The 57,671-nt window shown below is 70.0% G+C and carries 46 protein-coding genes and 1 tRNA gene (1 of these 47 running past the window's edge); 30 read left to right on the forward strand and 17 right to left on the reverse strand.

Annotation, left to right across the window (positions count from 1 at the left end):
- Window positions 1-195 precede the first annotated feature (195 nt).
- The 3 genes from LF262_RS10005 to LF262_RS10015 are packed head-to-tail and all read right to left on the reverse strand — an operon-like array spanning window position 196 to window position 2,966.
- Window positions 196-1,635, reverse strand: coding sequence for a class II fumarate hydratase (locus LF262_RS10005; RefSeq protein ID WP_235780183.1), 1,440 nt, complete (start codon window positions 1,633-1,635; stop codon window positions 196-198).
- A gap of 48 nt (window positions 1,636-1,683) precedes the next feature.
- Window positions 1,684-2,298: a carbonic anhydrase gene (locus LF262_RS10010; protein WP_235780184.1), complete on the reverse strand. Its 615-nt coding sequence runs from the start codon at window positions 2,296-2,298 to the stop codon at window positions 1,684-1,686.
- Between the two features lie 32 nt (window positions 2,299-2,330).
- On the reverse strand, window positions 2,331-2,966 hold the full coding sequence (locus tag LF262_RS10015) for a DUF4245 domain-containing protein (protein WP_235780185.1): 636 nt from the start codon (window positions 2,964-2,966) through the stop codon (window positions 2,331-2,333).
- Window positions 2,967-3,087: 121 nt separating this feature from the next.
- Between LF262_RS10015 and glpX the strand changes: the two genes are divergently transcribed.
- On the forward strand, window positions 3,088-4,125 hold the full coding sequence (gene glpX / locus LF262_RS10020; RefSeq protein WP_235780186.1) for a class II fructose-bisphosphatase: 1,038 nt from the start codon (window positions 3,088-3,090) through the stop codon (window positions 4,123-4,125).
- A gap of 103 nt (window positions 4,126-4,228) precedes the next feature.
- The gene (locus LF262_RS10025) at window positions 4,229-5,320 is read left to right on the forward strand and encodes a lipid II:glycine glycyltransferase FemX (protein WP_235780187.1); all 1,092 of its coding nucleotides are present in this window, start codon (window positions 4,229-4,231) and stop codon (window positions 5,318-5,320) included.
- Here the strand turns inward: LF262_RS10025 and manA are convergent.
- The 4 genes from manA to LF262_RS10045 are packed head-to-tail and all read right to left on the reverse strand — an operon-like array spanning window position 5,317 to window position 10,044.
- Entirely contained in the window at window positions 5,317-6,576 is a 1,260-nt protein-coding gene (gene manA / locus LF262_RS10030) for a mannose-6-phosphate isomerase, class I (protein WP_235780188.1), read from the reverse strand. The genes LF262_RS10025 and manA overlap by 4 nt on opposite strands.
- Window positions 6,577-6,621: 45 nt before the next feature.
- Window positions 6,622-8,247: an LCP family protein gene (locus LF262_RS10035; protein ID WP_235780189.1), complete on the reverse strand. Its 1,626-nt coding sequence runs from the start codon at window positions 8,245-8,247 to the stop codon at window positions 6,622-6,624.
- Window positions 8,248-8,274: 27 nt separating this feature from the next.
- Entirely contained in the window at window positions 8,275-8,838 is a 564-nt protein-coding gene (gene purE / locus LF262_RS10040) for a 5-(carboxyamino)imidazole ribonucleotide mutase (protein ID WP_235780190.1), read from the reverse strand.
- A 24-nt stretch (window positions 8,839-8,862) separates the two neighbouring features.
- Window positions 8,863-10,044: a 5-(carboxyamino)imidazole ribonucleotide synthase gene (locus LF262_RS10045; protein ID WP_308190518.1), complete on the reverse strand. Its 1,182-nt coding sequence runs from the start codon at window positions 10,042-10,044 to the stop codon at window positions 8,863-8,865.
- A gap of 135 nt (window positions 10,045-10,179) precedes the next feature.
- Between LF262_RS10045 and LF262_RS10050 the strand changes: the two genes are divergently transcribed.
- Window positions 10,180-10,791: a GtrA family protein gene (locus LF262_RS10050; protein WP_235780191.1), complete on the forward strand. Its 612-nt coding sequence runs from the start codon at window positions 10,180-10,182 to the stop codon at window positions 10,789-10,791.
- On the opposite strand, the gene LF262_RS10055 is transcribed toward LF262_RS10050, so the two are convergent.
- The gene (locus LF262_RS10055) at window positions 10,788-11,519 is read right to left on the reverse strand and encodes a TIGR03089 family protein (RefSeq protein WP_235780192.1); all 732 of its coding nucleotides are present in this window, start codon (window positions 11,517-11,519) and stop codon (window positions 10,788-10,790) included. The genes LF262_RS10050 and LF262_RS10055 overlap by 4 nt on opposite strands.
- Before the next feature lie 384 nt (window positions 11,520-11,903).
- On the opposite strand from LF262_RS10055, the gene LF262_RS10060 reads away from it, so the two are divergent.
- Genes LF262_RS10060 through LF262_RS10070 form a run of 3 tightly spaced genes read left to right on the forward strand, consistent with a single transcriptional unit; the run spans window position 11,904 to window position 17,507 of the window.
- The gene (locus tag LF262_RS10060; protein ID WP_235780193.1) at window positions 11,904-12,467 is read left to right on the forward strand and encodes a WhiB family transcriptional regulator; all 564 of its coding nucleotides are present in this window, start codon (window positions 11,904-11,906) and stop codon (window positions 12,465-12,467) included.
- A gap of 20 nt (window positions 12,468-12,487) precedes the next feature.
- Window positions 12,488-15,925: a glycosyltransferase gene (locus tag LF262_RS10065; protein ID WP_372462766.1), complete on the forward strand. Its 3,438-nt coding sequence runs from the start codon at window positions 12,488-12,490 to the stop codon at window positions 15,923-15,925.
- Window positions 15,906-17,507 (forward strand): DUF5719 family protein, encoded by a 1,602-nt coding sequence (locus LF262_RS10070; RefSeq protein ID WP_235780195.1) that lies wholly within the window; start codon window positions 15,906-15,908, stop codon window positions 17,505-17,507. Before LF262_RS10065 ends, LF262_RS10070 begins: the two co-directional genes overlap by 20 nt.
- On the opposite strand, the gene LF262_RS10075 is transcribed toward LF262_RS10070, so the two are convergent.
- Window positions 17,504-18,028, reverse strand: a complete 525-nt coding sequence (locus LF262_RS10075) for a metallopeptidase family protein (RefSeq protein ID WP_235780196.1) — start codon at window positions 18,026-18,028, stop codon at window positions 17,504-17,506. The genes LF262_RS10070 and LF262_RS10075 overlap by 4 nt on opposite strands.
- 126 nt (window positions 18,029-18,154) lie before the next feature.
- Here LF262_RS10075 and LF262_RS10080 point away from each other — a divergent pair, with 126 nt between their 5' ends.
- The 5 genes from LF262_RS10080 to LF262_RS10100 all read left to right on the forward strand — a co-directional run bounded on the left by LF262_RS10080 (window position 18,155) and on the right by LF262_RS10100 (window position 22,851).
- Window positions 18,155-18,562 (forward strand): DUF3499 domain-containing protein, encoded by a 408-nt coding sequence (locus LF262_RS10080; protein ID WP_235780197.1) that lies wholly within the window; start codon window positions 18,155-18,157, stop codon window positions 18,560-18,562.
- A gap of 56 nt (window positions 18,563-18,618) precedes the next feature.
- Window positions 18,619-18,819, forward strand: coding sequence for a Trm112 family protein (locus tag LF262_RS10085; protein ID WP_235780198.1), 201 nt, complete (start codon window positions 18,619-18,621; stop codon window positions 18,817-18,819).
- Entirely contained in the window at window positions 18,816-20,309 is a 1,494-nt protein-coding gene (gene ahcY, locus LF262_RS10090; protein WP_235780199.1) for an adenosylhomocysteinase, read from the forward strand. The genes LF262_RS10085 and ahcY overlap by 4 nt, the downstream gene beginning before the upstream one ends.
- Window positions 20,310-20,443: 134 nt before the next feature.
- Window positions 20,444-21,673: a L,D-transpeptidase gene (locus LF262_RS10095; RefSeq protein WP_235780200.1), complete on the forward strand. Its 1,230-nt coding sequence runs from the start codon at window positions 20,444-20,446 to the stop codon at window positions 21,671-21,673.
- A 131-nt stretch (window positions 21,674-21,804) separates the two neighbouring features.
- The gene (locus LF262_RS10100) at window positions 21,805-22,851 is read left to right on the forward strand and encodes a TIGR01906 family membrane protein (RefSeq protein WP_235780201.1); all 1,047 of its coding nucleotides are present in this window, start codon (window positions 21,805-21,807) and stop codon (window positions 22,849-22,851) included.
- On the opposite strand, the gene LF262_RS10105 is transcribed toward LF262_RS10100, so the two are convergent.
- Both LF262_RS10105 and LF262_RS10110 read right to left on the reverse strand, forming a co-directional pair.
- Window positions 22,839-24,725, reverse strand: coding sequence for an AMP-dependent synthetase/ligase (locus tag LF262_RS10105; RefSeq protein WP_235780202.1), 1,887 nt, complete (start codon window positions 24,723-24,725; stop codon window positions 22,839-22,841). The genes LF262_RS10100 and LF262_RS10105 overlap by 13 nt on opposite strands.
- Before the next feature lie 134 nt (window positions 24,726-24,859).
- The gene (locus LF262_RS10110) at window positions 24,860-26,521 is read right to left on the reverse strand and encodes a dolichyl-phosphate-mannose--protein mannosyltransferase (protein WP_235780203.1); all 1,662 of its coding nucleotides are present in this window, start codon (window positions 26,519-26,521) and stop codon (window positions 24,860-24,862) included.
- Between the two features lie 79 nt (window positions 26,522-26,600).
- On the opposite strand from LF262_RS10110, the gene rsmI reads away from it, so the two are divergent.
- Window positions 26,601-27,482, forward strand: a complete 882-nt coding sequence (rsmI, locus tag LF262_RS10115) for a 16S rRNA (cytidine(1402)-2'-O)-methyltransferase (RefSeq protein WP_235780433.1) — start codon at window positions 26,601-26,603, stop codon at window positions 27,480-27,482.
- 174 nt (window positions 27,483-27,656) lie between these two features.
- Window positions 27,657-29,150, forward strand: a complete 1,494-nt coding sequence (locus LF262_RS10120; protein ID WP_235780204.1) for an NAD-dependent succinate-semialdehyde dehydrogenase — start codon at window positions 27,657-27,659, stop codon at window positions 29,148-29,150.
- A gap of 22 nt (window positions 29,151-29,172) precedes the next feature.
- On the opposite strand, the gene LF262_RS10125 is transcribed toward LF262_RS10120, so the two are convergent.
- The 3 genes from LF262_RS10125 to LF262_RS10135 are packed head-to-tail and all read right to left on the reverse strand — an operon-like array spanning window position 29,173 to window position 33,953.
- Window positions 29,173-31,515, reverse strand: coding sequence for a transglutaminase TgpA family protein (locus LF262_RS10125; protein WP_235780205.1), 2,343 nt, complete (start codon window positions 31,513-31,515; stop codon window positions 29,173-29,175).
- A complete protein-coding gene (locus tag LF262_RS10130; RefSeq protein WP_235780206.1) occupies window positions 31,512-32,885 on the reverse strand; it encodes a DUF58 domain-containing protein in 1,374 nt (457 codons plus the stop codon). Before LF262_RS10130 ends, LF262_RS10125 begins: the two co-directional genes overlap by 4 nt.
- A gap of 9 nt (window positions 32,886-32,894) precedes the next feature.
- Window positions 32,895-33,953, reverse strand: coding sequence for an AAA family ATPase (locus LF262_RS10135; RefSeq protein ID WP_235780207.1), 1,059 nt, complete (start codon window positions 33,951-33,953; stop codon window positions 32,895-32,897).
- Window positions 33,954-34,038: 85 nt separating this feature from the next.
- Here LF262_RS10135 and LF262_RS10140 point away from each other — a divergent pair, with 85 nt between their 5' ends.
- From LF262_RS10140 to sufU, 16 genes are all read left to right on the forward strand, one after another.
- Window positions 34,039-34,992, forward strand: a complete 954-nt coding sequence (locus tag LF262_RS10140) for a TatD family hydrolase (protein WP_235780208.1) — start codon at window positions 34,039-34,041, stop codon at window positions 34,990-34,992.
- Between the two features lie 123 nt (window positions 34,993-35,115).
- Window positions 35,116-36,273 (forward strand): resuscitation-promoting factor, encoded by a 1,158-nt coding sequence (locus LF262_RS10145; RefSeq protein ID WP_308190519.1) that lies wholly within the window; start codon window positions 35,116-35,118, stop codon window positions 36,271-36,273.
- Between the two features lie 41 nt (window positions 36,274-36,314).
- On the forward strand, window positions 36,315-37,208 hold the full coding sequence (rsmA, locus tag LF262_RS10155; RefSeq protein WP_235780209.1) for a 16S rRNA (adenine(1518)-N(6)/adenine(1519)-N(6))-dimethyltransferase RsmA: 894 nt from the start codon (window positions 36,315-36,317) through the stop codon (window positions 37,206-37,208).
- 10 nt (window positions 37,209-37,218) lie between these two features.
- Window positions 37,219-38,184: a 4-(cytidine 5'-diphospho)-2-C-methyl-D-erythritol kinase gene (locus LF262_RS10160; RefSeq protein ID WP_235780210.1), complete on the forward strand. Its 966-nt coding sequence runs from the start codon at window positions 37,219-37,221 to the stop codon at window positions 38,182-38,184.
- Window positions 38,185-38,263: 79 nt separating this feature from the next.
- Entirely contained in the window at window positions 38,264-40,114 is a 1,851-nt protein-coding gene (locus LF262_RS10165; protein WP_308190520.1) for an ABC-F family ATP-binding cassette domain-containing protein, read from the forward strand.
- Window positions 40,115-40,226: 112 nt separating this feature from the next.
- A complete protein-coding gene (locus tag LF262_RS10170) occupies window positions 40,227-40,460 on the forward strand; it encodes a hypothetical protein (protein ID WP_235780211.1) in 234 nt (77 codons plus the stop codon).
- An 87-nt stretch (window positions 40,461-40,547) separates the two neighbouring features.
- A complete protein-coding gene (locus LF262_RS10175) occupies window positions 40,548-41,207 on the forward strand; it encodes a DedA family protein (RefSeq protein WP_235780212.1) in 660 nt (219 codons plus the stop codon).
- Between the two features lie 127 nt (window positions 41,208-41,334).
- Window positions 41,335-41,406: transfer RNA gene (locus tag LF262_RS10180), tRNA-Gln, on the forward strand.
- A gap of 110 nt (window positions 41,407-41,516) precedes the next feature.
- Window positions 41,517-43,064 carry a bifunctional UDP-N-acetylglucosamine diphosphorylase/glucosamine-1-phosphate N-acetyltransferase GlmU gene (gene glmU / locus LF262_RS10185; protein ID WP_268933782.1) on the forward strand — a complete coding sequence of 516 codons (1,548 nt, stop codon included), beginning with the start codon at window positions 41,517-41,519 and terminating at the stop codon, window positions 43,062-43,064.
- On the forward strand, window positions 43,065-44,045 hold the full coding sequence (locus tag LF262_RS10190) for a ribose-phosphate diphosphokinase (protein ID WP_235780213.1): 981 nt from the start codon (window positions 43,065-43,067) through the stop codon (window positions 44,043-44,045).
- A 257-nt stretch (window positions 44,046-44,302) separates the two neighbouring features.
- Window positions 44,303-44,914: a 50S ribosomal protein L25/general stress protein Ctc gene (locus LF262_RS10195; protein WP_235780214.1), complete on the forward strand. Its 612-nt coding sequence runs from the start codon at window positions 44,303-44,305 to the stop codon at window positions 44,912-44,914.
- Between the two features lie 89 nt (window positions 44,915-45,003).
- Window positions 45,004-45,591, forward strand: a complete 588-nt coding sequence (gene pth, locus LF262_RS10200; RefSeq protein WP_235780215.1) for an aminoacyl-tRNA hydrolase — start codon at window positions 45,004-45,006, stop codon at window positions 45,589-45,591.
- Between the two features lie 143 nt (window positions 45,592-45,734).
- Window positions 45,735-48,440 (forward strand): helix-turn-helix transcriptional regulator, encoded by a 2,706-nt coding sequence (locus LF262_RS10205; RefSeq protein WP_235780216.1) that lies wholly within the window; start codon window positions 45,735-45,737, stop codon window positions 48,438-48,440.
- A 22-nt stretch (window positions 48,441-48,462) separates the two neighbouring features.
- Window positions 48,463-51,228, forward strand: coding sequence for a helix-turn-helix transcriptional regulator (locus tag LF262_RS10210; RefSeq protein WP_235780217.1), 2,766 nt, complete (start codon window positions 48,463-48,465; stop codon window positions 51,226-51,228).
- 380 nt (window positions 51,229-51,608) lie between these two features.
- Complete coding sequence (locus LF262_RS10215) at window positions 51,609-52,955, forward strand: aminotransferase class V-fold PLP-dependent enzyme (RefSeq protein ID WP_235780218.1); 1,347 nt, start codon at window positions 51,609-51,611, stop codon at window positions 52,953-52,955.
- Window positions 52,952-53,395: a Fe-S cluster assembly sulfur transfer protein SufU gene (sufU, locus tag LF262_RS10220; RefSeq protein ID WP_235780219.1), complete on the forward strand. Its 444-nt coding sequence runs from the start codon at window positions 52,952-52,954 to the stop codon at window positions 53,393-53,395. Before LF262_RS10215 ends, sufU begins: the two co-directional genes overlap by 4 nt.
- A gap of 32 nt (window positions 53,396-53,427) precedes the next feature.
- Here sufU and nhaA read toward each other — a convergent pair whose 3' ends face one another.
- The 3 genes from nhaA to LF262_RS10235 form a co-directional block, all read right to left on the reverse strand.
- Window positions 53,428-54,753 carry a Na+/H+ antiporter NhaA gene (nhaA, locus tag LF262_RS10225; RefSeq protein WP_235780220.1) on the reverse strand — a complete coding sequence of 442 codons (1,326 nt, stop codon included), beginning with the start codon at window positions 54,751-54,753 and terminating at the stop codon, window positions 53,428-53,430.
- A gap of 252 nt (window positions 54,754-55,005) precedes the next feature.
- The gene (locus LF262_RS10230; RefSeq protein ID WP_235780221.1) at window positions 55,006-55,227 is read right to left on the reverse strand and encodes an SCO4848 family membrane protein; all 222 of its coding nucleotides are present in this window, start codon (window positions 55,225-55,227) and stop codon (window positions 55,006-55,008) included.
- Window positions 55,227-55,730, reverse strand: a complete 504-nt coding sequence (locus LF262_RS10235) for a DUF2505 domain-containing protein (RefSeq protein ID WP_235780222.1) — start codon at window positions 55,728-55,730, stop codon at window positions 55,227-55,229. Before LF262_RS10235 ends, LF262_RS10230 begins: the two co-directional genes overlap by 1 nt.
- Window positions 55,731-56,164: 434 nt before the next feature.
- Between LF262_RS10235 and mfd the strand changes: the two genes are divergently transcribed.
- Window positions 56,165-57,671 carry the 5' portion of a transcription-repair coupling factor gene (mfd, locus tag LF262_RS10240; RefSeq protein WP_372462767.1) on the forward strand. It continues 2,120 nt past the right edge of the window, so 1,507 of the gene's 3,627 nt are visible here — the first part of the coding sequence; it begins with the start codon at window positions 56,165-56,167; the stop codon falls past the right edge of the window.

Here is a 57,671-nt window from a genome sequence, read left to right on the forward strand (position 1 = left end):
CTCCCGCACGGAGGGCCCGAACCGGCCCCTGCCACCAGCACCATTCCCAGAACGCGGCACGGTCGTTGCAACTCCTCGAACTCGAGGTGTTGCAACGACCGTTAGAACTCAAGGAGGCTGCGGACGCCGTCGTGCTCGCCGGCAGGGATATGACCCCTCAACGCGGGGACATGACCCCTCAACGCGGGGCGGTGGCTACTTGTTGGAGCCGGTCATGGTGGTGACGTCGAGCGCCTTGTCCAGGTCTGCCTCGGAGACCTTGCCGTCGCCCTCGCCAACAAAGCCGAGCGCCACGGTCGCCTCGCGGATCGTGAGGCCCTCCTTGACGGCCTTCTTCGCGATCGCCGCAGCGTTCTCGTAGCCGATGTACTTATTCAGCGGCGTGACGATCGAGGGGGAGGCCTCGGCGAGGAAGCGCGCACGCTCCACGTTGGCGGCGATGCCGTCCACCATCTTGTCCGCCATGACGCGCGCGGTGTTCGCGAGGAGACGGATGGACTCGAGCAGGTTCGCGGCCATGACCGGGATGCCCACGTTGAGCTCGAACGCTCCATTGGTCGACGAGAGCGCGATCGTCGTGTCGTTGCCGATCACCTGGGCCGCGACCATGATCGCGGCCTCGCAGATCACCGGATTGACCTTGCCCGGCATGATCGAGGAGCCCGGCTGCAGGTCCGGGAGGGCGATCTCGCCGAGGCCGGTGTTCGGGCCTGAGCCCATCCAGCGCAGGTCATTGGCGATCTTCATGACCGAGTAGGCGATGTTGCGCAGCTGGCCGGAGGCCTCGATGAGGCCGTCGCGGTTGGCCTGGGCCTCGAAGTGGTTGCGGGCCTCCGTGATCGGAAGTGCCGTGTCTGCGGCGAGGAGCTCGATCACCCGCTGCGGGAAGCCAGCAGGGGTGTTGATGCCGGTGCCGACGGCGGTTCCGCCGAGCGGGACCTCTGCGACCCGGGGGAGCGAGGCCTCGATGCGCTCGATGCCGTAGCGGACCTGCGCCTCGTAGCCGCCGAACTCCTGGCCGAGCGTGACTGGCGTTGCGTCCATGAGGTGGGTGCGGCCGGACTTGACGACGTCCTTGAACTCGTCCGCCTTGCGGCTGAACGAGGCCGCGAGGTACGTGAGGGCCGGGACGAGGTCGTTCAGGAGCGCGTTCGTGGCGGCGACGTGCACCGACGTGGGGAACACGTCATTCGAGGACTGGGAGGCGTTGACGTGGTCGTTCGGGTGGACCACCTTGTCGCTGCCCTTGTCCTTGAGCGCGCGCGTAGCCAGCTCGGCGATGACCTCGTTCATGTTCATGTTGGAGGACGTGCCCGATCCGGTCTGGAAGACATCGATCGGGAAGTGCTCGTCGAACTCGCCAGCGGCGACGCGGTCGGCGGCGTCCGCGATCGCGTCAGCGAGATCAGCGTCGATCACACCGAGGTCCTCGTTCGCGCGAGCGGCGGCCTTCTTCACGCGCGCCAGCGCCTCGATGTGCTTGCGCTCAAGGGTCTTGCCCGAGATGGGGAAGTTCTCGACGGCGCGCTGCGTCTGGGCGCGGTAGAGGGCGGACGCCGGGACGCGCACCTCGCCCATCGTGTCATGCTCGATCCGGTATTCCGTGGCAGGGGCCTGCACTGCAGAGTCAGTCATGGCACCCAGATTAGACCCCTCGCACGGACACTCCCGAACCGATGTCGGCTAGATCTCGCCGATCTTGGAGACGAGTTCCGCCTTGCCCTCTGCGAGGTGGTAGCACACGCTCAGGACGGCTGCACGGCCCTCCTGAACGGCCGACGCGATGACCTGGGACATCTCGATCAGTCGCGGCCCTGCCTGCTTCGCATGCTCGACAACGGTGCCGTTGACGTCGGTCACGCCGTTGCGCTGCGCGGTGAGCACGCTCGGCATGATCCGCTCGACGAGGTCACGCACAAAGCCCTGAGGCATTTCGCCGGTCTCGTAGGCATTCACGCTCGCGGTCACAGCGCCGCACGAGTCGTGGCCCAGGATCACGATGAGCGGCACGTTGAGGGGGTCTACCGCGTACTCGAGAGAGCCGAGCACCGCCTCGTCGATGACGTGGCCCGCGGAGCGTACGACGAAAGCGTCCCCGAGGCCGAGATCGAAGATGATCTCCGCGGCGAGACGCGAGTCAGAACAGCCGAAGATGACGCATACGGGGTTCTGCGTGTCGACGAGTTCGCTACGCCTGGCAGAGTCCTGATTGGGGTGGAGGCTCTTGCCGTCCACAAAGCGTTCGTTTCCTTCGCGCAGCAGCTGCCACGCCTGGGCCGGGGTAAGGGTCTGAGGCACGGCCCCACTCTACGCCCACGGCCCCACCCGCCTCAGCGCGAGGCGTTGACGACGGCGCCCGCGACGGCGTCGAACTCGTCGAACCCGCCCGAGCCGCTCACCACCACGGTGGTGGTGCCCACGGACGCGACGAGGCTCTTCTCGACGCCCGGCTTGTCGTAGAGGGTCCACTCGACGCCGGCCTCCGTACGCGTGCCGGTCTTCGGAGCCTTCTTGACCTGCGTGGTGATCCACGTCGGGTTCGCGGACGCGGTCTGAACGATCGAGACGAACTGCTGGGACGGGGTCAGGTACCCGATGTCCCAGTGCGAGACGCCGTCGGAGGTCCCGGACACCCACCGCGCGTAGTTGGGGGAGTAGCCGGACGGGAGCTTCGGGACCACCGGCGTGAACCCGGCGACGGGCTTGGCGTTCGCAGAGATCGCGGCGACGTCGACCTCCGGCCGGAAGGTGTCGGCCTTCTGCGACGCGTTGAGCAGCACGACCGGCACGATGGCGAGCACGCTGACGAGCAGTGCCATGATCATTCCGATCACCGAGGCGTTGGCGCGCTTGGCGGCGGCCGGCGTCAGGACGGGCTTGACGGCGGTGCCGTCCGGACTGCCCGCCGGGGTGGGGCTCTGCGTCCCGGGGACGTGTGCCTCGGGGACATGGTCGGTGCTGCTCACGCGTCTATGGTCCCGCATGAGGGCCACTGGGCGCGAATGCGCCCGCCCCGTCATCGTCTCGGACGAGCAGAGCGGAAAGACTAGGATGAGAGCACAAGCCCGCCCGAAGAAGAGGTCCTCAGTGTCCACAGCTCCCGAAGACACCCAGTACTCGACCCTTTCCAGCTCGCTCCATGTGGGAGCCGATGAGCCGGACCGCAACCTCGCCCTCGAGCTCGTCCGCGTCACCGAGGCCGCGGCGATCGCCGGCGGCCACTGGGTCGGCTTCGGGGACAAGAACAAGGCCGACGGCGCCGCCGTCGACGCCATGCGCTCCTTCCTCCAGACCGTCCATTTCAACGGCGTCGTGGTCATCGGTGAGGGCGAGAAGGACGAGGCGCCCATGCTCTTCAACGGAGAGCGCGTCGGTGACGGAACGGGCCCCGAGGTCGACGTCGCGGTCGACCCCATCGACGGCACCCGCCTGACGGCCCTCGGCATCAACAACGCGCTTGCCGTGCTCGCCGTGGCCGAGCGCGGGACGATGTTCGATCCCTCCGCGGTCTTCTACATGGAGAAGCTCGTCACGGGCCCCGAGGCGGCCGACATGGTTGACCTGCGCCTGCCGGTCAAGCAGAACCTGCACCTCATCGCGAAGGCCAAGGGCGTCAAGGTCAACCAGCTCAACGTCATGGTCCTGGACCGTGACCGCCACAAGCCGCTCATTGAGGAGATCCGCGAGGCGGGGGCACGCACCAAGATCATCCTGGACGGCGACGTGGCCGGTGCGATTGCAGCGGCCCGCTCTGGCACCGGCGTCGACGCCCTCATGGGCATCGGCGGCACCCCGGAGGGGATCGTCGCTGCATGCGCGATCAAGGCACTCGGCGGTGTCATCCAAGGCCGCCTCTGGCCCACGGGCGACGAGGAGAAGCAGAAGGCGCTCGACGCCGGCCACGACCTCGAGCGCGTGCTGTCCACGAACGACCTCGTCACGAGCGACAACTGCTACTTCGCGGCAACCGGCATCACCGACGGCGACCTGCTCAAGGGCGTCCGCTACCAGAAGGACCGCGTCAAGACGCAGTCCATCGTGATGCGCAGCAAGTCGGGTACCGTCCGCTTCGTGGATGCCGAGCACCACGCGAGCAAGTGGGAGAACTGGGCGCGCCGGGCCTGAGCCACAGATAGACTGGGGCGCGGTCCGCGTGGCCGCGCCCCTTTCAACGCCCGCTGCCCCGGCGTGTCCCCCGTCACCGACGAGCCGCATCACCAGGAGGAACATGAGCCCCGAGAGCCAGCTGTCCACCGCCTCAGAGCTGGCAGTGGGTCCCTGCAGGGACCGCGCCGTCTGGGACGCGCTGGTGAACGGCCACGGAGGGCACCCCCTCCAGCTGTGGGGCTGGGGAGAGGTGAAGGCGGCCCACCACTGGCGGGTTGAACGCCTCATCGTCCGTGACGGCGCCACGGCGATCGGCGGGGCGCAGGTCCTCTACCGGGCTCTCCCGTGGCCACTGAAGTCCCTCGCCTATCTCTCGCGCGGCCCGGTGTGCGCTGGCGAGGACGCGGAGCGCGTTCTCGCCGCCATCGCGGCCGCCGTCCGCGAGGCCCACGGCTCCGTGGCCCTCGTGGCAGAGCCGGACTGGGACGCTGGCTCCCCTGGCGGGCAGGGCCTTGAGGCGGCTGGTTTCCGCCGTACCGAGGACATGATCCTCATCCCGCGCACGCTCATCCTCGACCTTGCGCAGACCGAGGACGAGCTGATGGCCGCGATGTCGCGCACTACTCGTGCCAACGTGCGCAAGAACCTCAAGGGCGACCTCGAATTGCGCAAGGTCGCGACCGAGGCTGAACTCGAGCAGGTCCTCGCCATCTACCGCGAGACGGCTGCGCGGGCTGGCTTCGGGATCCACGAGGATGCGTATTACCGGGACATCTGGCGCTTCCTCGGCGAGGACTCGCCGATCGTCGCGGCGTTCGACGGCGACGACGTGGTCGCGTTCGTGTGGATAGCCCGTAGTGCGGGAACGGCCTTCGAGCTGTACGGGGGTGTGAGCGCCGCCGGCCAGAAGGCACGGGCAAACTATGGCGTCAAGTGGGCAGCCTTCACGGCCATGAAGTCTGATGGCTGCACACGCTACGACCTCAACGGGCTGCTCAACGACGGCATCTCAGACTTCAAGAAGCAGTTCGCCCAGCACGAGGACATGCTCACGGGCACGTGGGAGCTCCCGCTCTCGCCGTTCTACCCGGTCTATGCGACGGGTATGCCGATCGCGCGCCGCGCCCTCCGACGGGGCCGCACCGTTGTAGGCGCGGCCGTGCGCCGGGCCAAGGGCGCAGTCGGTGCCGTATGGGAGCTTGTGCGCCGCTAGTCCAATCCTGACGCTGCTCCGAGCCCGGTTGTCACAGCGAATGCCAAGACACCCTCGGGGCCGGCGTGCGCGAGCGCCGGAGCCTCGGAATCCGGAATGAAGGCGCTCTCTCCGCGCGTGAGGGCAAGGTCCCCCTTGGGGGTGTCGAGCGTGAGCGAACCACCCACCACGAGCACCACAACGGCGCCGGCCTGGGCGATCGGGACAGGCTCGCGCGCATCCCGGCCGTCGGCCGGGACGTCGATCCGCTGGAGCTGGAATTCCGTGAACGGGGGACGGTACAGCTCCTGGCCGAGTTCAGACTCCTGGGGGCCGACCATGGGCACCGCGGACGCGGCGAAGGCAACCGTGCGCAGAAGCTCGGGGATGTCGACGTGCTTGGGCGTGAGTCCTCCGCGCAGGACATTGTCAGAGGCAGCCATCACCTCGATCCCCAGGCCCTCGAGGTAGGCGTGGACGTTGCCGGCCGGGAGGTAGAGCGCTTCGCCCGGTGAGAGGGTCACACGGTTGAGCATGAGGGAGATGAGTGCTCCCGGATCCGAGGGGTAGGCAGCGGCGAGGTGCGCGACAGTGGCCAGCGCGGCGTCGTCGGACCGGGCGTGCGTGCTTGTGGCGATGGCGGCGGCGACGGCATCCACGCATGCGCGCACGTCCTCGCCCCCGGCGATGAGCCGGGCGAACGCGGCACTGAGCGCCTCGTCCTCCCGCGGGGTGCGCAGGAGCTCCGCTACCTGCTCGGTGACCTCGGCGGCGGGGGATCCCGCGACGATCGGGGTGAGCCGTTCGAACAGGGCAGCTGCCTCTGCGGGGCGCCGGAACCCCGAGAGTGCCTCGAAACGGGTCAGCGCGAAGATCATCTCCGGCTTGTGGTTGTCGTCCTTGTAGTTGCGGTGGGGCGCGGAACGGGCGACGCCGGCGGCCTCCTCCGCGGCGAAGCCCGCCTTGGCCTGGTCGAGCCTCGGGTGGACTTGGAGCGAGAGCGGGGACGCAGCCGCGAGGACCTTCACGAGGTAGGGCAGGCGCGGGCCAAACGCCTCGACGCTCTCGGCGCCGAGCGCCGCGACAGGGTTGGCGGCGATGAGCGAGGCAAGCGTCTCACCGTCCGCTGCACCCACGGGCCGCGACGGTGCGTCCTGATGGGCGCCGATCCACAGCTCGGCCTCGGGACGTCCGCTCGCCTTGCGGCCCAGGAGCTCGGCAATCGCCGTGGTGGAGCCCCACGCGTAGTCGCGGAGCGGGTTGCTGAGCAGATGCATGTGGATGGGTCCTCCAGATCAGGGAGCCGGTGATGTCGTGGTGCGTCAGAGCGGGGTGCACTCTCCGTTGCCGGCCATGATCGCGTCCAGCACGCCGTTCTGTCCCGTGCGGAACAGGTGGTCCAGACGGTCCGCTGTGACCTTGATGCCGTCGGGGCCGACATCGTTGTACTGCCCGGCAGGAACGCGGTGTCCTGCCGGGGCGTACTGGCCCTGGGGGAGGAGTCCAGGGACGGAAAGCCCAGCGCCGCCGGCGAGGCCCGCCGTCGTGCCTCCCAAGGCCCTGGGGGAGGGGGAGCTGCTCGCGGACCCCGTGGCGCTCTTGAGGACGTCCTGGACCTTGGCACGGATCGCCGCGACATCGGGGTAGGTCGGGAATGACGCGTCGAAGTCCGGCGGCCCGATCACGAGGCGGCTCGTGGGCTGGCCCTTGCCCTTGAGCGCGAGGTCGACGAAGCTGCCCAGCTGCGATGAGGAGATATTGGACTCCACGACCTTGGTACCCGCGTTGGCGATGCCCTCGAACTTGCTCAGGAGTGTGGCTGGGTTGAGCTGGTTGATCATGGCCTGCTGGATGCACTGCTGCCGGGCGATGCGGTCGTAGTCGCTTGCGAACTCTCGGCTGCGCCCGTACCAGAGCGCGTGGAAGCCGTCGAGCTTCTGCTCGCCGGGTGCGATCCACCCCACGGGCTGTGCGTGTCCTCCGTTGTCATCCAGGGCCGCGCCGCTCATGGGGACCCAGCCGCCAGCCTTGATGCGGATGCCGCCCATGGCATCGATGAGCTGCTGGAATCCGGCCATGTCCACGACCACGTAGGCCTGGACCTTGATGCCGAGGGTGCCGGATGCCGCCTCGAGCGTTGCTTGGGCCCCCGGATCCTCGGCCCCGGGGTAGAGGTCGCGGTACTTCTGGTTGACCTCGGTGTTGATCGCGTTGATCAGGCACTCGTCGCCGCAGTTGTAGCCGTTGGGGTAGACCTTCCGCATCGGCGAGTCCGCGGAGAACCGAGCGTTCTGGAGGTTGCGCGGGATCGAGATGAGCGCCGTTCGGCCGGTGTTCGCGTCAACGCTGATGATCGAGAGGCTGTCCGGGCGCCTGCCCTCGCGATCATCGCCTGCGTCGCCGCCCATGACCATGAAGTTGTAGCGCCCGTCCGCCGGGGCGATGGCGGGCCCGCCGCCGAAGATCGTTCCGATGGCCCCGCGGCCCACACCGATGAGGTACGCGGCATAGGCCAGGCTGCCGCTCGTGGCGACCATGGACAGCACGAGCGCGATGACCACGATGGGGCGCATTCCCGGAGCCAGGAGCGGTACGCGGATGAGCCGAAGCGTGTTGAGGAACAGGACGGCCCAGGCGATCGCCAGAACGATCAGGACGATGATGAGCACGAGCGAGATGACCGGGTGGGTGACCATGGTCAGGACCGCACCCCGGTTGAGGAGGCCGACGACGAGCATGAGGAGCAGCATCACCCAGGCCGTCACCGTGACGGTGAGAGCCCTGAGAGCGAGGCGGCGGTTGCCCGCGACCAACTGCGCCGTGCCGGGTACTAAGAGCGTCAGCGCGATGAGCACGAACGCGCGCCTGGTTCGTACGGTCGGAGGTGCGCCTTCGGGATACCGGATCGGATCCGTCTGGTGGCTGCGCTCAGGAACGTGCAGGGCCATGGTCCTCCTTCTCGGCGCTCGGCGTGATCACACGCTTCGCTGCTCGATGTGCTCGGCCGTGAACATGTGGGCGGCCTTTCCGCGCAGTGCCTCGCCCTTGCGGGCAGCTGTGGCATTGAGTTGCGCGGCGAAGTCCACCAAACCCGCGGAGAGGCGCTGGCCGAGCTCATCGGCCGCGGATCCCAGCATCCGCACCGCGAGCAGCCCGGCGTTTCGCGCGCCGCCGATCGACACTGTCGCCACCGGGACGCCCGCAGGCATCTGCACGATCGACAGGAGGGAATCCATGCCATCAAGGGTCTTGAGCGGCACGGGCACCCCGATCACCGGCAGGGTGGTCACGGAGGCGAGCATGCCCGGCAGATGCGCCGCGCCGCCGGCGCCGGCGATGATGACGCGTAGGCCACGACCGCGAGCGGCCTTGCCGTACGCGATCATCTCCTCGGGCATCCGGTGCGCGGACACGACGTCGGCCTCGAACGGGACGCCGAATTCGGACAGGACGTCCGCGGCCGCCTCCATGACGGGCCAGTCCGAGTCCGAGCCCATGACGAGACCCACGAGGGGCTGGGCATGCACGGGGGTGCTCATAGGTTCTCCTCGGGTGTCATCATGTCAGCGCTCACCCTGCCCAGCCTCGGTCGGTGTGCCGTCCCGCACGATGCCTGCGACACGGGAGGCCCGCTCGCGCAGGGCAGCAGGATCAGAGCCGGGCGCGCCTACAAGGTTCACATGGCCGATCTTCCTCCCCGGACGGACCGATTTGCCGTAGGCGTGCAGCTTGGCGGCCGGATCCGCGGCCAACGCCGCGGGGAATGCGCTGTACAGGTCCTGGTTGGCACCACCGAGGTAGTTCTTCATGACCGTCCACTCGCCGAGCACGTCGGTGGCGCCGAGCGGGAGGTCGAGCACGGCGCGCAGGTGCTGCTCGAACTGGCTCGTGACGGAGCCGTCCTGGGTCCAGTGGCCCGTGTTGTGCGGTCGCATGGCGAGCTCATTGATGAGGAATCCCTGACCGCGGCCGGGGGTCTCGAACAGCTCTGCCGCCATCACGCCCGTGACACCGAGACTCTGGGCGATCTGCAGCGCCGCCTGTTGGGCGGCATCGGCCACCGTCGGGTCAAGCTCGGGTGCCGGCGCGATCACCTCGTCGCACACGCCCCTGACCTGGATCGTATGGACCACTGGCCAGGCGCGGGATGCGCCGCTCGGCGTCCGCGCGACGAGGGCGGAGAGCTCCCGGGAGAACTCGACCAGCTCCTCGGCGAGCAGGGGCGTCATCGTGCCGAACCAGTCGTCGGACTCCTCGGCGTCGGCGCGTGACCGCAGCACCCGGACACCCTTGCCGTCGTAGCCGCCGCGCGGCGTCTTCAAGACGATCGGCCAGCCGATCTCGGCGCCGAAGTCCACGAGCTCCTCGATGTGGTGCACGGCACGCCACCGGGGGTTCGGCAGCCCGAGGGCGTCGATGGCCGCTCGCATTCTCAGCTTGTCCTGGGCATGGACCAGTGCGTCGGGTCCGGGCTGCACGTTGACCCCCTCCGCCATGAGCGTCAGGAGGTGCTCCGTGGGAACGTGCTCGTGGTCGAACGTCAGGACGTCCACACCCCGGGCGAACGCCCTCAGATCATCCAGATTGCGGTAGTCGCCGACAGGGGCATAGGGCACGGCGGGGACGGCAGAGACGTCCTCGGCCTCCGCGAGGACACGCAGTTCAAGGCCGAGGGCCGTCGCGGCCGGGGCCATCATGCGCGCCAGCTGGCCGCCTCCAACCACGCCGATCACAGGAAAACTCACCCCCACAGACTACAGAACGAGGCCGGGCACAGGGCTGCAGCGGTAGAATGGCCTGTGCTCTGTCCGCGCACTCAGGCTTGCCGCCTGCCCGCCGGTTGGACGGGCCGCAACTTGGACACCGCCTCTTGGAGGAACATGATCTCGACAATCTCCGACCGTCTCCGCGGTCTGGTTTCGCTCTTCTGGCGGGAGGTCGCGAAGTTCGGGACTGTAGGCGGAGTAGCGTTCGTCATCGACAACGGTCTGACCTATCTCTTGATGCACACGGCCATGTCCGACGCCGAGGCCAAGGCCCGGTTCGTGGGGGCCACCGTCGCAACGATCTTCTCGTGGGTCGCCAACCGGTACTGGACTTTCCGGCACCGCAAGCAGTCCAACATGCTCCGGGAGTTCGTCATGTTCGCCGTGATCAACGGCATCGGGATCGGCATCTCAACCGGTTTCACGGCCATCGCCAAGTACTGGCTCAACGTCCAGGACAAGAATCTCCTCTTCCTCGCAGGAATCGTCGGCATCGTCGTCGCGACGATCGTCCGCTTCTTCGCGTACCGCTTTTGGGTCTTCAACCAGGAGCTCGACGCCGAGCCCGGCTACGAGGAGGACCACGAGATCTTCGAACACGAGCACGCAGGGCATCGGAGCGGGCACGCGCCGGCCGAACGCGCCGATGCTGCAGAACGCTCCGATCCTGCAGAACCCTCCGTTGCTGCCGAACCCTCCGAGGTGAGGGCCAAGCCCAAGCCCTAGTGGGCTGTCCCGTCCTCTGCGCTGACCTTCTCGGCGTCGCGGAGGGCGCGCGTGTCCTCGACCGATTCGTGCAGGAGGACGGCCGATCCTCCTGCCGCCCAGGCGCCGAGCAGCTGGGCCATCGAGTCCATGAGCCCTGATCCTGCAGTGACCAGGACGCGAGAATCCGCGCTGGCCGGCGTGGCGAAGCGCCCGAGCAGCTCGGCGTGGGTGAGCAGACTGCCCGAGGTGGCCAGCGCGGCGTCGTCCGCGGCCGGGGGATCGAAGGGCTCGAACGAATCCGCGAACTGGCGCACGAGCGCAGCGTAGTCGTAGGCGCCGGAAGGCAGCTCGCCCGGATAGGCCATCTCAAGGGCTCCGAGGGCCACCGCGACGCACGCGCCGGACGCATCGGTGACGTCGGTGTGCGATGCATGGTCAGGGCCCACAAAGGTGATCTCCGCCGTTCCCGCATCCGCACCGTCGACCACGACGGCTCCTACCTGCCACGCCGCAAGCGCCACGATCGCCGCCTTCCAGTGGGCGGGCAGGTCGACGCGGACGAGGGTGCCCCGCTCGGCCTCGAGCTCTTCGGCGAGGAAGTTCGAGGTCTTGGCGACCCAGTTGTCCAGCACGCGGCCCGACAGTTCGATGCGCTCGCCGCCGGGTCCGTACCAGGTCAGTCGCGGAGAGGAGGCATGGTGGCCGCTGCGCAGCTGCCTGAGGAGGTCGGGGATCGTGGATGCCATGTGCTTATTGTGGCGGCAATCCAGCACGATGACAGCCGTGGAATTTCTCCTCGATTTCCTCCCCCACGGTTTTGGGCGGACGTGATTCAAGAAACGCCTTTAAAGAAGGCCGGACCTCAATTCGACGCCCTCATTCTGCGCGCCTGATCCCCCACGCGTCCGGGCGTGTCGGCCCGAGAATGAAGGCGGCACTCTCGCTAGAATTTGCCGCCGCCGCTTGACTCCGAAGGACTTACACGGATGTAATTAGCACTGGACAGTAACTGCGCCGGCGGACATCGATGAACCGATCATCGCATGGGCCGAGGGGAACCGGCACCGGGAATCTTCCTGGCGCTGGACTCCGCGGATGGCCGCGCAGAACACGACCCGAGGAGGAGCACCGTGGGACAGGCGGAGCGTATCCAGCACGAATCGGCAGTTGTTGCGCAAGAATCGGCCCGGTACCGGCCGCGGGGGATTCCCTCCGACTGGTACGTCGACCCGGCGGACCCAGAGGCCCAAGAGCGCTACGAGGCCATGTCCGCCCAAGCCCTGGAGGACGCCGCCACCGCGTTCCTCACGGCACATGAACCCGAGGACGCCGATCTCGACGACGAGGACGACGGCGACGACGAGCCTGCAGACGAGGCGATCGAACGGGCGCTCGCTCTCCTCGCGGACCCCGTACGGCACACGCCGAAGCCCGTCCTCATTCACCTTCTTCAACCAGGTGAGCCCGAGGAGGGCGAGCTTGCCTGGCAGGCGGAGTCCCTGTGCGCCCAGACCGATCCAGAGGCGTTCTTCCCCGAAAAGGGCGGTTCGACCCGAGACGCGAAGAAGGTCTGCGGTTCGTGCACAGTGAGGGCGCAGTGCCTCGAGTATGCCCTCGCCAACGACGAGCGCTTCGGGATCTGGGGCGGCCTCTCCGAGCGAGAGCGCCGTCGCCTCCGTAAGCGGGCGGTCTGATCCTGGAGGCGGTACGAGTCATCGCTGTCGTCGTGGCCCACGACGGCGGTGCCTACCTGCCCGCGACGCTCGCGGCTCTCGCTGCCCAGACACGGCCCGCGGATGCCGCGTTCGGTGTGGACACAGGTTCCCGGGACGACTCGGCAGAGCTCATGCGCGCCGCGCTCGGCCCGGAGAACGTTACGGCTGTGCGCGTACCCGGCGGATTCGGCGGGGCGGTAGCACGCGCGATCGGTGCGCTCGCCCCCGGGACAACAGGCGGCACGCAGGAATGGATGTGGCTCCTCCACGACGACTCGGCGCCCGAACCCGGCGCCCTCGCCGCGCTCCTCGCGGCCATGGAGACCGCGCCGCGCGTCGCCGTGGCAGGGTGCAAGCAGGTCGACGCCGAGTCGTCGAGCCGCCTGATCGATGCGGGGCTCACAGTCAGCCGGTGGGGTGAGCGCCTCACGCTCATCGATGTCGACGAGCAGGACCAGGGCCAGTACGACGCCCGCAGCGACGTCTTCGCCGTCAACTCGGCCGGCATGCTCGTGCGCAGGGACGTCTGGGAGGCCCTCGGCGGCTTCGATGCCGCGCTTCCCGCTTCCGGGGACGACGTGGACTTCTGCTGGAGGGCCCGCCTTGCGGGCCACCGTGTTGTGGTTGTTCCCGCCGCAGTGATGCACCACACAGTTAGGCCCGACGCCGCAGGCACGCCGTTCGCGGCCCGGCGTGCGGAGGTCTACACCCGCCTCAAGCACGCCCCCCTGTGGCAGTTGCCAGCCCAGATGCTCGGAGCCCTGCTCGGCGGCCTGTGGCAGTTCCTCCTCGGGATCGTGCTCAAGGAGCCGGGGCTCGGAGCGGCCAAGCTCGGCGCGAGCCTCACAGCGCTCGCGGCACTCGGCCGCCTCGTCCGGGGACGGCGCATCGCCGCCCGAACCCGGACCGTATCCCGATCCGTGGTCCGGCCGCTCGTCACGCCGCGGGCTGAGGTCCGGGCCCATCGCCGCGCACTGCTCGAATCCGCAGCCTCGGAGCCGGACTCGGTCGTGGGGGACGGCACGGGTGTTGCCGAGGGTCCCAGCGAGCCGACCGGCGACACCGAGCACGACTTCGCCGCCCTCGCGGTGGCGCCACGCGGATGGGTCGGCACGGGGGCGCTCATCGTGGCCGGCGCCGCGCTGCTTGCCGGGCTTGTGGCATTGGCACCACTCATCGGCGCGGAGGCCGCGGTTGGCGGGGCACTCGTCCCTGTCTCGACCGCCCTCTCGGCCATCTTCGCCCACGCGACGACGTGGTGGGTTGGCCTCGGGCCCGGCCAGCCCGGCCACGGGGACCCGTTCGATCTCGTGCTCTGGGTGATGGGCCTCCTGGGCTTCGGTGACGCGAACCGTGCCGTGGCAATCACTCTTGTCATCGCGGCACCGGTCGCCGGGCTGGGCGCGTGGGCCCTAGCGGCCAATCTGACCGCGCACCGCCTGCCGAGAGCGCTCGCGGCGCTCCTCTGGGCGGCCGCACCGTCCCTCGTCGTCGCTCTTGCCCAGGGGCGTCTGGGAGCCGTCGTGGCCCACATGGCCCTTCCGTGGGCGGCCCTCGGGATGCTCCGTGCTGTTGGAGGTGCCCGCGTGCGCGGCACCCTCGGCGAGCACCATGAGCCGCGCCCGGGCTCGGGAGGAGTCCCTTCGTGGACCGCGGCGGCGGCGGGTGGACTTGCGCTCGCGTTCGCGACGGCCGGTGCGCCGTCCCTCGTACCGCTCGCGGGCGCCGTCGTGCTTCTCGCTTCCATGATGCTCTGGCGGCGGGCCAAGACCCTTTGGTGGGTGCTCGTTCCGACCATCGCCATCTTCCTGCCACTCTGGTTGTCCGCGCCGAACAGTCCCCGCGCCTGGGTCACGGACCCTGGCGTGCCGCTCCCGGCGAATCCGGCGGCACCGTGGCAACTCGTACTCGGCCAGCCGGTGGCGTTCGACGCTGCGGCGGCCCTCACCGGCATGCCGTTCCTTCCGGCGGGCGTCCCGTGGTCATTGATGGGCGCTTTGCTCGTGGGTGTCCCCGTCCTTCTCGCGGCGGTTGCGGGAGCCGTTCTCCTCACGGGCAGGCGAGGCATGGCGGCGCGGCTCCTCATAAGCCTCGGCATCGGCGCACTCGCCTACGCTTGGGCGGTCTCGCGGTTCCCCACCGCGGTGGCCGGGGATGCACTCGCCACGCCCTTCGCGGGCCCCGGACTCGGGGCCGCACTCCTGGCGTTCCTGATCGTTGCCGTCCTGGCGGGGGACCGCCTCCTCGAGCGCCGCAGGACCTTAGAGCGCAGGCCGCGCCCGGAGCGCATCCGAGCCGCCCATGCGCGGCTGAGCAGGTTTGCCTCGGCGGCGCTAGTACTCGCGTGCGTCCTGATGGCGGCAGGCCCGGTCGGCGTCCTCGCGCAGTGGGCCGCGACAGGCCTCACCCCTGCGAAGGCCTCCGGCGGGCTCGGTGTCGAGACCATCGTCGGTCCCGGCAAGGCCCGCGTCCTGCCGGCCACCGCCGCGGACCTCGGCCAGGGCCCGCAGCAGACCCGAGCGCTCGTACTGCGCGGCACCGATGAGGGGGGCTTCACGGCAACCCTCATGCGCGGTGCCGGAACCACTTTGGACTCACTTTCTGCGATCGCCTCATCGAGCCGCCTCACCGGAGAGTGGGGTGCCGAGCGCGTGACGGCGGACGACGCCGCGTTGGCCGCGGAGCGTCGAGCTGTCGCCACGGTGGGTGGGGGCACGGGAGTGGATCCCCGGGGCGACCTCGAGGAGCTTGGGGTCGGATTCGTGGTGCTGGAGGACAACGGAGACCTCGATGCGCTGACGGCACGGCGCATTGACGCGGTCCCCTCACTCGTTGCCGTGGGCCGCACTGATCTGGGGTGGCTCTGGCGCGTCACGCCTCGGACCACCGCGCCCGCAACGGGGTTTGCCATCGAGCAACGCGCCCGGATCGTCGATTCCGCAGGGCGGACCATGACGGCCGTACCCTCAGCTCCCGAGAGCTTCTCGGCGGAAGTGCCCGCCGGGCCCGAGGGACGCAGGCTCGTGCTCGCCGAACGCAGCGACTCGGGGTGGGAGGCGACCCTCGACGGCCGGGCTCTCCAGCCGGCGTCCCTCGGTTGGGCACAGGCGTTCGATCTGCCAGCAGCCGGTGGCCATCTCGAGGTCCGGTACACGAATCCGGCCGCCCTCCCGCTCGCCCTGGTCACCATCGCGGCCCTGATCCTCACCCTCCTCCTGGCCATCCCGGCCGGACCCCGGCGGACCGGGCGGTCACGGGCCCGTTCGGCGCTGCTCGTGCCTGACGCGCTCGGGCGCAGGCCGGAGGCCTCCGCGTTAGGCAAGGCTGCCGGAGACTCGAGCGAGCGGACGCGGCCCACACCCCGCAGACGTGACGACGACGAATCTGATCATCCAAGCAGGGGAGAGGAGACCGCCCGTGACGAAGTCGGCGTCTGAGAAGCACGTCACCGGAACCCGCCGTCGTCGTACGCGCATCCTCCTCGCGGCTCTTGCGGGAACCATTCTCACGGGGGTAGGGGCTGGCCTGACCGTTGCGGCGTCGGGCGTGCCCGCGCCCGCATCGCTCGTGCCCGGCGGGCCCCCGTCCGTCAATGTGCCTACGAGCGATGCCATTCGCGTCTGCTCGGGCCCGGCGCGGCTCCTCGAGGGCACTCCGGTTCAGGGAGACCCCCAGTTCAGCCCGGCCAGCAAGACCGCCCGTACCTCGGTGAGCGGCATCGTCCTCTCCGACACTCAGGGCACCCTGCCGGACGCCGCGCTCGCACGGGAGGGTGGCTCCACGCTGCGTGCGCTCCCGGCTCAGGCGGTGCCGTCAGGGACCGTCGCCCAGCCGCGTACTGCGGTGGTCCAAGGGCAGGCGACCGACGCGCGGAGCGTCCTCACCGCGAAGCCTTCGGGCTCGGTGGAGTCGTCCATCGGAGCACTCGCACGGTTCGAGGCCAGTGACGGAGACCTCCAGGGGCTGGCCACAGCCACATGCTCCGCCCCGTCCAACGACCAGTGGCTCTCGGGCGCGGAAACCACGGTGGGGCGTACCTCCATCCTCATGCTCACGAACACGAGCGTCACTCCCGCCACGGTTGACCTCGAATTCTTCGGGGACAAGCCCCTGACACAGGCCCCGCCGTCGAGCCGCGGCCTCACGGTCAAGCCGGGAAGCTCAGCGTCCTATGTCCTGAACGGCTACATGCCTGGCCAGTCGAATGTCTCCGTGCACGTGCGCAGCACCGGCGGCCCGGTGGCCGCCGCCATCCAGCAATCCACGCTGCGCGGCCTCACACCGGGAGGAGTCGAGCTGATCACGCCGGCCGCAGCCCCCGCAGTACGCCAGACGGTCACCGGCCTCGAGCTGCAGGATCCGGCCCGGTCGCAGGCCCTCGCGTCCAAGGATGGGTTCGCGGACTCGCGTCCCGCCGTCCAGGTCACTGTCCCCGGGGCTGCGGACGCCGTTGTCCAGCTGCGGGTCTATGGGCGGAACGGCGCTGTGCAGCTTCCGAGCGGGGGAGTCGTCACGGCCAAGGCGGGGAGGGTCACGGAGGTGCCGCTCGAGGGGCTGCCTGCGGGCACCTACAGCGTCTCCGCAACCGCGGACGTATCCTTCACGGCTTCTGCGCGCATGGCGCGCGGGCTGTCTGCGAGCGGGTCCATGGACTTCGCCATCGTGGGCGCGTCCCAGCGGATCGGTGACAATCACGTGGTTTCCGTCGGCCCGGGCGGAGCACGGCAGATCGTGTTCGGTGTTCCCGACGGCCGCGCACAGATCCGGGCGGTTCCGGTGACCGCGGACGGTCGAATGCACACCCCCGTCGCGCTCGATGTCGCGGGGGGCACGAGCGCCGTGCTCGACGTTCCCGACGAGGTCGAGGGCGCGGCACTCACGGGCTACGTCGTCTCGGCGTCGGGAGGCGCGGCGTACGGGTCGCTTCTGGTCATGGGCGAGGGCAACGCAATCTCGGCGGCGTCGATCGTCCCTGCAGCGACAGGTGCCCGGTCACTGCCCGTGACGATCGCGTACTAGTATCCGCGGTAGTAGGGGTCGAGGCTCTCCGGCGCCACGCCGAGCATGAGGGCCGTGTACTCGACCACGATGTCGTGGACGAGGTCCTGGAGCTCCGCGGGAGAAGCCGCTCCGGTCTCCACCACCCGGCGGTAGACGGTGATCCGCGGTGCGCGCCCCGGCGCGCCGGGCGTGTACTGGCCCTGAGGCGGCCGTCCGCCCTCGCGGAGCATCTGCTCGAGGCCCGGAGGAATCTCCTCCACCGCGTACTCGACGCCGTCGAGCTTGGACCCGTTGAGGTCCTGGAGGCGGTCGGCAGCGTCGAACACCCAGTCCTCGAAGCGCTCTGCGCGGGTCCGGCTCGCAGGCAGGACCGACGGGAGGATGTCGCCGCGCAGCCCCCGGCCGTGCCTGTTCCTGCGGCGCTCGCGGAAGCCCCGGCGTCGTCCCGCTCCCGGCTCACCCTCCGGCGGAACGGGCCGGAAGACAAGGGAGGGTCCGCTCGACTCCAGCGGCGCCCCGGGGAAGGCACGATCCTGCATACACCGACTGTAGTCCGCCCCTCGGCGGCGTGCGAGTCGCGCCGCACGGCCAGCCAGCGCGGCACGGGCGGCGTCCGGGAAACCAATGCGCCCTTACGCTGCTGGGCCGGAGTAGGGTTCTGTGCCGTGGGTCCCCTACGCCATTGTTCCCGATCTGCCTGCCGCCAGGCCGCGGTGGCCACCCTGACGTACGTCTACGCCGAGTCCACTGCCGTCCTCGGTCCACTTGCCACCTACGCGGAGCCGCACAGCTATGACCTCTGCGCGGCCCACGCAGACCGCCTCACCGTACCCCGCGGGTGGGAGGTGCTCCGTCTGGCCCTCCCCGTCTCACCGCCGTGCAGCCCCGACGACCTCCTTGCCCTGGCCGAGGCGGTGCGCGAACCCGCCCACTCCGAGGACGCGCACGACGCCGCCCCCGGCCCGAATGCGCCAGCCCACCGCGGCTCTGCCGACCGCCTGCCCCTCGAGGCCCCGGGAGGCGCGGACGGCATGCCGCGGCGGCACCTCCGTCTGCTGCGCGAGCCCTTCTGACGCCGTGGCCGTCCTCGGCGGCCCGCCGTTTCCGTGGACTCGGTAGTCTAGAAGGCATGCCGAATCTCAGCCCATCACTGCTCGCGATCCTCAGGTGCCCCGTGACGGGATCCGCGCTCGTCCAGGAGGGGGAGACCCTCGTCACGGCAGCGCCGGGGCCGGACGGCACACGCCCGCGCTACTCGATCGAGGACGGCATTCCTGTCCTTCTCGCCCCCGCCACGGACCTCACGCACAACCAGGAGCCCGACGCATGAGCCTCACGTACAAGGTCAAGGACCTGTCCCTCCACGAGGCGGGACGCCATCAGATCCGTCTCGCGGAGCACGAGATGCCGGGGCTGATGGCGCTGCGCGAGGAGTATGCAGCCTCGCAGCCGCTCGCAGGTGCCCGTATTGCCGGGTCCCTGCACATGACAGTCCAGACCGCCGTCCTCATCGAGACCCTCGTGGCGCTCGGCGCCGAGGTCCGCTGGGCCTCGTGCAACATCTTCTCCACTCAGGACGAGGCGGCGGCCGCCGTCGTCGTCGGCCCCGGCACGCCTGAGGATCCCGAGGGCGTTCCCGTCTTCGCCTGGAAGGGCGAGACGCTCGAGGAGTACTGGTGGACGGCGGAGCAGATCCTCACCTGGCCCGGCGCCGATGAGGACCCGTCGCGCGGCCCGAACATGATCCTCGACGACGGCGGCGACGCGACGCTCCTCGTGCACAAGGGCGTCGAGTTCGAGGCAGCCGGCTCCGTGCCGGCGCCCACCGAGGATGACCCGCACGAGTACCGGGTGATCCTCGACGTCCTGCGCGCGGGACAGGAGAAGGACCCGCAGAAGTGGACCCGCATCGCAGCGGGGATCAGGGGGGTGAGCGAGGAGACCACCACCGGCGTCCACCGCCTCTACCAGCTCGCCGAGCACGGCAAGCTCCTCTTCCCCGCCATCAACGTCAACGACGCTGTCACGAAGAGCAAGTTCGACAACCGGTACGGCATCCGTCACTCGCTGCCGGACGGGATCAACCGCGCCACGGACGTCCTGATCGGCGGCAAGGTGGCCGTGGTGTGCGGCTACGGCGACGTGGGCAAGGGCGCGGCCGAGGCCTTGCGCGGCCAGGGCGCGCGGGTGATCGTGACGGAGATCGATCCGATCTGCGCCCTCCAGGCCGCGATGGACGGCTACCAGGTGGCACGGCTCGAGTCCGTCGTCGGCGAGGGAGACATCTTCATCACGACCACCGGCGGCAAGGACATCATCCTCGCGAGCCACATGGAGGCCATGAAGGACAAGGCTATCGTCGGCAACGTGGGCCACTTCGACAATGAGATCGACATGGCCGGCCTCGCCGCGGTCCCCGGCATCGGCAAGATCGAGATCAAGCCGCAGGTTCACGAGTGGGTCTTCCCCGCCGCCGCGGGGATCGACGGCGCCGTGCCCGAGCACTCTGTCATCGTGCTCTCCGAGGGGCGCCTGCTCAATCTTGGCAACGCGACGGGCCACCCGTCCTTCGTCATGAGCAACTCGTTCGCCAACCAGACGATCGCCCAGATCGAGCTGTGGACCAAGCGCGACGAACCTGCGGAGGGTGGTGGGTACGCGAACCAGGTCTACGTCCTGCCGAAGGTGCTCGACGAGAAGGTGGCACGCCTCCACCTCGGGGCGCTCGGGGTCGAGCTGACCGAGCTGACCAAGGAGCAGGCGGAGTACCTCGGCCTGGACGTCGCTGGCCCGTACAAGGCTGATCACTACAGGTACTGACCGCTAGCGGTTTGACCGCTCTCCCCGCAGCGCGCTGGCCCGATCGTGTCCCGACCGTGCCCGGGATGTGATCGGTCCGGCGTGCCCCTGCCGGTACGCTTGCAAGAAGGCTTGCTGGGGGAGGAGAACTGTTGGTGTCTGATCGGAAGAGGTTCGGTAAGGGCGGCAAGATCGCCATTCTCGTCGCTGTGCTCACGCTCGCGGGCGTAGGTGGGACCTTCGCCGCCGCCGGCCCGCTCCAGCCTTCGCCGATCACCTCCGAGTCCGCCTCGCCCCTTCGCAGCGAGCCCGGCACTGCCTTCCCCGTGATCAAGCCCGCGGCAGCCACAGCGGTGCCCGCGGCAGGTGCGAAGGAAGTCAATCCCGCCGCGCCGGTGAAGCTGACGGTGACCGACGGCACCCTTGACAACGTGAGCCTCCGCTCCGCCGCAGGGCAGGACGTCGAGGGAGCGCTGAGTGCGGCCCGGACCGAGTGGACGTCAAACGGACAGCTCGCATTCAACTCGACATACACCCTCAGCTACACGACCGTCGATGCCGCCGGCCGGACCGCCTCGTCGACCTCGACATTCACGACGGTGTCGACCAAGAACGAGGCCGACGCCGCGATGTACCCGCTGGACGGCATGAGAGTCGGTGTGGCACAGCCGATCCAGCTCACCTTCAGCGAGCCGGTGAAGAACAAGAAGGCCGTGGAGAAGGCGATCAGCATCACCTCGACCTCGGGCCAGCCCGGGGCATTCCACTGGTTCAGCGACACGATGGTGCGATTCCGCCCCGAGACGTTCTGGGCGGCGAACAGCACGGTCACGGTCAAGATGGACCTCTTCGGGGTTGACCTCGGCGGCGGGCAGATCGGCAACTTCTCCAAGACCAACACCGTCCACATCGGGGACAAGCGCACTGCAGTGGCGGACGCCAAGGCGCATACCTTCAAGGCCTATGTCAATGACAAGGAGGTCCACGCCTGGCCAGCCACCCTCGGTGACACCCGCTTCCCGTCCGCCCGGGGCTATCTCGTGCTGATGGAGAAGCAGCGCCGGGCGCACTTTGTGGCCGCGTCGATCGGGCTCAAGCCCGGCGACCCGGCGAACTATGGCGAACTCGACGTCGAGTACGCCACGCGCCTGACCCCAAGCGGCGAGTTCATCCATCAGGCAACCGAGACCGCTATGCCGTACCTCGGCCAGGTGAATCTCTCGCACGGCTGTATCGGACTGGGACCCGAGGGCGCCGCCTGGGTGTTCGACAACATGACCACGGGTGATGTCGTCCAGGTCATCAACACCGATGGCGAGCATGCCAATTTCGATGACGGCTTCGGGGACTGGAACATCCCGTGGGCCCAGTACGGCAACGGGTAGACGGCCAGGTGCGATAACGCTTCGGCCACGCCGGTGCCGACGCCCGGGAAGCGGGCCTCATCAGCGGGTACGGTGGATCCAGACCATGCAGACTCCAGGCCCGCGCGGGCCATTACTGGACGGTGACAGTGTTGACCGACAACAGACCCGGATCTGAGTCCGGGGCCGACTTCGACGAGTCCCGGGACAGCGATGAACCGGCGTTCGAGTGGATGACGAATGCCCGCCGGTCCGGGGCGCATACGGCCGACGGCGCAGCCGAACCCGCCGCTGCCGGCAAGCCGAAGGACGAGCGCGCTCCTGACTCCTCCCGAGCCGGAGAGGCGCCGGTCTCCACCGAGAAGACGGTGCCACGGGAAGAGCCTGTGCCACACAGGGAACCCGCCCCGACGGGCGCGCTCAACGTCAGGCCGCCCGAGGAGGAGGTCAGGAGGAGGCGCGACCAGCGGGATGCGGTGGCCCGCTCCAAGCCCGCCGGCCGCCGTGTCGTCCAGGTGCTCATGGCGATCCTCGCCCCGTTCCTCCTGCTCATTTCGGCAGTTCGCCTTGTCGCCAGCCCCGCGTTCCTCTGGATCGAGTACTACCGACCGGGCTTTCCCGGGGACGGGTATGGGTTCACAGCGGACGACAGGCTCACGTACGGCTCGTATGCCGTGGACTTTCTCGCCAACCTCGCGGGGCCCAGGTACCTCGGCGACCTCGTGTTCCCCTCGGGCGAGCACCTCTTCACGGGTGCCGAGGTCAGCCACATGGCCGACGTCAAGGGCGTGGTACTGGCGGCGTACGGGGCGGGAATCATCCTGGTGCTGTTCTTCGTCATCGCGTACCTGGGCCTGAGGAAGACTCCGGGCGCGTTCACTCGGGGCCTGTTCGCAGGCGGGTTCGTGACCATCGCCGTGATCGTGGCACTGGCCGTCCTCGCCGTGCTGGGCTGGCAGCAGTTCTTCATGGAGTTCCATCGGCTGTTCTTTGCCAATGGGACGTGGACGTTCCGGCTCGAGGACACCCTCATCCGGCTCTTCCCAGGGCAGTTCTGGGTGGATTCCGCGGCGGTGGTCGGCGTGCTCGTGGCGCTCGCGGCCAGCCTGATGGTGATCTTCTGCTGGCCGACGCCGCGCCGCCGGGGCCGGCGGTCAGTCGCGCGGGAAGTCGACAGCGCCGAGGATCACGCCGAGTAGAGATCCGAGAGCAGCTCGGGGAATGACGCGACGAGGCGCTGGCGCCGCAGCTTGAGGGACGGTGTCAGGTCCCCGTCCTCGAGGGTGAGCTCCCGCGGGAGGACGACGAAGCGGCGGATCGACTCGGCGCGCGAGACGGTGCTGTTGGCGACGTCGACTGCCTGCTGGACCTCGGCGAGCACCTCGGGATCGTCGGACGCCTCCGCAATGCTCAGCACCCGCCCACGGCGACGCGACCACGCGGCCAGCTGATCGCCGTCGAGCGCCACGAGGGCGCCCACGAAGGGACGTCCCTCGCCCACCACCACTGCGTGGGCTACGAGCTCGGACTCGCGCAGGGCCTCCTCGAGGGGCCCCGGGACGACGTTCTTGCCGCCGGCAGTCACGAGTACGTCCTTGAGGCGGCCGGTGATGGTGAGGAAACCGTCCGCGTCGAGTGCGCCAAGGTCTCCCGTGGCGAAGTAGCCGTCCTCGCGGAACGCGGCGCCGAGGGCTTGTGCCGCGGCAGGCTCGCCCGCGTCCGTGCGGTATCCCCGGATGACTCCGATGCCCTTGACGAGCACCTCGCCGTTGCTGTCGATCCGGATCGAGGTCCCGGGGACCGGCTGCCCCACGCTTCCCACACGTGTTGCGCCGGGCGTATTGACCGTGCACGGTGCGGTCGTCTCCGTGAGCCCATAGCCCTCGAGCACGGTGAGCCCCGCGCCGCGGAAGAAGTGCGCGAGAGACGGGCTGAGCGCGCTCCCGCCCGAGACGATTGTCGACACCTGGCCGCCGAACGCGGCCCGGAGCCGACCGTAGACGAGCCGTTCGAAGACCGCGTGCCGGAGCCGCAGCGCCCGTCCCGGACCGTCGCCCTGGCCGGAAGCCTCATGGTCGAGCGCACGGGAGTACTCACGCGCCGTCTCGGCGGCGCGCTCGAAGAGCGAGCCCCGCACGCCTTCGGCAGCCCGCTCCTGCGCCGCACTGTAGACCTTCTCGAACACCCGGGGTACGGCAAGCAGGAACGTGGGCTGGAACGTGGCAAGGTCCTCGAGCAGCGTGGATTGGCGCGAGTGCCCCAAGACCACACCGGAGGCGATGCACGTGATCTGGACCGCCCGGGCCAGCACATGCGCAAGGGGGAGGAACATCAGGGTCCGGGCCCCCGGGCCGACGACCTCCGGGAGGTGGGCGTGGAGGTTGACGGCGAGCAGCGCGAGGTTGCCGTGGGTGATCTCGCAGCCCTTGGGACGCCCCGTGGTGCCGGACGTGTAGACGAGGGTGGCGAGCGAATCGAGCCGGGCCGCGCTGCGATGCAGCTCGAGCTCCCGTTCCGAGACCCCGAGGCCCGGCCCCGCGAGGCTCAGGAAGTTCGACCCGGTGCCCTCCTCGCTCATCAGCGTGACGGGGAGCCACGTTTGGGCGAGCTCGGGTGAGTCGGCGATGGCCTCCTGCACCTTGAGGGCGAGGTGGCTGCTCTCGACGAACACCCGGCGCGCTCCCGAATCGGCGAGGATGTACGCGATCTGTGACGGAGAGGACGTCTCGTAGATGGGGACGGGCACGCCGCCCGCATACCAGACAGCGAAGTCGACGAGGGCCCACGCGTAGCTTGAGGCCGAGATGACCGCGACGCGGTCCCCGGCGTCGAGGCCACTCGCGATGAGCCCCTGGGCGAGCGAGACGACCTCACGCTGGAACTGGGCGGCGGAGACCGGTTCCCAGCCCGTCTCAGTCCGGCGCGAGAAGAGCTCTGCGTCAGGGTCCTCGGCGACGCGGGACTCGAGGAGGTCGGTGACGTTGGCGTCGGGCGGGAGAGTGGCGAGGAGCTCGGCAGAGGCCTCGGTTCTCCGAGCCTGCTGCTGGGACTCGGCCTCCAGTTCGCCTGCCACCTGTTCTCCCTCTTCCGCGCCTATCGCGCCTTGTCCGCTCCGGCGTTCGTGTCGACTGGCACTGCTTCCCCCATCCCCCGCCCCCCATCCTGCCATCTTCCGTGCTGGGGGGGCGGCTGCCACGGGCGGGACGGCTAGGTCCAGCTCGGCATCCACAGCCGCAGACGCCATTCGAGGTACGGCATGGGTTCCCCGGTCCAGAGGGGCATGAGGTAGGCGGACACCACGAGGGTGGCGAGGACGAAGACGCCGACTGCCAGGAATCCGGCCTGCCGGCGGGCCGGCGGGTCGGTCGGACGGCCGAGCGCGAGCCCGAGGACCGTGGCCAGGGCGAGGATGAGGAAGGGCTCGAAGGAGACGGCGTAGAACGCGAACATCGTCCGGTCTGGGTACATGAACCACGGCAGGTAGCCGGCGGCGACGCCGCCCAGGATGGCGCCAGCGCGCCAGTCGCGCCGCCCGGCCCACAGCAGCACGAGCACGGCGAGCGATACTGTGGCCGCCCACCAGATCAGCGGATTGCCCACGGAGAGCACGGCGGACGAGCAGTGCTGGACACCGCACACCCCCGAGGGCTCCGCATAGTAGAACGAGACTGGGCGCCCTTGGAGGAGCCAGCTCCATGGGCTTGAGGCATACGGGTGCGGCGACGAGAGCCCATTGTGGAAGGAATAGGCCTCTTGGTGGTAGTGCACAAGGGACCGCAGGGGCGCGGGGACCCAGTTCCACGCCGGGTCGGGGTTCTCCTCCGCCCAATGACGGTAGAAGCCGTTGTCCGAGAGGAACCATCCGGTCCACGAGGCGAGGTACACAGCACCCGCGGTGAGAAGGATGCTCGCCGCCGCGAGAGGCGCATCCCGCACGATCGCACCCGGGAACCAGCCGCGGACCCCCGCCTCGCGCCGCGCCCCGGCATCCCAGAGGACCGTCATGATCCCGAAGACCGCGATGAAGGCGAGCGCGGACCACTTGACCCCGACCGCGAGGCCCAGGCAGATTCCGGCGGTGACCCGCCACCACCGCACGCCGAGCCACGGACCGGCCACGAGCGCCGTCGGCCGTATCCGCCCGTCCGGTCCCGCCAGTGCGCCGAGGTGGGCCGCGAGGCGCCGCCGTCCGTCGTCGCGGTCCAGAAGGAGCGCGCAGAAGGCGGCCAGTATCCAGAACGAGAGGAAGATGTCCAAGATGCCCGTGCGGGAGAGGACCAGATGGTGCCCGTCGATGGCCAGGAGGAGGCCGGCTGCGGCCGCGAGCGTGTGGGAGCGGAACAGCCGACGGGCGGCCCACGCAGTCATCATGACAGCCAGGGTCCCGACCACGGCGGCAGAGAAGCGCCAGCCAAACGAGCTTGCTGGGCCGAAGAGAGCCATCCCGAAGGCGATCATCCACTTGCCCACCGGGGGATGGACCACATACTCAGGCGAGGCGAGCAGGCCGGCCATGTCGCCGTTGACGAAGAGGTCGTTGGCGTTCTGGGTCCAGCTCCGCTCGACCCCGGAGACGAGATAGGAGTAAGCGTCCTTGACGTAGTAGGTCTCGTCGAAGATGAGGGCGTGCGGCTGGTCGAGCTGCCAGAGCCGCAAGATGCCTGCGATGACACCGGCCGCGACCGGGATGAGCCAGACGAGCAGGCGGTCGCGACGGCCGGCATCCCTCCACGCGCTGGCTGGTCCGAGGAGCCTGGTGTGCAGGGAGTCTGCGGTTCGGCCCGCCGCGGCCGAAGGGGGGTCGAGCAGGCGGGAGCGCGGGGAGTTCCAGCTGCGCACCTGGGCACGGGTCTCGGTCGGGGTGGCCATCCTGCCCCATGCTACCGGTGGGCGTCGGGCACCTGCGGCAGTGCTGGCGTACGCTGGGTCGGTGCAGCAGCATCCCGAGATCCCCACCGCAGCGCACGACGCCGGCGCTCCCGGTCGGCGGTCGGCTTCCGGCGGCGCTGTGGTCCTCGCAGCGACTCCTATCGGCAACCTCGGGGACGCGAGCCGCCGGCTGACCGAGCTGCTCGGCGAGGCGGATGTCATCGCGGCAGAGGACACCCGCCGCCTCCAGCGACTCGTACACGGCCTCGGAGTCCACCCGCGCGGGCGCATTCTGAGCTACCACGAGCACAGCGAGGCGGCAAAGACCCCCGAGCTCCTCGAGGCGGTCGCCGGCGGAGCGACCGTCCTCCTCGTCACGGACGCCGGGATGCCCGCGGTCTCAGACCCGGGCTACCGGCTGGTCGAGGCGGCGGTTGCGCGGGGCCTCACGGTCACGGCCGTGCCGGGTCCCTCCGCGGTCCTGACGGCGCTCGCCCTCTCAGGCCTGCCCACGGACCGGTTCTGCTTCGAGGGCTTCCTGCCGCGCAAGGCCGGCGAGCGGGCATCCCGGCTGGTCGAACTGCGCACGGAGCGGCGCACCATGGTGTTCTTCGAGGCACCCCATCGGCTCGCGGCCATGCTGCGGGCGCTCGTGGACGCGTTCGGCGGCGACCGCCGCATCGCGGTGTGCCGAGAGCTGACCAAGACCTATGAGGAGGTACTGCGGGGCACCGCGGGCGAGCTCGCCTCCTGGGCCGAGGCGGGCGAGGTCCGGGGGGAGATTGCGGTGGTGGCCGAAGGCGCTCCCGAGGCGCCTCCTGCACGGACGGAAGACCTCGTGGCGGACGTCCAGTCCCTCGTTGCCGCCGGCACGCGCCTCAAGGAGGCGGTTGCCGTCGTGGCGGATGAGGCCGGCACCAGCAAGCGCGAGCTGTATGCCGCCGTGCTAGCGTCCCGCTGAGAACTGGCAGTGCGTTCGCGAAACCCCGGAATCATGCGGAAGTAGATTGTGCAGTTGCACAGGTGAAGTGTGTCACTGTCATTCCGTTTTTCATGGACACCCGCGGGTCGCGGGGCCTAGCGTGGAAGGAGTCCACCGACGCTCGCCGCCGAGCGTGCCCATGAAGGAGTCGACGTGTCTGAGACCACCGCTGTCACCCCCGAGCGCGAGCAGGACCTGCTCGCCAAAGTCCCCACCGGCCTGCTGATCAATGGCGAGTGGCGCGAGGCCACCGGCGGCAAGAAGTTTGCGGTCGAGGATCCCGCGACCGGCAAAACGCTCCTTGAGATTGCCGATGGCACGAGCGAGGACGCTGTCGCGGCCCTCGATGCCGCCGCAGCAGCGCAGGCCTCGTGGGCCCGCTCCGCCCCGCGCGAGCGGGGCGAGATCCTGCGGCGTGCGTTCGACCTTGTGACCGAGCGGGCCGAGGACTTCGCGCTCCTCATGACCCTCGAGATGGGCAAGCCGCTCCCCGAGTCACGCGGCGAGGTGACCTACGGCGCCGAATTCCTGCGCTGGTTCTCTGAGGAGGCAGTGCGCGACTACGGCCGCTACCTCACCACGCCCGAGGGCAAGAACAAGATCCTGGTCCAGCGGAAGCCGGTGGGCCCATGCCTGCTCATCACCCCGTGGAACTTCCCGCTCGCGATGGCCACCCGCAAGATCGGCCCGGCGCTGGCCGCAGGCTGCACCATGATCGTGAAGCCGGCGAAGTTCACGCCGCTCACCACGCAGCTGTTCGCCTCAATCCTCGTGGAGGCTGGCGTGCCGGCCGGCGTCGTCAACGTTGTCTCCTCGTCGTCGGCGTCCAGCATCTCCGGCCCGATCATGAAGGACCACCGCCTGCGGAAGGTCTCGTTCACGGGCTCGACCCCCGTCGGCCGACGCCTCCTTGCAGACGCCTCCGAGAACGTGCTGCGCACATCGATGGAGCTCGGCGGAAATGCCCCGTTCATCGTGTTCGAGGACGCCGACCTCGACAAGGCCGTTGCGGGTGCGATGGCCGCCAAGATGCGCAACATGGGCGAGGCCTGCACGGCAGCGAACCGCTTCCTCGTGCAGGAGTCGGTCGCCGAGGAGTTCACCTCCAAGTTCGCTGCCGCGATGGCAGAGCTCACCCCCGGCCGCGGTACCGAGGCCGAGTCGACGGTTGGCCCGCTCATCGACGGCGGGGCGCGCAAGGATGTCCATGCGCTGGTGACCGAGGCCGTCTCCTCCGGCGCACGCGTCGCGACCGGTGGTGCCCCGCTTGAGGGCGACGGCTACTTCTACGCTCCTACCGTTCTGGCGGACGTCCCGAACGATGCAGAGATCCTCCGCAACGAGATCTTCGGTCCGGTCGCCCCGGTGACGACCTTCACCTCCGAGGAGGACGCCATCCGCCTCGCCAACGCGACCGAGTACGGCCTCGCCTCATACCTGTACACCCGCGACTACGCGCGCATGTTTCGGGTGGCCGAGCAGATCGAGTACGGCATGGTCGGCTTCAATGCCGGAGTCATCTCGAACGCCGCCGCGCCCTTCGGCGGCGTCAAGCAGTCCGGCCTCGGCCGCGAGGGCGGCGCCGAGGGCATCGCGGAGTACACGACGGCGCAGTACATCGGCATCGCGGACCCGTATGCTGGCTGACCCCTCGACGTGAGGGCACCAGCTAGTCCCTCTTCCGCCGCACCTGCCGCAGCGCACGCTTGACCGCCGTGTGCATCCTGACCCCCGCAGCCCTGGCTGCGGGGGCCAGGTGCGTCCGGGCACGGGTGAGCCAGGTGAAGGACGACGGCGGGAGCGCGGCGATGCGGGCCCGGTGGACGGGGCGCTGTGCGAGCCTTCCGGCCCGGTGCACCTCGGAGACGGCCACTCGCGCGGCGTCCTGGTCGGCCTCGTAACCGGGCCGCCCGAACTCCTGCCGTTCGTACGCGGTGGTGAGCGTGTCGAGCGCACGGTGCAGCCCGGCGTCGTCCTCGCTCCAGGAGCCTAGACGTTTCGCGTAGCTCCGCGGCGTGTCCGCGGGGCCGGGCGCGAGCCCGTGGTCGAGGCCCACCGCCTCGAGTTCTTCCCAGATGCCCTTGAGCCCACGTCTGAGCCGCCGGCGTCGTTGCGCGGTGCGGATGGCGGCGGGGAGGGCGACCACTACGGCGGCCATGACGACCGCGAGCGCGACGAGCAGCGCGGGGACCCACGGCGTGGACCCGCCCTCACCTGGGGCAGCCAATGGCGCCTGGCTCGGTGCGGGGGAGGCCTCTGTGCCATCAGGGCCGGCTCTGAGGCCATCGTTGAGGTTGTCGAGGTTGGTGCTCTCGCTGGGAGCGGTCGAGTCGGTGAAGGCGTAGGAGGGAAGGAACCCTCGGGACGGGGTGGGCTCGAAGGGGACCCATCCAAGCCCTTCAAAGTACAGTTCTGGCCACGCATGGGCGTCCCGCCCGTCGACCTGGTACTCGGGGAGCGCCTCGGCGGACGGAACCGAGACGGTCTGGCCCGTGGGGTGGCCGGGGGCGAATCCCACGGCGATCCTGCTCGGGATGCCCACCACGCGGGCCATCACCGCCATCGCGGCGGCGAAGTGGATGCAGTAGCCGGAACGCTTGGCGAGGAACGTGTCGAGGACGTCCATGCCGGTGCCGTCGTAGCCGTCCTCGACGGGCGTCTTCTCGGAGTACTTGAACGTGCGCAACCAGGTCTGGATGGCGAGAGCCCGCGAGTACGAGGTCCGGGCTCCCCTGGTGACGTCCTCGGCAGCGGTCCGGACGCGCTGCGGGACGCCGCGCGGTACCTGCGCGGCGATCAGGTCGATCCCGCGGGGCGCGGTGACGGCGGCGCTGAGCGCGGCGGGGGTCAGCTGGGGCATCACGGAACGGACAATGTAGAGCTGATTCTGGCTTGATGCCGGCTCGCCCTTGACGCTCAGGTCGCTGGGGTCCCAGCCGAAGGCCCCGCGGACGCCGTCGAACGAGGTCGGCGCATAGGGCGCAGGCAGGTAGGGGCTGGTAAACCCGCCGGTCATGATCACCGTGGTGCTCGTAGCAACGGGTGCGGTCACCCGGATTCCAGCGGCGATCCGCGAAAGGGGCCGTTCGAGCTGGTCGTCGCGGTTCTCGGGGCCCCAGGTGCCTCCGTTGAAGTCCTCCACTGTGACCGTGCGCAGGTACACGGGGGCTTTCGAATCGGTGGCGTACTTGAGGACACCGAGCGCGTCCGAGCTGCGCAGGTCGCTTCCGAGGCTGATGAGAGGGTTGAGGCCCACGTTCTGCCCGAGGCTCTGGAGGCGGGATCCCTCGGGGAAGGTGCCGCGGTCGAACCCGGGGATCATCTGGGGGAGCACGAGGGCTCCGGCGACGATGCCGGCGACGAGGACGGCGAGCCTGCCGGGCGAAAGCGCGGCTGCTGTGTGCTCGGTCGAGTGATCGGCGTCGGCGGTCCCCGCGGTTGCCAAGAGGCCCAGGTAACCGACCGCTGCGGCAGCGAACCCGACCACGCCAACGCTCTCCGGCTTGAGGACCGCAGGGACCACGAGGACGGCGAGGACTGCAACCCCGGACACGGCGGGCATCCGGCAGGAGAGCGCGATGGTCTCGGTGATGAGCCCGATGAGTCCGACGGCGCCTGCCGTGAGGGCTACGATGCCGACGTTCGGTGACGCCGGGACGGCGTCGAAGGCCACGGTGTGCCAGGCCTGGTCGAGCGCCTCGTGCGCGGACTCGAGGGTCCCACCGGTCGGGACGATGCCGAGGAAGCTCGCGTCGCGGAAGAACATCGAGTCCATGGCCAACGTCCATGCGGCGAGTCCGGCAACGGCGGTCAGGACGGGATGCAGGCCGAGGGCCCGGGACAACGCGGTGCCGGCCAGTGCCGCGCAGGTGACCGCCAGGACGGGATACAGCCAGCCCCAGCCGCGCAGTACGCCGCCGTAGGCGATCGACCCTCCGCCCACAGCAATCGCGAGGAACACCTCCGCGGGGACGTGGCGCCATGTGAAGCGCCTACGTCGCGGGGCCTTCATGCCGAACTCCTCTCCTCGCCGCCACCATCGCGCCTGCCTTCGTACGCGGGGCTCTGGCCAGTGCCCGGGCCGGCCGTCGCCGCGGTCAGAGCCGTCCACACCCGGGCAACAGAGGAGCGGGGCGTCGCCTCGATGGCGAGCCACCCGGAGTCCCGGAGCGCCTCGACCGCCTCCCGGGAGGATCCGGCGCGGGGAGTGACGATAATGGCGAGTGCGCGCTCAGCGAAGCTCGCAGCCGTTGCGAGCTGACGGGCGTCCTCGCGGGTGGTGCGCCCGAGGACGGCGACGATCGGCCCCCGGTGCCTGTGGCCCTCAAGCCGGTCCAAGAGCCGGTCGCTGAAGCCCTCGGTGCCTCCTGAGCCCTCGAGCGGTGCGATCGCGGCCAGTCCCTCGGCAACCATGGCGAGCCCGTCGCGGCCCGAGTAGTCGGGCGCGTCCGGCTCGGGCGCGGAGGCCGAGTGGGCGAGGGCCAGCCCGCCCGCGGGTTCGAGGAGCCGGAGCGCATAGCCGCGTTCGGAGAGGTGCGCGGCGATGGACATGACCGCTGTCACTGCCCATTCGAACGTGGGCGTGTCCGGCCCCCCGGAGTCGTTGTGCCCGGCCTGGGAAAAGGCCGGGCGGCGGAGATCCACGACGAGGGTCGCCTCGGGGGACACCGCGGACTCCTCCTGCCGGACCATGAGCTCGCCATGGCGTGCCGTTGCGGCCCAGTGGACCCGGCGCATGGGGTCGCCGTGGCGGTACTCGCGGGTCATGACGTCGTCGTCGCTCGGCATCGACTGGATGCGGGCGGCCACTGCGCCCTCTGCGCCGCGCACGCCCGACAGCACGGACGCCGCGAGCGGCACTGCCGCGGGGGTGACGGTGAGGCGAGTCGAGGAGCCGATGCGGCTGTGGCGCTCGGCGAGCCCGAAGGGGTCGGTGTGCCTTGCCTCCACTGGCCCGAGGGAGAACACGCCGCGCCGTGGGCATCCGAGCTCGTACCGGTAGTTGCTCGAACCGTCCCGGGAGATCGACCGGCCGGGGTAGACGAAGGCTGGGCCGGTCCCGAGCGAAGCGGGCAGTTGCTCGGCCATCGACATCCGCCCAGACAGGATCCCGCTGTGAGCAAGGCTCAGCGCAACCTCTGTGAGCTGCCCGGCTTCCACGACCTCGGGGCGTGGCTCGCGCCGTACGCTCATCGACGGCCGGATGAGGAGGTTGGAGACGAGCGCGGCTGCCGGAATAAGTGCAAGGAACACGGCGAGGTGGAGGAGATCCCGGCGACCCATGACTTGGGCGGACACGAGGACCATCGCGGCCGCGGCTGCAAAACCCCAACCACGCGGTGTCAGCGTGCCCCGCCAATCGGCCCGGGCGCCCCGGCCCATCCTGTGCCCCTACCCCCGCCGGCGGACCGACGCGTGGCCCGAGGCCGGGATCGGCACGGAGTCCACGAGAGCGTTCAGGACGGATGCGGACGTGAGGCCGCTGCTGGCAGCCCTTCGCTCGAGCACGAGGCGGTGCGTCAGGACTGCCGGAGCCATCGCGGCGACGTCGTCCGGGAGCGCGAAGTCCCGGCCGGAGAGGGCAGCGTGGGACTTGGCGGCGCGGAGCAGCTGGAGGACCGCGCGCGGGCTTGCCCCGAGGCGGAGGCGTTCGCTGGTCCGCGTCGCCCTGCCGAGGGCCACGGTGTACTCCTTGACCGGCGTGGAGACGAAGACATCCTTGACGGTGGCCGCCATGGAGCGGATCTCCTCGGCATCGACCACGGGCTCGACTCTGAGCAGCGGTGAGTCGGACTGGTGGTCCTCGAGCATTTCGGCCTCGGCTGCCGCGTCTGGGTAGCCCATCGAGATCCGGGCCATGAACCGATCCCGCTGGGCCTCCGGCAGGGGATAGGTGCCCTCCATCTCGATCGGATTCTGGGTTGCCACGATCATGAACGGCTCACCGAGGGTGTAGGACGTACCGTCCACCGTGACCTGGTGCTCCTCCATGCACTCGAGCAGCGCCGACTGGGTCTTGGCCGAGGCGCGGTTGATCTCGTCCCCGATCACAATGTTGGCGAAGACGGCGCCGGGGCGGAACTCGAACTGACGGGTGGCCTGGTTGTAGATGGACACTCCTGTGACGTCGCTCGGAAGTAGATCCGGAGTGAACTGGATTCGGCTCACGGAGCAGTCGATGGACCGCGCGAGCGTCTTGGCGAGCATTGTCTTTCCCACGCCCGGGACGTCTTCGACCAGGAGGTGGCCCTGCGCCAGCAGTACTGTCAGGGCAAGGCGCGCCGCCTCCGCCTGGCCATCCACCACCCCGCCGATCGAGGCGAGGATCCGCTCGCACGTGGCCTTGAAGCGCGCCGCCTCCATGGGCTCGGCGCGCTCGCGGCCGTCCAGCGCGCGCAAGGGGCCGATGGATGCCTGAATCCGGTTGGCACTCGTGTCATGACCATCCATGTGTTCCCTCCGACTGGCGGAATGTGCCCTGCGTCACGCCCTAGCTCAACGTTACCCGCAGCGGTCGTTTTATACAGTGGAGGCCATGTGCTCCGCCCATCCTCCCGCTGCCTACCGCTGGACCGACGAGGCCGCAGATGCCCCCGGCGGCGAGGACTCCGCGTCCTCCGGACGCCGCGCCGCCACAGACGAGTCGGGGCGCAGGCGGCGGCTCGAGTACCCACCGGCGCCCGAGCCGCTGCCGGTTCCCGTGGTGGACAACCACACGCATCTGAACTTCCGTGACGGATTGGTCGAGGTCAGCGTGAAGGACGCGCTCGACGCCGCCACCGCCGTGGGCGTGGACCGCGCCGTCCAGGTGGGCTGCGACCTTCCGTCCTCGCGCTTCACAGTCGAGGCCCTCGGCGCCGATGCCCGGCTGCTCGGCGCCGTCGCCCTCCACCCCAACGACGCCCCGCGGTACGCCGCCCGCGGCGAGCTCGAGGCTGCGTACGCGGAGATCGAGCAGCTCGCCGGCCATCCTCGCGTCCGCGCGATCGGAGAGACGGGACTCGACTACTTCCGCTCGAAGGGCGATGCCCTCGCCGTCCAGCATGAGTCCTTCCGCTGGCACATCGATCTGGCGAAGCGGCTCGGCAAGACACTGCAGATCCACGATCGTGACGCGCATGACGACGTGGTGCGGATCCTCGCCGAGGAAGGTGCTCCCGAGCGGGTGGTGTTCCACTGCTTCTCAGGAGACGAGGACCTCGCGAGGACGTGCAATGAGCACGGGTGGTTCATGTCCTTCGCGGGCACATTCACGTTCAAGAATGCGGACAGCCTCCGCCGGGCGATCGCCTTCGCCGAGCCATCGCGGATTCTCGTGGAGACGGACTCGCCGTTCCTCACCCCGCACCCGTACCGAGGGCGGCCCAATGCGAGCTACATGGTCCCCTACACTGTCCGTTCCATGGCAGAGGTCCTCGACGCGGACCTCGCCGAGCTCTGCACGCGTCTCTCGGCGAACACCGAGGAGGCGTACGGCTCGTGGGACTGAGCCGGGGGGCCGCTGGCGCTGTAGTCGTTCCGTGACCTGATTGGCCGCCGAGTAACGCTTCTATTACAGTGAGTCCTCGTGGCCGGGGGCGGGGGTGCCCGGATGGAACGACGAAGGACCCTTGTGAGCAGACACTCCGCGCGCCACGCCGCCCGACCGAGCAGGTCCCCCCTTTCCCCGGTCCGCGTCGCAGGCCAAGCGGCAGTCGTCGCGGCCCTCGCTCTCGGAACCACGGCGTTCGTCGTCAACGGCAAGACGGTCACCCTCAACGTGGACGGCCAGGCCAGTACCATCACGACCTTCGCCTCCACTGTGGACCAGGTCGTGAAGAGCGCGTCCGTCGAGGTGGGCGGCGCCGACAGGGTCTCGCCCGCGGTCGAGGCGCCCGTCGTGGACGGCGGCGTCGTGACGATCAGCCGCGCCAAGCGCGTCGAGGTGGACGTCGACGGCGCCCGCCGTGCCGTGGATACGACAGCGTCCGACGTCTCGGAACTCGTCACGGAGCTCAAGGTGGCCTCCGGTGCGCGCACCTCGCTCGACCGCTCCGCCCGCCTCGAGCCGGGCGCTGGCCCGCTTCGGATCACCACGCCGAAAGACGTCACCGTGGTGGTGGACGGCAGCCCCGTGACGCGCACGACGGCGGCCGCGACCGTTGCGGAACTGCTCACCGAGCTGGGCCTCACCCCCGGGGAAGCCGACCGCCTCTCCGCCCCGCGCAGCGCACCCATCGTGGCGAACATGGCCCTTAAGGTCACCAGAGTGGATGCCTCCGCCGCAGCCACCGTCACCGAATCCCTCCCGTACAGCACAGAGAAGCTTGAGAGCGCCGACCTCGCCGAGGCCGAGACCAAGGTGCTGGCCAAGGGTGTGGACGGCCAGATCGAGAAGAAGTACCAGCTCGTGACCGTGGACGGCCGCGAGGCGCAGCGCACCCTCGTCTCCCAGGACGTGATCAAGGCTCCCGTCCCCGAGAAGATCCTCGTGGGCACCAAGCCCAAGGCCCGACAGAACAGCGGGGCCGCCGCGGCGCCAGCCGCGAACGCCGGCATGTGGGACAGGATCGCCCAGTGCGAGTCGAGCGGGAACTGGGCCGCCAACACCGGCAACGGCTACTACGGGGGCCTCCAGTTCGACGTCTCCTCCTGGATGGCCAACGGCGGGGGCCAGTACGCCCCCAACGCGTCCCTCGCGACCCGCGAACAGCAGATCGCCGTTGCCAACGCGTACTACGCCAAGGCCGGCCTCGCTCCGTGGGGCTGCCGCCACGTGGTCGGCGGTTGAGAGGCCGGTCGCGGGAGCCGGGGCGACGGTAGGATGCTCGGGTGACTGAAGCCCGCGAATCCCGCCCGCTCCTCGGCGCCGCAGAGATCCGCGCACTGGCGGGCGAGCTCGGCATCAGGCCCACCAAGACGCTCGGCCAGAACTTCGTGATCGACGGCAACACCATCCGCCGCATCGTGGCCGCAGCCAGGCTCGATCCGGCCGAGACGGTCCTCGAAGTCGGCCCAGGCCTCGGTTCTCTCACGCTGGGGCTCCTCGACGCCGCCGCACGGGTGGTCGCGGTGGAGATTGACCCCGTCCTGGCCGGCAGGCTCCCCGCCACCGTCGCCCGGTGGCGACCGGACGCCGTCGGCCGTTTCGACCTCGTCCTCTCCGACGCGCTCAAGGTCGCCGAGCTGCCGCGGGAGCCGACCGCGATCGTAGCGAACCTCCCGTACAACGTGGCCGTGCCCGTGGTGCTCCATCTCCTCGAGCACTTCCCGAGCCTGCGACACGGGCTCGTCATGGTCCAGGACGAGGTTGCCGACCGCCTTGCGGCCAAGCCGGGCTCCAAGGTGTACGGCGTGCCCAGCGTCAAGGCCGCGTGGTACGGGACCATGCGCAAGGCCGGCGTGATCGGCATGAACGTCTTCTGGCCCGCGCCCAAGATCCACTCCGGCCTGGTGGGCTTCACGCGCACCGACGCGCCGGCCACGAGCGCGAGCCGGGCGGAGGTCTTCGGCGTCATCGACGCCGCCTTCTCCCAGCGCCGCAAGACGCTGCGGGCAGCCCTCTCGGGATGGGCGGGCTCGGGCGCCGAAGCCGAGCGCATGCTGCGGGCGGCCGGCGTGGACCCGCAGGCGAGGGGAGAGGTGTTGGCCATCACCGAGTTCGCCCGCATAGCAGAACAGAAGCGTGCGGCCACTGGATCTGCCGAGGCAGGGGCGGTCCGATAGCGTGGAGGCCATGCGCACTCCGACCGGCCGCGGTGGCCGTCACCGGTCCGTGAGGGTCAAGGCCCCAGGCAAGGTCAACGTCTCCCTCAAGGTCGGCCCGCTGCGGGCTGACGGCTACCACTCGGTGGCCAGCGTGTACCTGGCGGTCTCCCTCTTCGAGGAGGTCATCGCCACGAGCACCTCGGAGCCAGGGGTCACGGTGAGCCTCAGCCCTGAGAGCACCCTCGACCTTGACGACCTCGACATCCCCCTCGATGAGCGCAATCTCGCCGTGAGGGCCGCCATGCTCATGGCCGAGATGACCGAGAACCCGACCGGCGTCCACCTGAGGGTTACCAAGCGTGTTCCCGTGGCCGGCGGCATGGGCGGCGGATCCGCCGACGCCGCCGCGGCCCTCCTCGCATGCGATGCCCTGTGGGGCTCCGGCCTGTCCAAGGAGGAGCTCGCCCATGTCGCCGCAGAGCTGGGCGCCGACGTCCCCTTCGCGCTCCTGGGTGGGGCCGCCGTCGGGCTCGGCGTCGGCGACCAACTCTCGCCGGCCCTCGCGACAAGCCGATTCGACTGGGTGCTCGTCCCCGCCGAGTTCGGCCTCAGCACGCCCAGGGTCTTCGCCGAGCTGGACCGCCTGCGCGATGAGGAGGGCATCAGCGCGGCCGAGCCGAGCGGAGTCGAGCCCGCAATCCTCGCCGCCCTCCGCACAGGTGATGCCGGGGGGCTCTCCCACCTGCTCGTCAACGACCTCCAGCGCGCCGCGATTGGCCTCGCACCCCAGCTGCGCGACACGCTCGGCTGGGCCGACTCGAACGGGGCCCTCGCCTCGATCGTGTCCGGCTCCGGGCCCACCATCGCACTCCTCTCGCGCGACGCCGACGCTGCCGCGGACCTGGCCGCCGACCTCGCCCACCGCGGCGTCGAGGCGCTGGCAGTCCACGGTCCGGTGCCGGGCGCCCGGATCGTCAGCGACACCGTCCTCTGACCTCCCGGCCCCGCGCGGCGGTAGGCTTCTGACGTCCCTTTTCCTGGCCTGCGGGCCACTGCAGTGAGGATCCTGATCTGTGGCACACCTCCTCGGCGGCGAGAGCCTCGCCATCTCCTTCGGCACGCGGACGGTGCTCGACGGCGTCACGGTAGGGCTCAACGAGGGTGACCGGATCGGGATCGTGGGCCGCAACGGAGACGGCAAGTCCACACTCATGCGCCTCCTCGCGCAGCGCATAGAGCCCGACGCCGGCCGTGTGACCAAGCGCCGCGGCGTCAACGTGGGCTACCTCGACCAGACCGACGTGCTCGACGGCGACCTCACCGTCGGCGCCGCGATCGTGGGGGACCGCGCCGACTACGAGTGGGCTTCCAACCCCAAGATCCGGGACATCATGGGCGGCCTCGTCGAGGACGTCGACTGGGACGCGCGGGTCTCGTCCCTCTCCGGTGGGCAGAAGCGACGGGTGGCCTTGGCCAAGCTGCTCATCGAGCCGCACGAGGCCATCATGCTGGACGAGCCCACGAACCACCTCGACGTCGAGGGGGTCGCGTGGCTCGCCCGGCACCTCAGGACGCGATGGCGCCCGAACGAGGGGGCGTTCCTCGTGGTGACCCATGACCGGTGGTTCCTCGACGAGGTCTGCACTGACACGTGGGAGGTCCATGACGGCGTCGTCGAACCCTTCGAAGGCGGGTACGCCGCGTATGTCCTAGCGCGCGCCGAGCGGGACCGCATGGCCGCCGTGGTCGAGGGCAAGCGGGCCAATCTCATGAAGAAGGAGCTTGCCTGGCTTCGCCGCGGTGCACCCGCCCGCACCTCCAAGCCCAAGTTCCGCATCGAGGCCGCCAATGTGCTCATCGCGGACGTCCCCGAGCCGCGCGACACCGTGGCGCTGTCGAAGATGGCTACCGCGCGGCTGGGCAAGGACGTGATCGACCTCGAAGGAGTCACGCTCGCCCACGAGGGCGCTGCTCCTCTGTTCGACAGCATCACAGTCCGCCTTGCCCCGGGCGAGCGGGTCGGACTCGTCGGTGTCAACGGTGCCGGCAAGTCCACGCTCCTGCGTCTCCTCACGGGGGAGATCGCCCCGACGTCGGGGCGGGTCAAGCGCGGTAAGACGGTGGTTTCTGCGATGCTGAGCCAGGACGTGACGGAGCTGGACGACGTTGCCGGCCTGCGGGTCGTCGAGGTGATCCAGCGCGAGAAGCAGACGTTCTCGGTCGGAGGCAAGGAGCTCACCGCAGGGCAGCTGGTCGAGCAGCTCGGGTTCACCAACGAGAAGCAGTGGACCCGGGTCTCCGAGCTCTCCGGCGGTGAGCGGCGCCGCCTCCAGCTCCTGCGGCTCCTCGTGGGCGAGCCCAACGTCCTCATGCTCGATGAGCCCACCAACGACCTCGACACGGACACGCTCGCCGCCGTCGAGGACGTCCTCGACGGCTGGCCCGGCACGCTCGTGGTGGTGAGCCACGACCGCTATCTCCTCGAGCGCGTCACCGACCACCAGCTCGCGCTCCTCGGGGACGGCAAGGTCCGGGATCTGCCGGGCGGCGTTGAGCAGTACCTCGCGCTGCGCGAGGAGGTCCTCGGCGCGGCCGGGGAATCCGCCGCGATCGGGGACGCCGCGCGCACGACGGCGCCGGACGCCGGCGGCGGCGAGGTCTCGGGCGGTGGCCGGCTGGCACCGCTGGCCGTCGCGCCACAGCACAGTGAGGCCGAGAAGCGCGAGGCGCGAAAGGAGCTTTCGCGGATCGAACGGCAGCTGACCAGGCTCGCGGCCGCGGAGCAGAAGCTGCACGCGCAGATGGCCGAGTCCGCCGAGGACTACGCCAAGCTCGGCCGGCTCAACACCGAGCTGCAGGACGTGCTCGGGCAGAAGGAAGAGCTCGAAATGGCCTGGCTCGAGGCCTCGGAGATCGTCGAGTAGGGCTCGGCCGCCTGAGCTGACCATCAAGCGTTCACCTCACGGCCACCGTCACGGCACCGGCGCTCCGTAGCGTGGACCCCGAGGGCGATCTGCTGCGCGGAAGGGGACACGCATGAGCGGGCACAACGATGATTCCACCCGGGACGACTTCACCCGGGACGACTTCACCCAAGTGGTACCCGGAGACCCAGTGACGGTGACGGCTCCCGGACGGCTCATGGTCTCCGGCATCGTCGACGCGGTGGCGCCCGATGCTTCCGTGCTGTGGGTGATCGAGGACGGCGGCCAAGGTCGCTGCATGGTGCACCGAACCGATGGTGCCTCCGTGCGCAGGCGAGGCGACTGAACGCCGTCGTCCGCCGCCACGGACCGTAAGAGCCCAGGGCCGGCCGCCCTCTGGGCTCTCCCGCCAGCGGCGCCTAGCATGTCTCGGGTGGGTGCATTCGTCGACGCGATCCTCTCCGTACCGCCGCTGGTGGCGTATGTGGTCGTGTTCGCGTTGGTCTTCGCGGAGGATGCGATCTTCGTCGGCTTCGTGATTCCTGGCGAGACTGCAGCCGTGCTCGGGGGCGTGGTCGCACATCAGGGCAAGGTTGACCTCTGGATCATGGCCCCGCTGGTCGTCGCCGCAGCGATCATCGGAGACACGGTCGGCTACGAGATCGGCAAGCACCTCGGGCCGAAGCTCATGTCGGTGAAGCTCCTCGACCGGCACCGCAGGAAGCTCGAGAACGCCCAGGGCTTCCTCCGGCACCGCGGGGGATGGGCGGTGTTCCTCGGACGCTTCGTCGCGTTCTTCCGCGCGATGATGCCGGCCCTGGCAGGGGTCTCCCGGATGCGCTATCCGCGGTTCATCACGTTCAATGCGCTCGGCGGCATCGTGTGGGGCACCGGGTTCACCCTTCTCGGCTTTGCGGCGGGCGCCTCCTACCAGGCCGTCGCTGGCGCCGCGGGGCGCGATGCGGCCGCCGTGGTGCTCGCGGTCGCGGTGATCGGCATCGTCGTCTGGCGCGTCCGCAAGGCGCGCGCCGAGCGCCGCGACGAACGGGAATTCAGGTCTCGGCCGGCCCCGGACGCTTCTGAAGGCCAGTGAGGCCGTTCCACGCTGGACTGAGGACGTGCGCACGGTATGGGGGCGGGGCACACGGGTGCTGTCGGGCGTGGCCATCCATGGCAGAATTGACCGTTGTGCCCGCCCGTCCCCGGGACGGCGCGCGCACTCCGCCCTGGTGTAATGGCAGCACGCCGGCCTTTGGAGCCGTGCAGTCTAGGTTCGAATCCTAGGGGCGGAACGAGGCCCGGCTAGAATGGCCGTCGGCCCCACTCGCGCCAGCCGACAAGACCAGGAGAGCCAGCGACAGTGAATGCGGAGACCCCCGGAGAGATCACAGCAGCAGAGCACCTGGCCAAGCCGCGCACGGAGCCGTCCCCGCCGCATTCCGCGCACCACGGCCCGGCCGCCGTCATCGTCCTCGCCGCCGGCGCCGGGACACGCATGAAGTCCCGGACTCCCAAGATCCTCCATCCGCTCGGGGGGCGGTCGATGGTCGCCCACGCGCTCGACGCCGCGCGGGGCCTGGGCCCTGAGAGGCTTGCCGCCGTCGTCCGGCATGAGCGCGACCTGGTGGCCGAGCACATCACCGCCCACGATCCCGGCGTGATCATCGTCGACCAGGATGAGGTGCCCGGGACGGGACGCGCGGTCGAGGCGGCCCTCGAGGCCCTCGACACGCTGGAAGCCGGCCAGGCTGGCGAGGGCGGCGCGCTCGAGGGAACCGTCGTGGTGACCTACGGCGACGTCCCTCTCCTGACGGCTGCACTTCTGGCCGAGCTCGTCGCCGAGCACGAGGCCGGCGGCAACGCGGCGACCGTCCTCACCGCGGTTCTCGAGGATGCGACCGGCTACGGGCGGATCCTGCGCGAGGCAGACGGCACTGTCGCGGGAATCCGCGAGCACAAGGACGCCTCCGCGGACGAGCGTGCAATCCACGAGGTCAACTCCGGCATCTACGCGTTCGACGCCGCCATGCTCCGCGACGCGCTCAAGCAGGTAACCACCGAGAACGCCCAGGGCGAGAAGTACCTGACCGACGTGCTGGCCATCGCCCGCGCGGCCGGCGGACGCGTCGCCGCCCTCGCGACGACCGACCGATGGCAGGTCGAAGGCGCCAATGACCGCGTGCAGCTCCAGGCCCTCGCGGCCGAGCACAACCGCCGTACTGTCGAGGCGTGGATGCGTGCCGGCGTCACGGTAGTCGACCCGGCCACGACGTGGATCGATGCGACGGTCACGCTCGCCGAGGACGTCACGCTCAAGCCCAACACCCAGTTGCACGGCGCCACCTCAGTGCAGCGGGAGGCCGTCATCGGTCCCGACACGACGCTCACCGACTGCACGGTCGGCGAGGGCGCCACGGTCAAGCGCACCGACGGCACGCGGGCGGAGATCGGTGCTGGTGCAACGGTGGGTCCCTTCACCTACCTGCGGCCTGGCACGAAGCTCGGGCCCGAGGGCAAGATCGGCGCATTCTACGAGACCAAGAACGCCGTGATCGGGCGCGGGGCGAAGCTCTCGCACCTCGGGTATGCCGGCGACGCGGAGATCGGCGAGGGCGCGAACATCGGCTGCGGCAACATCACCGCGAACTACGACGGTGTCGACAAGCACCGCACCGTGATCGGCGCCCACGTGCGCACCGGCTCGAACACCGTATTCGTGGCCCCCGTGACCGTGGGCGACGGCGCGTACACCGCGGCCGGAGCAATCGTGCGCAAGGATGTGCCTGCCGGGGCGCTCTCCCTCTCGGTGGCCCCGCAGCGCAACGCGGAGGGCTGGACCGAGGCGAACCGGGCGGGATCCCCATCCGCCCAAGCCGCAGCAGCCGCACGGTCGCGCGCCGCCGATTCCCCCTCCGTCGCAACCCCCACTGAGAACGAAGAAGGCAAGTAGATGACCGAGATCACGGCCCATGGCGAGAAGCGCCTGGTGCTCGCCTCCGGGCGCGCACACCCGGAGCTCGCGCAGGAGATCGCCAAAGAGCTCGGCACCGAGCTCCTGCCGACCTCGGCGTACGACTTCGCCAACGGAGAGACGTACGTCCGCTTCGAGGAGAGCGTCCGCGGCGCAGACGCCTTCGTGATCCAGGCGCACCCCGCGCCGATCAACAACTGGATCATGGAGCAGCTCATCATGATCGATTCGCTCAAGCGCGCGAGCGCGAAGCGGATCACCGTCGTCTCGCCGTTCTACCCCTACGCCCGCCAGGACAAGAAGCACCGCGGCCGCGAGCCCATCTCGGCCCGCCTCATGGCGGACCTCTACAAGACGGCCGGTGCAGACCGCCTCATGAGCGTGGACTTGCACACCGCGCAGATCCAGGGCTTCTTCGACGGACCGGTGGACCACCTCATGGCGATCCCCCTGCTCGCCGACTATGTCCGGACCCGGGTGGAGCTCGGCAAGGTCACGGTCGTCTCGCCGGACACGGGCCGCGTGCGCGTCGCCGAGCAGTGGGCCGAGCGCCTCGGCGGGGCCCCGCTCGCGTTCGTCCACAAGATGCGGGATGTCAACGTTCCCAACTCGGCCGTCTCCAAGACGGTTGTCGGCCAGATCGAGGGGCGCGACTGCGTGCTCATCGACGACATGATCGACACCGGCGGCACGATCTCCGGCGCCGTCTCCGTTCTCGAGAATGCCGGCGCCCGTTCGGTGATCATCGCCGCGACCCACGCGGTCTTCTCCGACCCCGCCACCCAGCGGCTCGCCGAGTGCGGGGCGCGCGAGGTCGTCGTGACCAACACGCTTCCGATCCCCGCGGAGAAGCGCTTCGAGACGTTGACCGTGCTCTCGATTGCCCCGCTGATCGCGCGCGCCATCCACGAGGTCTTCGACGACGGCTCGGTCACGAGCCTCTTCGACGGCCGCAGCTGATCGCGCCGGAGCAGGAACCAAGCACGACGGCGCTGTCCCCGCCAAGGTGGGGACGGCGCCGTCGTGCGCTGCCACCCGCCGCATGCAGAGGGCATGCTGAGACAGCTGGTAGGATGGGCGGCGAACCTTGGCGAGGGAGCGCATCCGCATGCGCTCCGTGATCGACTGGGTCTGAGGACTCCTCGGGTGCCCCACGGGCTTGCCGCTGGAGGTCACACAGACCTCGCGCCAATGCATCCGTCACCGAAGGAGACACCATGAGCGAGAAGCTCGCAGCCGACGTCCGCACCGAGTTCGGCAAGGGCTACGCCCGCCGCACGCGGGTTGCCGGCAAGATCCCCGCAGTCATCTACGGCCACGGCGCCGACCCCCTCCACGTGGCCCTCCCGGGCCGCGAGACGACCCTCGCCCTCCGCGTAGCCAACGCTCTCCTCACGCTCGACATTGCAGGCGAGGAGCACCTCGCCATCGTGAAGGACGTCCAGCGCAACGCGGTCCGCCAGACGATCGAGCACATCGACCTCCTCACCGTCCGGCGCGGCGAGAAGGTCTCGGTCGACGTCCCGGTCCACGTCACGGGCGAGGTCGCCCCCGGCTTCGTCGCCAACCAGGAGGCCGTCACCGTCTCCGTTGAGGCCGAGGCCACGCACCTGCCGACCGCGCTCGAGGTCAGCGTCGAGGGCCACGAGGCCGGGCAGCACGTCCACGCCGCGGACATCGTGCTCCCGCGGGGCGTCACGCTCCTGACCGACCCTGAGACCCTCGTGGTTAACGTCTCCGAGGCCGTCGACGTGGCCGAGGAGGAGGCCGCCGAGGCTGAGCCGGAGGAGGGCGCCGAGGCCCCTGCCGAGGAAGCTGCCTCAGAGTAGTCCCGCTACGGTGTAGCGCGTGAGGCGGCCCATCCTCCCGGGGGCGGGCCGCCTCTCCCTGTCCTGACGCATCTTCGAGGAGTGCATCCATGACCGACGCCTGGCTCATCGTGGGACTCGGCAATCCGGGAGCTGAGTACAGCGGCAACCGCCACAATGTGGGGCAGATGGTGCTCGACGAGCTGGCGTCGCGCATGGGCGGCAAGTTCGCCGCGCACAAGGGAGCACGCGCCGTCGTGCTCGAGGGCAGGCTCTGGCCCGGCGGGCCGCGCGCCGTGCTCGCCAAGCCCCTCACCTACATGAACGTCTCCGGTGGTCCGACCTCCGCGCTCGCGAAGTACTACGGGATCGACCCGGCGCGACTCGTCGCGGTGCACGACGAGCTGGACATCCCCTTCAACACCGTCCGCCTCAAGCTCGGCGGGGGAGAGGGTGGCCACAACGGCCTGCGGGACATTTCCAAGGCCCTCGCCACCAAGGACTACCTCCGGGTGCGCGTCGGCGTGGGCCGGCCGCCCGGCCGCATGGATGCCGCGGACTTCGTGCTCCGCGACTTCGGCACCGCTGAGAAGAAGGACCTGCCGTTCCTCATCGACGAGGCAGCCGACGCAGTCGAGACGCTCGCGCGGGAGGGCCTCCCCGCCGCCCAGCAGAAGTTCCATCCGGCCAAGGCGTAGTCACGGAGCGTTGACCTTGCGCGAATGTGACCTTCGGTCCTGCCAGTTCGCGTGCAGCGGGCGGTATCGTGTCTTCCAACAACGTCCTCAGGGGGGACGTGCCGACGCATGGGGGCGGAGGTTATATGAGGATGCGAGTGGGCATGCCCCGGACCGGGCAGCTTGTCCATGATGCGCAGGCGCGCGTCGGCGACAGGCTGGCGTGGGCACGCGTGGTCCGGGCGAAGGAGATCGCGGCGGCCGGGAAGGTCCTGGCCGAGCCGGCGACGTATGGTGTGGTGATCACCGGGGATGCCAGCTTCGGCAAGTCCGCCGTGGCTTCCGCACTGCTGAACGACCTTGAGGGCGCCGTGCACACGGTACGCCTGCGCAGCACGATCGTAGGGACCGAGACGCCGTACGGGGCGCTCGCGGTCCTGCTCGCCCGGCTGCCCGAGGATGCGCAGGACGACCCGGGCACCATCATGCGGGGCATACTGCAGCTGCTCGCAGCCGACGCCGGGTCCCGCCCGGCCGTGCTCTCGTTGGAGACCTCGAACAACCTCGACGAGCTGAGCACGGCAACCCTCGTGAACGTCATGGTCACAGGCACGGCGAAGCTCGTGATCGTCGCGGACCGCGCGAGCGACCTGCCCGCGGACTTCCACTGGATGCTCGCGGAGGAGCGCCTCCAGGAAGTGCCCCTCGCCGCGCTGGAGCCTGAGGAGATGGTCAGGGGGCTCAGGGAGCTGCTGGGCGGAATCGTCCCGCAGACAGTCGGACTCCAGCTCCACGCGATGTCCCGGGGCAATCCGCAGGTGGCACTCCTGGCTGTCTCCGAGCTGCTGCAGAGGGAGACGCTGACTGTCTCCGCGGGAGTCTGGATGCTCGACGCTGGCGCTGACCTGAGCGGCATCCGCCAGATCGACGACCTCGTGCGGGCGCGTATCGAGCGCCAGCCCGCCGGCGTCCAGGTGATCATCGAGGCTCTCGCGTGCGCCCGGCGCATCCCACTGGCCCTGCTTGCAGCGGTGTTCCCCCACGAGGATCTGGCCCAGATGGAGCGCGAAGGCCTCATCACGCTCGAGGACGGCGGCCGTCATTCGGTCTCGCTCACAGATCCCCTGCTCGGCGACGTTGTGCGCGGCTGGCTCTCCGTTCCCCGCCGCCGTGAGCTGCGGGCCCTCCTGATGGGCGACGGCGAGCCGCCCCTTGAGGTGATGACGACCCTCGAGCTCCTCGGCTTGGCGGCGTGGTCCCGCGAATGCCATGCGACCCTTCCCGCGTCCCACGCCATCGCGGCGGCGACTGCGTCCCTGCGACTGCACGATGCGGACTTCGCACTCGAGTGCCTCGATGGCGTTGAACGGGATCCGCACACCTGGCCTACGGTCCAACGGCTGCGCGCACGGGCCCTTCTCGGGCTCCAGCTTCCCCACCAGGCCCTCGCATGTCTGGAGCAGGTCAGCAAGGCGGACCTCGAAGCACAGAGCCCCTCGGCCGTCGCCGAATTCGTCGCGACGCGAGCGGAGGCCATGCGCTGGCTTCCGGACAAGGACGATGAGGCCCGGGCTCTCCTCGAAGACGCCCGCGGTGAACTCCTCATGCGGGCCGGAACGGGCGCGGTGCCGGAGGCCGAGCACCGCAATGCCGCGGCCCGGCTCGACTTGGCCGAGTTCGAGCACTCGGCGTTCGTGGGGGACTTCCGCCGAATCATCGATCGCCTCGAGGCCATGGTGGACGAGGGCGGGGGTGTCGACGAGGAGATCCGCCTGCGGACCGCATGCATCCTCATGGAGGCCCGTACGGTGCTCGGCAGGGAACAGGACGGCCTGGCCCTCATGCATGAGATCGCGGCACAGATGAGCCAGCGCCATGGCTCCCACCACGTCCGCCAGGCGTTCGCCTCGCGAGCGTTCACGGTGCTGCTGTACAACGGCCATTGGCGCCAGTCGCTTGCACTCCTCAAAGGGACGCCACAGTGGTCCCTCGAGCGGCTGAGGACGAACGGGGCGTCCGTCGAGTTGGCGGTCGGCCTCGCCTATGTGTACGCGGGCCGCGGCCGCGACGCCCTCGGGCCCTTGCTTGCAGCCACGGCGCTGCTCGAGAACAATCCCGCCGTGAGCGCCCTCGGCCCGGCGTATGCGGCGACCGCGTTCGCCTTCGCGCAGACTGGCGACGCCGCCTCGGCCCGGATGTGGCTTGATAGGCTCGAGGGATGGTCGGGTGCCAGCAGCTACCAGACCCGCTCCTATATCGAGTTCTGCTCCGACATGGCCAGACGCTGGATCGGGGACCCCCACGCGGCGGCCCGCCTCATCGCCTCGGCCCGCGGCGACATCGCGCACGGTCGATGGGCACAAGCGGGGATCAAGCTCGTGGGTGCCACGGTCGAGGGACACTCCGAGGACCTTCGCCTCCTCGAAGAGGTGTGCGGGCATCGGCAGGGACAGTTGGCCGAGCTCGGAGGGCTCCTTGCACGGGGCACACGGACGGGCAGCCTCGAGGACCTCATCGCGGCGGCTGACCTTGCGGCCGGCCTCGAACTCGACGCCCTCGAATCCCGCTGTGCAGCCGTGGCCTTGGACCGTGCGCGCGAGGCCGGTGATGCCATGATGGTCCGCCTCATGCAGGCGCGCCTCGATGCCTTGGCGGGTCGCGTCCCCGTCCTGCCCGTGGCGCCGAGCCACGCACCGCCCGTTCTCACCCAGCGCGAGAGGGAGGTCGCCGCCTTGGCGGCGACCGGAACCTCGAACCGACGCATCGCCGAGGACCTGGGCCTGTCCGTGCGCACGGTAGAGGGCCACCTCTACCAGGTGTTCGCCAAGCTGTCGGTCTCGACCCGGAGCGAGCTGGCGGGGCTCGTATGAACGGCGGCCGAGAGGTCCGCCCGTGAGCGAAGAGGCCCGCGGCCCGGCGCTGCCCCCTGACACGGGCAGGGTCGTCGAGCTCATCCAGCGGCCCGGCACTGCCGCGGTGCTGGTCCTGGGTGAGATGGGCGTGGGCAAGTCCGCGCTCCTCGACGGTGCATGCCAGCAGCTCGCGACTGCGATGGAGCCGCTCAGGCTGCACGGCAGCCCCGCCCTCGCGAAGGTCCCCTACGGCGTCCTCGCGCCATTCCTGGGCGGCCTCCCGCCGGAAGAGGCGGGATCCCGGGTCGAGGTGCTCAGGGCGTTCTGGCGCGCGGTCGAGGAGCTTCGCCACGACCGGAAGTCGGATCTCCTGCTCGCGATCGACGACGCGCACGAGCTGGACCCGGCCTCGAGCGAGGTCGTCGCGGAACTCGTCTCGGCCCGGTGGACCAAGGCGCTCGTGGCATCTCCCAGCGGGGCCGCGCTGCCCCGGCCGCTCATGGAGCTGTGGCTCGACGGCGGGGTTGAGCGCGTTGACCTGTCCCCATTGACCGTGGACCAGGTGTGGGACTTCATCGAGTCAGCAGTAGGCGGACGAGTCCTGCCCTCCGTTCCCAGGCTGTTCTGGCAGGAGTCCGAGGGCAATCCGCTCGTCCTCGGGCGTCTCGTCGACGAGGCGCGCCGCGCCGGTTCGCTCTCGCTGCGGGGGAGCACCTGGATCATCACGGGCGAGCTCCCGCACCGCGGGGCGGGTCTGCTGGGCCTCGCCAGGGCCCAGCTCGCGCGTCTCTCGGCGGCCGAGCGGGAGGCGCTGAGCCTCATTGTCGTCGCTGAGCCTGCACCGTTCGAACTCATCGAGCGGGCGTGCGGCGCCGAGGCGATCAGACGGCTTGTCGCGACCCGCCTGGTCCGCCCTCCCGAGGGCCCTGACGGGGTCCTCCGCCTGCGCCACCCGGTCTACGGCGACGCCCTCCTCTCGCTCATACCGCTCACCACCTCGCTCGCGCTCCGGCAGCACGCCACGGCCTACATGGCCCACCAGACCTCCACTGCCCAAGGACTCCTCCGGGCCGTCACCTGGGCTCTGGACTGCGGCTTCCCCATGGAGGACGCGACGCTCCTGGCCGCGGCCCGCCTCGCGCTGCGGCTCTTCGAGAATGCGCTCGCAGTGCGGGCGGCGGGAGCGGTCCAAGACCCTCGGGCTCGGCTCGCGGCGAAGGAGGTGCTCGGGCAGGTTGCCCACAGCCGGGGCCAGTACGCAGAGGCGGTCGCGCTGCTCAGGCCAGTCGCGGGGCGCGACGGTGTGCTGCGCCCGAGCCTGACGAGTGCGCTCGTGTGGATTGCGGCCCGTACGGCCCTGAACCACCCACCGGCGGCGATCCGCAAGGACATCGACGCGCTCCCCACCTCCCCGGTCACGGACATCCTCGGCCTTGTTGTCGACTCCCTCACCGACGACGCCGCACGGGTAGCCTCCGGACTTGCCCGCTGGCGAGCGAGCCCGCGCGCGCCCCTGACGTTCGACGATGGTTCGCCGGAGCCAACGACGGAGGACGAAGAAGCGGTCGGCGAGGTCATCGTGCGATCCGTCGAGGCTGAGCTGCTCATCGGCTCTGGGCGCCCCCGGAAGGCACGATCGGCCCTCCGAGGCTCGCTCGCACGAGCGGTTGAACAGAACGCGCTCACCCCCTACGTGCAGGCAGTCGCGGCCGCGCGGCTCCTCATGGCGGACCTCGCTGCGGGGGAATGGGACGCCGCGGAGGAGGACGTGCAGCGCTTCCTCATCGCCTCGAACGCAGGGCTCGTCTCGGACGGCGCCGTTGCCGAGACCGTGCGGGGACTGGGCCTGCTGCGGCGGGGCCGCTTCCGGGAAGCCCTCCTGACGCTGGCCCCCGCCGTCGACGCCCTGCGGGAGCGTGACCCACAGCAGGTCCTCCCGTTTGCCGCTGCTGGTGCGGCGTACGCTGGGGCCCGCCTCGGGAAGCATGAGACGGCACGCAGCCTCCTGGGCCAGGTGGTGGACCACGCGGACGTCAGGGTCACCGTGCTCGGCCCCCTCGCAGACCTCTTTGCGGCAGCGGCCAGGGACGCGCTCGATGGCGCGGTGCGGCAGGTCGTGCGCGACGCCGTCGCCCCTCTGGAGTCTGACCGCTTCACCCCTGCGGCGCCTGGCACGGCCCCTGCGGGCCTGGCAGATCGAGGGGCCGAGGGGAGGAGCCTCAAGGCGACCTTGGAGACGTTCTCAGGTGGCGATCGGCTCGATCTTCAGCTGCAGGGAGAGCTGCTGTGGCTCGAGGCTGGCCGCAGGGATCGTCTCGACCGGCTGCTGGATGTGGCGCGCCACATTGAAGGCAGCTGGGCGGAGACGGCGGCGCTCACGGCGTCGGCGCTCGTGGATGGCACACCGGAAGTGCTGCTGGAAGCCGGCGAGGCATTGTGGAATGGTGGCGCGGTGCGCTACGCGCGGGAGTGCTTCGCGGACGCCTCCAGGGCCATGGACCGGGCGCTGCGCCGCGCTGAGGCGCGCGCTGCCTGGGCGAGGAAGACGGAGTGCGATGCCATCCTTGGCGATGAGGGGCCGGCCTCGGTGCCGCCTGACACGAGACGGCTCACGCGGCGCGAGCGCGAGATTGTCGCATTGGCGGTGGCTGGGCTCAGTGACCGGGAGATCGCAGACCGCCTGACGGTCTCCGTGCGGACCGTGGAGGGCCATCTGTACCGCGCCTACTCGAAACTTGATGTGACGAGCCGCGAGCAGCTGACCTCTGCCATGGGACGAGGCCGCAGCGCGAGCCCGGGGCGATGAACACCGCTGCCAAAACTGAGTACACCCCTAGCGCGACCAAGTAGTCGGGGGCCACGCAGGCTACCAAATACGAGTAGTGGCTACGGATGCGGCGGGCGACAGGCGGCGCGACAGTTGAAGTGTGGCCGAGCGGGAGACTGCTCGAAGCCACCCCTCCCAAGAACTGGGCCGGCGGCGTCGGAACCTCCCCGAGACCAAGGTTCCTCCCCCCAGCCGCCGTCGGCCCATCTTGGGGAAGTCTTCTCGTCGCCCGGCCCCGGTGGTGGCGCCCCGGAACGGGATTCCTGCTGGGCGTGGGACAATGTATTGCGGCACGCCAGCGTGCCCTAATTCATCTATGCCTGCGAAAGCAGCTCCGTTCCACCGAAGGAGCCCGGCCCGTGGCCCTTGTCAAGACGCCGTCGACCCTCGTGCACTCCCAGCCCGCGCTGGACGACGCCGAGGTTGCCCGCATCCGCAACGACTTCCCTGTGCTGGAGACGACCGTCCACGGCAAACCGCTCGTGTACCTCGATTCGGGGGCCACAAGCCAGCATCCCAGGACAGTGCTCGAGGCCGAGCAGGAGTTCTACGAGCACCGCAACGCAGCAGTGCACCGCGGTGCCCACGAGCTCGCCGTCCGGGCGACGGACGCGTACGAGGACGCCCGGGTGTCGGTGGCACAGTTCGTGGGCGCTTCCCCTGACGAGATCGTCTGGACCTCCAACGCCACCGAGGCCATCAACCTCGTCGCGTACGCCCTTGGCACGGCAACGGCCTGGGCCGAGCGTGGCCGCGGCGGCGACTCGATGCGCGCGCTCGCGCTCGGACCCGGGGACGAGATCGTAGTGACGGAGCTCGAGCACCATGCCAACCTCATTCCCTGGCAGGAGCTCGCCTTCCGCACCGGCGCGACGCTCAGGTGGATTCCGGTCGACGACGACGGGCGGCTCCGGATGGACGAGGCTGAGCGCCTCATCGGCCCGCGGACCAGGGTGCTCGCGTTCGCGCACGCATCCAACGTGCTCGGCTCGGTCGCGCCGGTCGAGGAGCTCGTTGCCCTGGCCCGCCGTGTCGGAGCGCTCACGGTCCTCGACGCGTGCCAGTCCGCGCCGCACATGCCGTTGGACCTGAAAGCACTCGACGTGGATTTCGCGGCATTCTCCGGCCACAAGATGCTTGCGCCCACGGGGATCGGCGCTCTGTACGGCCGCCGTGAGCTCCTGGACGCGCTTCCCCCGTTCCTCGTCGGGGGGTCCATGATCACCACGGTGACAATGGAGCGCGCCGAGTACCTTCCCGCGCCGCAGCGCTTCGAGGCAGGAACCCAGCGCATCTCCCAGGCGGTCGCATTCGCAGCGGCCGTCGACTACCTGTCCCAAATCGGCGTCGAGCGCGTCCACGCATGGGAAGCCGGCCTAGGCGCCCGGCTGGCTGAGGGCGTGGCCGGGATTCAGGGGGTTCGCCTCCTGGGCCCACAGCCGGGGGAGGAGTGGCACGGCTCGGGCCGGATCGGCTTGACCGCGTTCGACGTCGAGGGCGTCCACGCTCACGACGTCGGCCAATACCTCGACAATGCTGGCATCGCCGTCCGCGTGGGCCACCACTGCGCCCAGCCGCTCCACCGGCGCCTCGGCCTGACCGCGTCTACCCGGGCTAGCGCCTACCTGTACACCACGACCGCGGAGGTCGAAGCCTTCCTGGGTGCCCTCGGCGAGGTCCGCGGCTACTTCGGAGTTGCCCGATGAGCCTCGATTCCCTCTACCAGCAGATCATCCTGGAGCACGCGAAGGCCCGCCACGGTGCTGGCCTCGACGGCGAGCCCGGCGGCCACGAGGGCCAGTCGCACCAGCTGAATCCGGTGTGCGGCGATGAGGTGACGGTCCGCGTCGAGGTGAGTGACGGCGTCGTGCGTCGTATCCGCTGGGACGGGCAGGGCTGCTCGATCTCCATGGCGTCCGCCTCGGTGCTCCATGACATGGCCGAGGGGCTGACGGTGGCGGAGTTCGCCGAGTTGGTCGATGCCTTTCGGGAGATGCTCCGCTCCCGGGGGGCCGTGGCCGCAGACCCTGAGGTACTCGGTGACGCGGCGGCCTTCGAGGGAGTGTCTCGCTATGTTGCCCGAGTCAAGTGCGCGATGATCGCCTGGGTGGCTGCGGAGGATGCGGCGCGGCAGGCGAGTGCCTGACCCCGATCCAGATTGACTGTTCCGCGGTGACCCTACTCCCGGTCCCCGCGCTGGAACGCATCCGGCACCCCGTCGCCGTCGGCGTCGACCCCTTCCTCTGCCTCGACCCGCCTGTAGTGGCGATTGCGGAGACGAAGCACGACGGCGGCGAGCAGCGCCGCTGTCAGGGAGCCGGCGAGGATCGCGGCCTTGGCGTGCTCGCCGTGCGCCGAGGAGGGGCCGAAGGACAATTCGGCGATGAGCAGCGAGACGGTGAACCCGACGCCGGCCAGGAGGGCCAGCCCCGCCACGTCCACCCAGGCGAGGGCAGGGTCGAGGTCCGCATGGCGGCTCGCGGTCACGAGCCACGTTGAGGCGAAGACGCCCACGGCCTTGCCGATCACGAGCGCCGCGGCAACCCCCACCGCCACGGGATCGCGCAGCGCCGAGGCCACGCCGTCCCAGCCGCCGAGCGCCACGCCCGCTGAGAAGAATGCGAAGACGGGCACCGCGAACCCAGCTGAGAGCGGACGGAGCCGGTGCTCGAAGTGCTCGGCAAGGCCGGGCCCGGCGTCGGGCCCGCCATTCTTGGCGCTGCGCAGCACGGGCACACTGAAGGCGAGGAGCACCCCGGACACGGTGGCGTGGACGCCTGAGGCGTGCACGAGCGCCCACGTGACCAGGGCGAGTGGCACGAGCAGGTACCAGGCCCGGATGCGGAGCTGGACGAGGACGCCGAACCCGGCGAGCGGAAGCAGTGCAAGGACCAGGTACACGGGCTCGAGGTGCGATGAGTAGACGAACGCGATGATGGCGATCGCGATGAGGTCGTCCACCACGGCCAGGGTCAGCAGGAAGGTCCGGAGCGCGGCCGGCAGATGGGTGCTGATGACGGCCAGGACGGCAAGGGCAAACGCGATGTCGGTGGCCGTCGGGATCGCCCAGCCGCGAAGGCCGTCCGACCCCGTGGCGAGGCCGACCGAGGTGTAGATCAGGGCAGGCACCGCGACGCCCCCGAAGGCGGCCACGATCGGCACGAGGGCGGTGGACGGTCGCCGCAGGTCACCGGCGACGAACTCGCGTTTGAGCTCGAGCCCCGCCACGAAGAAGAAGAGCGCGAGCAGACCGTCCGCCGCCCAGTCTCCGATGCTGAGGTCGAGGTTCCAGGGCGAGTACCCGAGCGGGGTGTCCCGCAGTGCGGCGTACGCATTGCGGGCAGGCGAGTTCGCCCACACGAGCGCGGCGATGGTGGCGATCAGGAGCAGGGCCCCGCCCACGGTCTCCTTGCGCAGGATCTCCGCAATCCGGCGGTACTCCGGGTAGCTTCCCCGCTTCAGCGTGGGAGTGGGCGGACGACGCCGCGCGGGGCGCTTGTTCATGGAAGGGTCCGTTTCGGTCGGGGTTCCTCTGGGGCGGACAAAGTCCACGCCGACCAGGCTTCCCGGCACACCTGAGTCCCACTCTACCGGGCCACGCAGGCTGTGGGGCGGAACTACGACAGGGCGCACGGACAGCAGAGCGCCCCGGCCCCCGCACCATGCAGGGCCGGGGCGCCTGTTCGCCACCGGCACGTCCCGGGCGTCCCCCGCCCCGGAACGGCCCCCTGACGGGCCTCCTGAAGAGGCCGCGGCTCAGGAGAAGAGCGTCCTGACGCCCACCACGGCCACCGCGATCCCGAGGGTCATGGAGATCGCCACGAGCGCCAGGTGCACCGTGAAGAACCGTGTTGCACGGCCCTGCTCGTCCTTGGCCCGCGGATCCTTCAGGATGCGGCGGAAGAACTGGGGCCACACCACGAGGTTCCATACGCCGGCCACGATGAGAAGCCAGGACAGGGCGACGGGGAGCTGCATCAGCCGATCTCCCCGGCGAGCCAGGCCTCGGCCTGCGTCGCCTGGAGGTTGAGGGCCTTGCCCACCATCGGCTCGGCCGCGGAGGCGATTTTGCCGCCGAGCAGCGGAACGCCGGAGCTCACGGTGCCGTTGAGTTCGATGCGGGTCGCAGCGCCGTCGGCCGCGAGGCGCTGCACCGCGGCGACGTCGACCGGGGCACCGGCGACCTTGACCTTGATGTCGGCCTGGCGGGAGCCGTCGGCCTCGGGAGCGCCCCACGTCTCGGTTTGGGTGACGTTGAGGTACTCGCCGACTACCTTGCGGGCGATCTCGGGCAGGCGCTGGGTGGGTAGCTGGCGCACGACCGTCGCGGTGAACGGGCCGGCCACATCGCCATCGATCGTGAATGACTCGAGGCGGCCGCCCACGAGTTCGCTCACGTGGCGCTGGAACGCCTCATCGGCGAACACCGCGGCAACGCGGTCGACGGGGAAGTTGAGGGTCTGGCTGGCTGACAGTGCCAAAGGGGTCCTTCCATAGGAGGCTGGGGCGTCCGGAAGAGCGGCTTCCGGCGCAGGCACGCGGGGGCGCGCGCCGAAGACCATCCTAGGGTGCTGGGGTGCTCCGGCCGGACCGCAGGCAGCCCGTGACGCGGCACCACCGCGCCGGTGCGTGGCGACGGCCATGACGCCGCCCACACGGCAGCGTGCGTGGGCTGTTTTGTCCCCTCCATGCCAAGGGCGAAACCAGACATCTGGAGCGGCGGCATTGGCTAAGCTTGAACCGCCCCCGCCACTGCCCCAGTGTCGGGGTTGTCGTGTTGTCTTCTGCGCGCTGAGGATCTGCGTCAGCGCGAGATGAGGAGCCAGAAGTGCCTGTTGAGGTCCTGCGTCCGGCGAGCCGTGGGGGCGCGCCCATCCTCGACGGCCTTCGGCGTGCCGTCGGCGAGGACTCGAGCGTGTCCCGCCTGACCGAGTACGCATCCAAGCCCGCCTCCCGTCGCAGCCAGGACCTCCAGGTCGTCGCACCCGCCGGTCTGCGTCCCGTCGTCGTCGCAGAGGTGCTCGAGGCACTCCCGGAACCGGGCGGCGTCGTGCTCGCGGTGACAGCAACCGAGCGGGAGGCCGAGGATCTCGTCGCAGCCCTCGGCGCGTACGTGCCGGCCGGCTCGGTCGCGCTGTTCCCGAGCTGGGAGACCCTGCCGCACGAGCGGCTCTCGCCGCGGTCGGACACGGTGGGGCGCCGCCTCGCCGTCCTGCGCCGGCTCGCGTATCCCGCCGTGCCCGCGGGAAGCCCCCCAGCGGCTCACGACGGCGCGGGGTCGCCGCTGCGCGTCGTCGTCGCCCCGGTGCGTGCCGTGCTCCAGCCGCTCGTCGCGGGCCTCGGCGACCTCGAGCCGGTGTCCCTCGCCGTGGGACAGGAGGTGCCCTTCGACCACGTGGTGCATGCGCTCGGCGACGCGGCCTACGCGCGCGTGGATATGGTGACCCGCCGCGGCGAGTTCGCGGTCCGCGGCGGCATCATCGACGTCTTCCCACCCACCGAGGACCACCCCGTGCGCGTCGAGTTCTTCGGCGACGAGGTCGAGCAGATGCGCTGGTTCGCCGTGGCCGACCAGCGCTCGCTGACGGGCCCCGCCGTGCACCACCCCGCGGCGCTCGTGGCGGCGCCCTGCCGCGAGCTGCTCATCACGCCGTCCGTCATGAGCCGGGCCGCGAAGCTCAAGGGCCGCCTGCCTGCGGCCGAGGACATGCTCGAGAAGATTGCCGGCGGGATCGCGGTGGAGGGCATGGAGTCACTCGCCCCGCTCCTCGTGGACCGCATGGTCCCCTTCATAGGCGAGCTGCCCGAGGGGTCCCTGGCCCTCGTCGTGGAGCCGGAGAAGGTGCGGGCCCGCGCCCACGACCTCGCGGCGACCAACGAGGAGTTCCTTGCCGCGGCATGGGCCACGGCGTCCGACGGCGGCGCGGCACCTCTCGACGTTGGCCTCGCCGCCGCTGCGGGGACCGGCACAGACACAGCTGAGCACGCCGGCCGTCTCGAGGACGCGAGCTTTGCCACACTCGGCGAGGTGCGGTCCGAAGCCCAGCAGCGGGGCGTCACCTGGTGGTCGCTGACGCCCCTCGCCGCGGACGAGGAGACCGTGCTCGACGTCGACATCGTGACCATCGCCGCACGCGAGCCACGGGGCTATCAGGGCGACGTGGCGGAGATGATGGGGTTCATCGGGGGACGGGTGCGAGACGGGTGGCGCATCGTCGTCGCGACCGACGGCCCGGGGCCGGCCCAACGACTGGCCGAGCTGTTCCATGACGCGGACATTCCCTGCAGCCGGGTGGACGGCCTCGCGCGGCTCCCCGAACCGGGCATCATCGAGATCACGACGGCGCCGGCCGGCACCGGGTTCGTGCTGGACGGGCTCAGGCTCGGGCTCCTCACCGAGGCCGACCTGCTCGGCCGCGCAA

It is taken from the genome of Sinomonas notoginsengisoli (genome assembly GCF_021554725.1).
Taxonomy (GTDB): domain Bacteria; phylum Actinomycetota; class Actinomycetes; order Actinomycetales; family Micrococcaceae; genus Sinomonas; species Sinomonas notoginsengisoli.

Excerpts from the sequence above, each read along its gene's own strand:
- LF262_RS10005 (WP_235780183.1), bottom strand. The coding sequence starts at position 1,635 with ATGACTGACTCTGCAGTGCAGGCCCCTGCCACGGAATACCGGATCGAG.
- LF262_RS10025 (WP_235780187.1), top strand. The coding sequence starts at position 4,229 with ATGAGCCCCGAGAGCCAGCTGTCCACCGCCTCAGAGCTGGCAGTGGGT.
- manA (WP_235780188.1), bottom strand. The coding sequence starts at position 6,576 with ATGCATCTGCTCAGCAACCCGCTCCGCGACTACGCGTGGGGCTCCACC.
- LF262_RS10035 (WP_235780189.1), bottom strand. The coding sequence starts at position 8,247 with ATGGCCCTGCACGTTCCTGAGCGCAGCCACCAGACGGATCCGATCCGG.
- purE (WP_235780190.1), bottom strand. The coding sequence starts at position 8,838 with ATGAGCACCCCCGTGCATGCCCAGCCCCTCGTGGGTCTCGTCATGGGC.
- LF262_RS10050 (WP_235780191.1), top strand. The coding sequence starts at position 10,180 with ATGATCTCGACAATCTCCGACCGTCTCCGCGGTCTGGTTTCGCTCTTC.
- LF262_RS10055 (WP_235780192.1), bottom strand. The coding sequence starts at position 11,519 with ATGGCATCCACGATCCCCGACCTCCTCAGGCAGCTGCGCAGCGGCCAC.
- LF262_RS10075 (WP_235780196.1), bottom strand. The coding sequence starts at position 18,028 with ATGCAGGATCGTGCCTTCCCCGGGGCGCCGCTGGAGTCGAGCGGACCC.
- LF262_RS10085 (WP_235780198.1), top strand. The coding sequence starts at position 18,619 with ATGCCGAATCTCAGCCCATCACTGCTCGCGATCCTCAGGTGCCCCGTG.
- ahcY (WP_235780199.1), top strand. The coding sequence starts at position 18,816 with ATGAGCCTCACGTACAAGGTCAAGGACCTGTCCCTCCACGAGGCGGGA.
- LF262_RS10110 (WP_235780203.1), bottom strand. The coding sequence starts at position 26,521 with ATGGCCACCCCGACCGAGACCCGTGCCCAGGTGCGCAGCTGGAACTCC.
- LF262_RS10125 (WP_235780205.1), bottom strand. The coding sequence starts at position 31,515 with ATGAAGGCCCCGCGACGTAGGCGCTTCACATGGCGCCACGTCCCCGCG.
- LF262_RS10130 (WP_235780206.1), bottom strand. The coding sequence starts at position 32,885 with ATGGGCCGGGGCGCCCGGGCCGATTGGCGGGGCACGCTGACACCGCGT.
- LF262_RS10135 (WP_235780207.1), bottom strand. The coding sequence starts at position 33,953 with ATGGATGGTCATGACACGAGTGCCAACCGGATTCAGGCATCCATCGGC.
- LF262_RS10140 (WP_235780208.1), top strand. The coding sequence starts at position 34,039 with ATGTGCTCCGCCCATCCTCCCGCTGCCTACCGCTGGACCGACGAGGCC.
- LF262_RS10160 (WP_235780210.1), top strand. The coding sequence starts at position 37,219 with ATGCGCACTCCGACCGGCCGCGGTGGCCGTCACCGGTCCGTGAGGGTC.
- LF262_RS10170 (WP_235780211.1), top strand. The coding sequence starts at position 40,227 with ATGAGCGGGCACAACGATGATTCCACCCGGGACGACTTCACCCGGGAC.
- LF262_RS10190 (WP_235780213.1), top strand. The coding sequence starts at position 43,065 with ATGACCGAGATCACGGCCCATGGCGAGAAGCGCCTGGTGCTCGCCTCC.
- LF262_RS10195 (WP_235780214.1), top strand. The coding sequence starts at position 44,303 with ATGAGCGAGAAGCTCGCAGCCGACGTCCGCACCGAGTTCGGCAAGGGC.
- pth (WP_235780215.1), top strand. The coding sequence starts at position 45,004 with ATGACCGACGCCTGGCTCATCGTGGGACTCGGCAATCCGGGAGCTGAG.
- LF262_RS10205 (WP_235780216.1), top strand. The coding sequence starts at position 45,735 with ATGCCCCGGACCGGGCAGCTTGTCCATGATGCGCAGGCGCGCGTCGGC.
- sufU (WP_235780219.1), top strand. The coding sequence starts at position 52,952 with ATGAGCCTCGATTCCCTCTACCAGCAGATCATCCTGGAGCACGCGAAG.
- nhaA (WP_235780220.1), bottom strand. The coding sequence starts at position 54,753 with ATGAACAAGCGCCCCGCGCGGCGTCGTCCGCCCACTCCCACGCTGAAG.
- LF262_RS10230 (WP_235780221.1), bottom strand. The coding sequence starts at position 55,227 with ATGCAGCTCCCCGTCGCCCTGTCCTGGCTTCTCATCGTGGCCGGCGTA.